We start from the raw sequence: 57671 nt of genomic DNA on the forward strand, positions 1-57671 counted from the left end.
CGCCGTACGCGCACGCCGCGACCGCTCGGTCCAGGAGGTCGACACCTTCCTCCACCGCGCCACCACCGAAGGCCTCCTCCGCCCCGACCAACCCGCCGGATGGGCCGGCGCCCTCCTCCCGCAGCTGATGCACCTCGTGGCCCGGCAGATGCCGCAGCTCAGCGCGGCCCGGGCCGCCGACATCGTCGTCGACACGTTCCTTCACGGCATGGGCGCCGGCCGGCCCGGGCCGACGGCTCCGTAACCACCACCGGCCCCGGACCGCGCGGCCGGATCGCGACCGCACGGGCAGGGGCCGGGCCCCGAGCCGACAGCCCCGAGTTGGCGGGGGGCGAACTTGCGGGGCTTGGACAGGGCTTGCAGAACTGGAGAGAGCTTGTGGGGCCGGAGGGAGCTTGGGGGGCAGGGGGCCGGGCCCGTGGACCAGAAACCGGACCGGTGGGCCCGGGCCGGACCGGTGGGCCGGGGACCGGCCGGGGCGGCCCCTGCGTCCGCCACCCGAAGCGACGCCGGTCAGTCGTGGGCGACCACCGGATAGCGCGGCTCACCCTCGGCCATCTGCCGCAGCGCGTCCTTGCGGTCCCGGGTGGAGAGCCGGTCGATGTAGAGACGGCCGTAGAGATGGTCGGTCTCGTGCTGGAGGCAGCGGGCGAAGAAGTCCCTGCCGCGCACCCGGATCGGGTTGCCGTGCACGTCCTGCCCGGTGACCTCCGCGTAGTCGGGGCGGGCGAGCTGCGCGAAGGCCGTCGGCACGGAAAGGCAGCCCTCCTTCCCCTCGGCCAGCCGGCGTTCGGCGGCGGGCTGCTCGACCAGCCGGGGATTGCAGACCACTCCCACGTGCCGGGGGCCGTCCTTCACCTCCGGGCAGTCGTAGACGAAGACCTTCAGGCCGACGCCGATCTGGTTGGCGGCCAGACCCACGCCCGCCGCGGTGCGCTGGCTGGCGAACATGTCCGCCACCAGTTGCTCCAGCTCCTCGCCGAACTCGGTGACGTCCTCGCACTCCTTGTGCAGCACCGGGTTGCCGACGACCGTGATCGGCCGCGAGGTACCCCGCGCACGCCACGCCGCCTCCCGGGCCTCGCAGTCCTCCGTGTCGACGACATATCCCTCGTCGTCGACCGGGAGCACGCCCGCCTGCTGCCGAACGGTGTCCTGCTGCGCCATGACCGGCCTACGCCTCCTGCACACATGGGGGGATTCTTGTGCACACACTAGCCTGCCCTGAGAAACATGTGCCGCGGTCTCCATGGGCGGTGTCTGCGGCTCCGTCCGGATCTCTCTCGCATCGGGCCGGAGTGAGGCCGTCGGCGGCGGTCCGGCGGCACATCGGCAGAATCGCTCACCGCACGCCTCCGGGCCCTGCTCCCGCCTTCCCCGGGTGTCTTCGGGGAACGTCTCACGTCCCGAGTTGCCGCCACCACCAGGCGATGGTCGGGACGGGAACGGGAGCCTCGCTGAGCGGAGTCGGCGTGTCAGCCCACTGAAGGTCCAGCGGAGACGTACCGCCCGGCTCCCGGTACCGTTCGCAGGTCATCCCCCACTCGAGGTTGGCCCGGATCCAGTGTCCGAGGGAGGCCACGTAGCGACGCAGGTCGGTGGAAGCATCGGCGATCACCTGCTGGCCAAGGCGCTCGAAGAGGACCATGAGCTGGTCGCGCAGCAGCATGGCCTCGTCCATGACCACCGACACGTCCTCGTCGCGGGCGTGTGCCAGCACGTCCAGGAGACCCACCGCGTCCTCCGTGCGGGTGTGCTCCTTGCGGAAGGAGAGGATGTCGTTGTCCCAGCCGACGAGCAGACATGTGACTTCGGTGAGCGCGCGCACGTCGGCACGGTCCATGTCGGCCGCGGGCAGCTCGTAGCCGTCGGCGATGTCCAGGAGCATGACGCTCACCCGCATCGCTCCGTTGTGGATACGAAGAAGCGCGTAGTCGGCGAGGTCGGGCACGGCCTTCTCCGTCCGGTCGGCCGCTTCCCGCACCTGGCACAGGAAGTACATGCGCATGGCGTCGATCCAGCGTCCGACCTGCACGGGTGTGGCGCATGACGTCAGTCTGCCGTGCAGGTCGCGCAACGCCAGCTCGAAGTTCCGGTAGGGACCGCTCGGGGGTATCGGGGCTTCAGGGGCCTCCAGTATCCGCAGCAGCCGGATGAGGACCCGGCTCAGCTCCAGGGGGTCGCGCCCCAGCGAGCCCTCGTCGCAGTGCGCGTCATCGAATGCGAAGAGCCACATGAGCGAATCCGCGGAGACCTGCGTCGGTTCCAGAAGGCCACCGGGTGACGTCAGGCCGGCCAGCAGGCCCGCGTTGACGTGCTCCAGGCGGCGCCGTTGAGTGTCGTCGGCGTAGAGACCGTGGTCACGAACCCACTGGACCGTCCTGCGGTTCAGCAACTCGGACTCCGGATGCTTCGCCGGCGCCACGGGGCAGTAGAAGGGACGCAGACGGACGGCGGGCGCAGTCAGTGTCATGGGGGACCTCGGGTTCTCAACTGGTCGGACGTATCGCGCGTGAGGAGTGAGGTGTGATGCCGGGACAGCTGCGTGCCGATCTGGACACGACGCCGGTCAACAGCCGCCAGACTCCTAGGTGTTCATCCGTCGGCAGCGAGAAACATATCTCTCTGTGTTCGACTTTTCTACCGTCCGTCAGGAAGGACCGACCACGGCCGCCGCAAGCCGTTGACCGGCCGGGTCCCGGCCCTCCCGGCCCTGCTCGCGGACTTCAGGGTCGAGTAGCCACCCCGAGCACCCTTTAAACACGTATCCAAACGAACATCCGCCGCAAGTTCTCCGGCACCTGGGTTTCGGATCGTCTCCTCCCGGGTGTCGCCGCGTCACCTGCTGCTCATCCGTCCCGCGCAGACTCCCCCGTGGCAACGGAAGAGGAAGGCATCCGTGGGGACGGGGGGCGTGCGGTGCGGGTGGCACGATCGGTGAGACCGGGTGCGGGCGATCCGGCCCGACGCTCCGCGGCGGGGACCCACCGTGGCTGAGGAGCCCTGGTACAACCCGGTCGTGATCGCCCTGACGGGCATGTCCGTGCCGCTGGGTTCGTCGGAGCGCATGTACCGGGAGGTGGAGCTTCCGCACCGGGAGCTGGTGCGGTTCCTGGACGGTCTCCAGCAGGCCGTCGCCGAGGTGACGGCCGGGACCGCCGCCGGTGCGAGCGGAGAGCTGCCCGAGGAGTACGTCCGGGCCATGTCGACGTTCGCCTCCGGTGACGGCGCGGACCACGTGCGCGCGCTGAAGGAGACCGCCGGGCAACTCGCGGACGCGGCGCATGAGTTCGGCTACCAGCTGGACTACACCCTCATCACCATCGCCGGGCAGGTGGTCCTCTTCCTGCTGGAGTGGGCGTTCACCCTGCTGCTGATGCTCTTCGACCCGGCCGAGGCGCTGGCGGAACAGGCTGCCCTGCGGGCGGCCTTCCGGGTGCTGCTGCTCAAGGAGCTGCGGCGGCTGGCGCTGGAGGCCGCGGTCATGGTGGGCGTCAACGTCGGTCTGTCCACCGCGCTGGACGGGCTGGCCCGGTGGATCCTCGCCGCGCAAGGCAAGCACACCTCGCAGGGCGCGGCCTACCACCGGCAGTCGGTGGTGTTCGGGGCGATCCAGGGTGCGATCGGCACCGCGCTGCCGTTCGCGACGGCGGGTATGACCAAGGTACTGGCCAAAGTGTCCCTCCCCGGTCTCGTGAAGGACCTGGAGAAGACGGTGCTGGCCGGCCTGCAGCGTCCCGCGTCCTCGGCCCCGGTCCGTACGGCGGGTGAGGACGCCGCACACGCGGCCGGTGCGGCTCCGCTGAACGCCGTACGGGGAGCAGGCCCCGTGGCCCCGGGCTCGCCCACGGCCGGCGCCGTGCTCGCTCCTCCACTCGCCCCGCTCGACGGCTGGTTCGCCGGGAAGCTGGCCGCCGTGGTGGCACCGGTGGCCGTCTCCCTCCGGTCCGGCGCGGTCGACAGCACCGCCCGCGGCCTCTTCCGGCTCCGGGTGGAGACGCTCTTCGGGAAGGCCTTCGCCGAGCACATCGGCCCGGCGGCGGCCCGGGGCGCGGGGCGTGACTGGGCGGACGCGTTCCTCGCCCGCGCCGGGTCGTCCTCCCGCAGCGGTCGTTCCGCCCTGGCCGCGGCGCTGGACGAGGCGGTGCGTCCGCTGCCCGAACGGTTCGCCGCGCTGCGGACGCAGCTCTCGGAGGGCGTGGCGCGGGCGCTGCCCGGCGGTGCGGCGATGAAGGGGCTGATGCTGCTGTTCGAGACGCCGCTCAACGCGGCGCACCAGAACCTCTCCGAGGGCGTGTTCAACGTCTGGCTGACCGGAACGTTCAGCACCTCCGGGCTCACCACCGGCGCGGGCGCGGCCGGTTCCCTCGTCAGCGCCGCCGGACGCCACGTCGCCGCTCCGGTCGCCCACTGGATGAAGAACGGCGCGCACGCCCTCGGGAAACTCACCTCGCCCGCCCGGCTCCCGCTGGTACCGGACCAGGTCAACGGGCCGGACCCGGCCCCCAGCGGTGCCCCGTCCGCGGCGGCCGGTGGCGGGGGGACCGGCCCGGCCACACCCACGCCGGGGCCTGGCCGCCTGCCCCCGGGACGGCTGCCCACCATGTCCCGCCCCTTTTCCGGAACCGCAACCCCGACTGACACCGCAACCGCAACCGCAGCCACAAGCACGACGGAAGCCGCAGCCGGTACGGGAGCCGGAAGCGGGTCCTCGTCCGTGGCCGGACCGTCCCGCCCAGGGCCCTCCTCCTCACCTCCGGTCACGGGCAGGGGTACGGGTACGGACTCGGGCAGGGGCACTGGTACAGGTACGGACACGGGCAAGGGTTCGGGTACGAGCACGGCCGTCCGGGCGCCGTCGTCGGAAGAGGCCCCCACGCGACTGCACGCGCAGGTCGAGGCGGCTCTGCGCGGCGCGGAGCCGGCCGGAACGACCGCCCGGACCACCACCGTCCCCCGTCTACCCACCATCCACGAGACGGCCGAGACCGATTCCCCCACCCCCGCCACCGAACCGGGCACCCCGACGAACCCGCACCCGCACCCGCCCACGGGCTCACACACCCGCACGCAGACGAGCCCGAGGGACACGGCGGCCTCGGTCACGCTCACGGACACGGACACCAGGCCGGGCACAGAGACGCACACCGCCCCCGGCACACCCCCCCGGCCCGCGCGCCCCGCAGAGCACGCCGAACCCGGGCCGCACTTCCGGCCCCCGCTTCCCGGGCAGCCGGAGCGGCACCCGGCGTCGGCCGGCGTCCGGCACACCCCGCTCGGACTGCCCCCCTACCTGCGGGAGTTGCGCGCGCCCGGGCTCTCCACGGCGTACGGCCTGACCGGGCACGAGTTCGTGGCCGCCACCCTGAGCGAGACGATCGGCCGCTCGGACGGCGCGGTCGCAGAGATCGTCGCCGAGCTGGCGGGGCGCCCGGAGACCTTCTACGGCGAAGGGCGCTCCTTCGGCGTAGAGGGGGCGAAGGACGGCGGCTGGTACCAGGTCACCGTGTCGATCTCGCGGGGCCGCGGCGACCTGCCCGAGTCCTTCGTCTCCCCGGAGGAGGGGAAGGCGCGGGCCGCGGCGGCGCGGCAGGACCAGGAGATCGCGGCCTTCCTGGCCCGGCGGGAGGCGGCGACGACGGGCAAGGGAAAGGGACGGGAGCTGCCGGACGAGCCGGCCGGCGCCCCGGCCCCGGCGTCCGGGGACGCCCGTCAGAAGGACCAGACGGCACGCTGGGCCGAGGGCGCGAACACGAAGATCGACGTCCAGCACAACACCTCCGCGGCGGTGAGTCACGGCGCGGGCCAATCGTCCGGTGTGGGCGCCGGTCTGACGGCGTTCGGGCTGGCGCCGGTGGTGCCCGGCGTCTGGCTCGGCGCGGCCATGACGGCGAACGTGCAGCCGTTCCAGACCACGACGGGCACCCGGACGCAGCGGACGGTCTCCGAACCGCGCGTGCTGCGCAGCGACAAGGGCTCGGTCGAAGTGACGCGGCAGGTGCGGTACACCGTCCGGATCGAGCGCCAGAACAGACTGACCGGAGACGGCGGGCAGAACGAAACCGGCGGACCGGACAGGAAGAACGGCCACCCCGGGACGGCCGGACCGGACGGGCGTGGCGGACCGGACGGGCTGGACGGACACGACGAGCCGGACGGGCAGGTCCGGACGTTCGGCGGCGACGGCACCCTCGTGATGCGAGTGCCGACCGAGCACCTCGTTCCCGTCACCCACGAGGCGCCGGCCCGGCTGCGTCCGCTCACCGGGCAGGCGGCGAACCTGCTGCGGCTCGCCGACTCCCTCGCACCGTTCGCGCTGGACGACCCGGCCGCCTCGCGGCCCGGCGGCCGGGAGCTGTTCGACACCGTACGGTCCGTGCTCCATCCCGCGCTGACCTCGCCCGGTGCACCGGGGCGGGCCCGGCTGCGCGAGGCCACGTCGGCGGCCTCGCTCCTGGAGGACCTGCCCCGGCTGCTGAACGGCTGGGTGGTGGGCGAGGACCTGGTCGCGAAGGACGGGAGCGTCACGGGCACCTACCGGATGCGCGCCGAGGTGACCGGCCTGGCGCCCGCCTGGGCAGTCGGAAAAACCCAGCTGCGCACGCACCAGCAGTCCCAGTACGCCACCACCGGGACGGCGGGCGAGGGCTGGTCCGCGGCGTTCGGGGCGGGCCCGGCGGCGGGGTTCGGCGTGCTCGGCGGTACGGCGGCCGTCCGGGCCACGGTGATGCCGACCGTCGCGGCGCGGACCTCCCGCTACACGGTGACCGAGCGGACGGTGACGGGCCGTACGGGCGCCGAGGTGCGCGGCGACAAGGCGCTGTACCTGGCCAAGGTGCGGTTCCGCGTCGAGGGGACCGGCCCGCTGTCCCCCGCCGCGAAGGCCCGCGAGGGCGCCGGGGGCGCCGAGCACACCATGGATCTGTGGCTCGGGCTGCGGGCCGACGAGGCGCGCTCGCTCGGCCTGGACCTGCCTGCCGGACTGGAGCCGGGCCCCGTCGTCACCCCGCCCGGCCTCGAGGACGTCCGGCGTCATCTGCCGTTCGGGCCGATGGGTGCGAACGTGACGCTGAGCGGGCTCGACACCCGGCACCTGGTGTCCGGCATCGAGCGGCTGTTCGCGGACGATCCGCGACTGGCAGGCTGGCTCCCGGAGTTCGGCACGGCCGGGGCGCGGGCCGGGGCGCGGGGCAGGCCGGTGAGCGCCGAGGAGGCGGAGGCGCAGCGGCGCAACTACCGGGAACTGGTCACCCTGCTCTCACCGGCCCATCTGCGGGCCCACAAGGACCAGTTGCTGTCCTCGGGGATCGACGTCCGGCTGCGTCAGAAGAGTCGCCTGCACAAGCACGACGTGCAGATCCGGGTGACGGGCACCCTCCGGGAGACCGGATACCTGGGCGACACCAAGGACTGGCTGGTGCGCAGTCAGGCGGGGGTCGCCGGTTCGGCGCAGAGCGGGCGTTCGGGTGCGCGTGCGCTCGGCGCCCTGGCGCTCGGCCAGTTCCGGGCGCTGCCCGGCACGCTGTCGGCGACCCTGCGCGGCGAGCACGTCCGGCACAGCGTCCGGCGCAGCCAGGGCGGCCCCGTCACCCGGTCCGACGTGCTCACCAACGGCGACGAGAGGACCGCCGTCTTCGGCGGGGCGCTGCGCCTCCACGTGGAGGTCACCATGACCACGCGGGAGCGGACCGCCGCGCGTGCCCTCACCTTCGGCTCTCCCGGGCGGGACACACCGGTCGCCGAACACATCGCGTCCTCCGCGCACACCCCGCACCTGTTCCTGGCCGAGCAGCGGGTACGGCTGCTGACACCGCGCGCGCTGACCGTGGACCGGGCCGCGATGGACCGGCTCGCGGCCCGGCCCCTGGATCCCGCCCCCGACGCGGTGACCGGCAGCCGGGAGTTCACCGCGCGGGGCATCGGCGACCTGTCCGCCCTCGCGCCGGAACCGGCCGGGGACGGCCGGACCGTGCGGGACTGGACCCTGGTGGAGACCGTCGGCGACGGACGGCAGATCAGGGAACTCGCCTTCGACCTGCTGGCCCGGGCGGCCGGGGAGGACCGGCCGGGGCGTGCGGACCGCGCGCTGGAGGCCGAGGGCCTGGCGCCGCGGCTGGCGGTCGAGGAGAGTCTGAGCGTCCGCGCCCTCACGGCGGGGCTGCGCCAGGCGGTCTCCTCGGGCTGGGTGGTGCGCGATCTGCACCACCCGCGCCGGCTCGCGGAGCTGCGCGGCGCCCTCGGCACACGGGTGACGCTCGGCAACCCGGAGGTCGTCGCGGAGGGCACGGGAGCGGGGACCGAGACACTGCTCCTGGGCGGCCACCAGGCCGCCGGGCAGCAGGGGCACGGCGTGGGCACGTCCGTGCAGGGCGGTGTGTCGGTCTCGTACAACCCGGCCGGGTGGCGGCTGGGCACGGGCCTGTCGGTGGCGCGCGGGCACAGCCGGAGCACCGCGACCGCCACCACGCTCGGCGGCACCGTGGAACGCAACGCCCACACACCGCGCGGCCGTCCGCTGTACCTCGTCCGGTGCGACCTGACGGTCCGGATGGTGGCCGAGGTGCGGACGGGGGGCGACTGGACGCGCTTCGCCCCGGGCGGGGGGACGCACGTCGCCACGGGAGAACGCACCCTGCCCGGCGCCGCCGCCGTGTGGCTGACCGCCGAGCAACTGCGCGCGGCAGGTCTGCGTCCGCCCGGGACGCGGCCCGAGGTCTCCGGCCCCCTCGCCGCCGGCCCGTCCGCCCCGCGCGGGACGGACCCGGCACCGTACTCCTCCGCCTCGCGGGCCGGCACGGCGGGCGAGGCGCCCCCGGCGCACGCTCCCGTCCCCGAGCTGGCGACCGGGCTGCCGCTCGGTTTCGGGATGGTCGAGGACCTGCCCGACTTCGTTCCCCTGCTCGACCGGCTGCGCGCGGATCTCGGCCGCCGGGACCAGCTCCTGGCCGACACCCTGCTGCCCCGGCGGCAGTTGGCGGACCCGCACGACAATGTCCAGCGGCTGCTGCGCGTCCTGGACCGGGACGGAGCTGCGGGCCTGCTCTCCTCCGCGATGGACGGGGGGATCGCCGTCGAACTGTTCCGGGGCCGGGGCACCCCGTACTGGGCGGTGTTCCGGGTCCGGCGGACCGGGCCGGGTGTCTACGAGGCGGAAGCGGCCGACGGACGCGACATGGAGTACATCACCTCGGCCACCGCGCAGCGGTCGGACACCCGCGACACGGTCGACGCCACCACCATCGAGGCGGTGCTGGCGGGGGCGGGCAAGCCGGACGGCGCGGAACCGCTGCGCAGCACCGCCGCGGCGGCGGGCTTCGGCGTGGGCGCCACGGACACGGTACGGTCCGCGAACCTCACCCGCGGACAGCTCGGGGTGAAGACGGTGGCCGAGGCCTCGGGCCGTTCGGTGAAGATGCGGGTGCCCGTCGAGGCGACCTTGGAGGTGCGCGGGCCCGACGGACCGGTCGGCTCCGCCGCCCTGGGCCCGCAGTCCCTGGTGCACCGGATCCCGGCCAAGGACCTCCAGGCGCTGGCGCGGCTGCGGGCGGTCGCCCCGGAACAGACCGGGCAGACCTTCCTGCGGCCGCGGGACGCCGATCCGGCCGCCCTCCAGGCGTGGCACCGCCGGGGCGTGACCCTGCCGATGGAGGCCCAGGTCAACGGTTTCCGTGGCGCGCCGGAGATACGCGGGGTGATCGCGGACGCCGCGCGTGCCGCCCACGGCGGCGAGCACTACGGACGGCCGGGCGAGGCCGCGGCGTACGCGCAGCACGAGGCGGTGTCGACGGAATGGCTCACCTCCGTCCTCCCGCTGCTCACCACGTCGGGCGCGGACCTCCCGGTCGCTCCCGCCTTCGATGCGCGCGGACACGATCTGCACACCTCGCTGCACGCCCGGCTGCGCGACGGCCGGGTGCTGGGCACCGGGGAGAAGATGACCTTCGAGACGGTCGCGCAGAGCACGCTCGACGCCCCGCGCCCCACCGGGACGGACGGCCAGCACGGTGCGGAGCACACGAGGACGGCGCGTGCGGCGGGCGGCGCCGGCCTGCTGAACGCCACCGACTTCCGGCTGAACCGCCTGCTGGCCGGCGCCGGACACACCGGCGGCGGGGCCGACGCCGCGGCCGGCGGTTCCGGCTCGATGCCGTTGCACAAGCCCAAGGCGCAGTCCGCGCTGGTGCAGTTCACGCTGGACGTACGCGTGGTGGCCCGGGTGGACGGCGGCGTCCGTCCGGGCCACGGTGCGGTCTCCGTACGGGACTTCACCCTGCCCGTCCCGGTCGTCCTGCGGATACCGGCGCCGGTGGCCCGGGAGATGCTCCGCGATCCGGCCAACCGGAAGCGGCTGCGCGACCCGGACGGCCTGCTGACCTGACCCACGCCCGCCGTCCTGGCCCCCGTACGCCGTCCCCGCCCGGGCGTACACCGTCCTGGCCCGCGCGCCCGCCGTCCTGGCCGCGTACGCCCCCCGCCCGCGCGTACGCCGTCGCCGACCGCGTGCACGCCGTCGCCGACCGCGTGCACGCCGTCACGGGCCACGCGCACGCCACCGCGGACCACGCGCACGCCGTCCTGGGCCGTACGCCGTCCCCCAGCCACCGGCCCTCTCCGCGGAAGCACCCAGCGACCCTGCGCGCCCCCTTCTCCCTGCTGGTCGGCCCGGGCGAACCCCTTCTGTCGCCGGGCAGCCCGCACGCCCCCTTCCGCGGCCGGTCAGCCCGCACGCCCCCCTTCCCCGGCTGGTCAGCCCGCAGGCCCCCCTTCCCGCCGCCGGTCAGCCCGCGCGCACGCCTTCGATGAAGCGCCCGGCCAGATCGACGCGCTCGTCGATCGTCGCGGGTGACTGCCCGAAGTCGACGAAGAGTTCGTGCACACCCGCCTCCGCGGCAGCACGCGCGTAGTCGACGTACTGGCCGAGGGTGCCCGCGCCCGGCATCTGCTCCGCGTCGGTCTTGCTCTCGGTCAAGGTGGGATTGACGCGCAGGGCCATACGCAGCGCGGCGGGGTCCCGGTCCGCGTCCTCTGCCGCCTTCAGGACGGTGGCCCACATGCCCGTGATGTGCGGCAGCGGCAGCGCCACCGGCAGCCAGCCGTCCAGCCGCCGGCCGATCCGGCGCAGTCCCGCCGCAGTGAACGCGGCGAGCAGGACGGGCGGCCCGGGACGCTGGTGCGGCTTGAGCCCGACCACGGTGTCGGGGATCGTGAACAGCGGCCCCCGGTGCGAGAACTCGTCGCTGGTCCAGTACCCGTGCAGCACGTCGAGCGTCTCGTCCAGCCGCGCGCCCCTGCCTTCCCAGGGGACGCCCACGCCGGTGTACTCGTCCGGCATCCAGCCGAGGCCCAGGCCGACATCCAGCCGGCCGCCGCTGACGACGTCGAGGGTCGTGAGCGACCTGGCCAGCAGCAGCGGCGGCAGCCACAGGCCGTTCAGCGTGCTGGTGCCGAGCCGGACCCGGCTGGTGTGGGCGGCGGCGAGCGTCAGGCTGACCAGCGGGTCGAGGTGGTTCTCGTAGACACGGGGCATCACCCCGTCCTTGCTCGGGTACGGCGCACCGGGCGAGCGGGGGGCGAGCACCCGGTCGCCGGTCCACAGGGAGTCGTACCCCATCTCCTCGGCGGTGCGGCTGACCTGGACGATGGCCTCCCCGTGGGCGTCCGGACCGAAGGTGGGGAGAGCGAGACCTAGGCGCATGTGTGCGTTTCCTCCGGAACAGGGTGTGTACGCCGCGACATGTGTGCCGTGCGGACGGAACGGCCCCGTGACGGGACCGCCCCGACACCTCGACTATACGTTTCTCCCATAGGTGCGGGATGCACCGGCCGTTCGGCCTGCCTCACCGGTCGGCCCGGACAGCGGCGGTGAGACAGGGGCAGGACGACGCGGCAGCCGGTTGACCGGATCAGTGGCCGCCCGGCCGGCGAGCGGTGTCGGCCAGTCTCCTGAACTGGTCCCAGCGCCCCTTCGGCCGGGACAGCCCGGGGCGCAGGGGCGGCATAGGGATCGCACTCGTGATGGGCGCGGTGCTGGTGGGCGCGAGCGCCACACCCGCACGGTCATACCCGCTGGGCACCTCGCGAAGCACCCCTGTCGGCCCTCGTACCTCCGCTTCCCGAAGCCCCTCTCCTCCGCGCGCGACGTCAGCCCGCCCCACCCAGCGGCACGCCCAGCAGCTCCTCCAGCCGGGCCACCGTCCGGCCCGGCTCGCGCGCGTGGACGGTGGCGAAGCCCAGCTCCGCGGCGGGCGCGAGGTGCTCCTCGGAGTCGTCGACGAACACACACTCCTCGGCGGGCAGTTCCAGCATCTTGAGGACCAGGGCGAAGATCTCCGGTTCCGGCTTGCGCAGGCCGTGCCGCTCGGAGATCACCACGGCGTCGTAGTTCCGGTCCAGGTCGTAGCCCTCGTAGAGGTTCCAGGGACTCAGGCCGACCGAGTTGGAGAGGATCCCGGCCTTCACTCCCGCCCGGCGTGCGGCCGCCGCCGCGGCGATCACCGAGGTCTCCGGGCGCAGGTCGGCGAAGACCCGGCCCATCAGGTTGTCCCCCGGGATGCCGAGCGCCCGGCCGGCCTCGGCGTTCCACTCGTCCTGGGTGAGCGAGCCGCGCTCCAGCTCCTGTGTGCGCCGCACCGCCCCGGGGTCCAGGTACAGCGCGTTGATCAAAGCCCCCCGGGACAGCCCCTCCCGTTCCTCGAAGGCGAGGACCGCGGGCAGGAGCGGCGTGGTCAGCACGCCGCCGAAGTCGAGGACGAGGCCCTTGCGATGAGTCATGCCGGAACTCTACGAGGTGAGGGGGCGGAAGGTTTCTCCGGACCGGAGGCGTCCCACGCGCCCGCCCGCCCTCCTCGCCCGGGCCTCGTGAACCTCACACCCTCCCCGCTCCGTTGTCCCGGTGTGAGGCCCTGATGCCCCGGCGACGGCATCAGGGCCCTGCCGCACCCGGCAGTCAGGGCCCAGCCCACCCGGCACCAGCCGGTCAGCACTGCCGAACCAGCCAGGCGGCCCCCGCAGGTCCCGCTCAGGGGCCGCCTTCCCGTTCCGGCGCCGTTCCCCGGGCAGCCGGAACCGGACGGTCCCGCCCGCCCCGTCCACAGGCGGGCGGGACCACGGGACCGGCCGCCGGGCGGAGCCCGAGACCACGGGACCAGCCGGCCGCCTCACCGGCCCGTCCGAGCAACACACCTGGCGGCACACGTCGTCCCGACCGGTCGCCGCCGAACGGTGACCCCGTTCCGCGCCCGTTCACCCCACCCTCACGAACGGGCCTCGTGCCGTCCCGAACCACGGTCTAACCTCACCGGGTCCGCTCCCCCTTCCCGCCCCGCCCGGCTCCGACCCGATCGAGGTTCCCCATGACCCTCCGGCGCGCCCTGGCCCTTCTCACCGCCCTGCCCGCGCTCGCCCTCGCCCTCCCGGCGAGCGCGCAGGCCTCCACCGCGGCTCCCCGGCATCCGGCCCCGCCCCACCACCGGACTCCCTTCGACCTCCAGGCCCACCGCGGCGGTCTCGGCCTGACCACGGAGGAGTCCCTGGAGGGGTTCGGCAAGGCGCTGCGCCTCGGCGTGAGCACCCTGGAACTGGACACGCAGATCACCAAGGACCGCAAGGTCGTCGTCAACCACGACCGGCAGATCAGCGCCCAGAAGTGCGCGGACACCGGTCCGGTGACGCCGGGCGACCCGATGTACCCGTACGTCGGGAAGTACATCAAGGACCTGACGCTCGCCCAGATCAAGACGGTGGACTGCGGCTACCGGCAGTTGCCCGGCTTCCCCGAGCAGGAGCAGGTCAAGGGCGCGCGGATGGCGGAGCTGAAGGACGTCCTGGACCTGGTCAAGCGCTACCGGGCCCGGCAGGTCAAGCTGAACATCGAGACCAAGGTGGAGGCGGGCGCCCCCGAACAGACGGCGCCGCGCGCCCTGTTCGTACGCCGGGTGTACGAGGAGATCCACCGCTCGGGCATCGAGCGGCAGGTCACGATCCAGTCCTTCGACTGGGGCGCGCTGAAGGCGATGCACCGGCTCGCGCCGTCGTACCCGCTGGTGGCCCTGACCAACTACGACTTCCTCCAGGTGGGCAGGCCTGGTGCGTCACCGTGGCTCGGCGGCATCGACGCCGACGACTACGACGGCGACTTCGTGCGGGCCGCCGCCGCTGCCGTCCCCGGCCTGACCACGCTCTCCCCCAACTACGGCTTCCCGCAGAACGGCACGGTCGCCGACCCGGACTTCCGCTTCTACCCCGACACGGGGATGGTCCTCGAGGCCCACCGGCGCGGGCTGAAGGTCGTCCCGTGGACCTGCGACGACCCGGCGACGCTGGCGGCGCTGATGGACCTGGGCGTGGACGGGGTCATCACCGACTACCCCGACCGCGTCCGCGCCCTGATGGCCGAGCGCGGCATGCGGCTGCCGAGGGCCTACCCGGGCCCCCGGCACTGATGTCGCCTCCCGGCTCAGGCCGGGCGTTCCCCGCGCCGGTGCGGGTGGGAGGGGTAGACGCCGAGGATGCGCACCTCGGAGGAGAAGAAGCGCAGCTCCTGGAGGGCGAGCGCGACGTTGGGCTCGTCGGGGTGGCCCTCGATCTCGACGTAGAAGCGGCTCGGGTTGAGCCCGGCGCCCATCTGGTAGCTCTCGATCTTGGTGAGGTTGACGCCGCTGCTGGCGAACCCGCCGAGCGCCTTGTAGAGGGCGCTCGGGATGTTGCGCACGCAGAAGAACAGGCTGGTCACCGTGGGCTCGTCGGTGCCCGGCCAGGTCCCCTGTTCACGGGAGAGCACCACGAACCGCGTGGTGTTGTCCGGGTCGTCCTCGACCCCCGCGCGCAGCACGTCGAGGCCGTACAGGGCGGCGGCGGCGGGCGGGGCGAGCGCCGCGTGCCGCGGGTCGCCCAGTTCGGCCACCTCACGCGCCGAGCCCGCCGTGTCGTCGCTGACCAGCGTGCGCCAGCCGCCCTCGCGCAGCAGCTTGCGGCACTGGCCGAGGGCGTGCACGTGGCTGCGGACGCACTCCACCTGGTCGAGGGAGGCGCCCGGGACGCCCATCAGGTCGAACCGGATGGCGAGGAAGTACTCGCCGACGATGAACAGACCCGACTCCGGCAGCAGGTGGTGCACGTCCGCCACCCGGCCCGCCGCGGAGTTGTCGACGGGGATCGCCGCCACGTCGGCCGTGCCCAGCGTCACCGCGTCCAGCGCCTGCTCGAAACCCGTGCAGGGCAGCTCGGTGCCGTCCGGGAACAGCGCGCGGGCGACGGTCGCCGAGTTGGAGCCGCGCTCACCCTGATATGCGACGGTCGTCACCGTGTATCGCCTTCCACCGTGGGGGTCCTCTCGTCGGGCGGCAGCAGGTCCACCGCGTACCGCATGTACTGCAGTATCGGGGTGCTGTCGTCCACCAGGGAAATCAGGGGGTCCTCCGCCGCGCTCCCGCGGAAGGCGAGACCGTACTCGTACGCCGCCGAGACCACCTGGTGCACCAGCCGGGCCGCCCGCCGGACCTGCTCGCCCAGTACCGCCTCGGCGGCCGGCCGGTCCCCGGCGGCCGCCCGGGCGGCACCGTGCAGCCGCGCCGCCAGGCTCAGCCGCTCGTCGTGGAGCGCCGCGGCCAGCTCGGCCGCCGCGCCGGCCGGTGACATCATCGCCCCCGGTGCGTCGAGCCCGGTCAGGGCGTCGGTCAGCCGCCGCGCGGCGCCGAACGCCAGGCCCGCGACGGCCGCCCACACGAACACCGCGTCCCCGGCCCCCAGCGGCGTGCCCGCCGAGCTGGTGGCGAACCCGCCCGGCACGTACACGTCCGCCAGCCGGAACACCGTGCCGGAGCCCGGCCCCCGCGCATCCCCGGAGGCGCGGGCCTCGCCCGTCGGCCGGGGCAGCACCTTGGACGACACCACGAACACGTCCGGACCGGCCACCCCGAAAGCCTCCCCGGCCTCCCCGGCCCGGCGCGGGTGCCCGGTCAGCCGCAGCGCCAGCCACCGGCCACCGACCGCCTCCCCCGCCCCCGCCGGTGGCAGCCGCCACTGCCCCGACACCGAGAACCCGCCCGCGACGCCCCGCACCAGCGGCCCGGCGCCCGACGGATCCGAGGGCACGGCCGCGGCGAGCGGCGCGGACCAGTTCCACAGGGAGGTGAACGACTCCCACGCCGCCGAGGCGTCGGAGTGTCCGTCCCGCTCGTGGAAACCGAGCACCCGCACCGGATCGGCGTGCGGCCCGACGATCCGCAGGTATCGGCCCCGCACGCCGGTCGTCCCCCGCTCAGGCAACCCGCTCACCGGCCTCGTGCGCGCGCTCGTGCTCGGGTGCCCACGCCGCCGTGTGGACGACGTTGTCCAGTTCCGCGCCGCGCGCGAACCGGTGCAGCTGCCGCCGCAGGAAGTCCACGCTGAGTTGTGGGAACGCGTCGGTGAAGGCCGCCACGTGCGGAGTGATCAGGACGCCGGGCAGGTCCCACAGGGGATGGCCCTCGGGCAGCGGCTCGGGATCGGTCACGTCCAGGGCGAGCCGCAGCCGGCCGCCGCGCACCTCGCGGACCGCGGCGGCGGTGTCCAGCAGTTCCCCGCGGGCGACGTTCACCAGCAGGGCGCCGTCCTTCAGCAGCGCCAGCTGTGCCGCGCCGAACATGCCGCGCGTGGCCTCGGTCAGCGGGGCGCACAGCACCACGGCGTCTGCCGTGGGCAGCAGCGCGGGCAGTTGTGCCGCGCCGTGCACGCGGCCCGCGGGGGTCGTACGCGCCGTCCTGGCCACCAGGACGACCTCGCAGCCGAACGCGCCGAGCCGTGCCGCCACGGCCGCGCCCACGGCGCCGTAGCCGACCACCAGGACCCGCTTGCCGACCAGAGTGGTGCCGGTGACCGGGTGCCGTTCCCCGGCCGCCGGCCGGCGCGTGTAGTGGCCGAGGCCGCGGGCGAGGGCCAGCAGCAGGGTGACGGCCAGTTCCGCGGTGGGCTCGCCCTGCACTCCGCGGGCGGTCGCCAGCCGGGCCCCGGCCGGCAGCAGGTCGAGCAGCGGCACCATGTGGTCATACCCGGAGCTGAGGAGCTGGACCACCTCGACGTTGACCGCCCGCGGCAGCAGACGGGCGAAGACGCGTTCCGACCCGGTCGCGGGGGGTCCGACCAGGAAGCTCACCTCACGCGGGTCGCCGGGCAGCGAGGCGGAACCGTCCCAGTAGCGGTAGGAGAGCCCGTCCGGCAGGCGGGGAACCCGTTCCGGTCGGTACGGGAGCCACACCGTCTTGCCGTCGTTCATCGTGCCTCAGCCTCTTCCGCGTCCCGCCGCGCCGCACGGGCGCGGAACCCTCCGGTCACGTCCGTGAGAACACGTGTGCATGTACTCATTTCGCCAACGTGTGCAAGTCGGCCGAAAGTTCACGTGAGGTACGGCACATCACTTGTCGGACCCCGCGTGAACCCCGCCGCCGGGCCGCCGCGTCTACCCACCGGGGGGAACGTGGGTGCACTCACCCACGAGGACATCGCCCACGAGGAAACGACGTGAACCGAACAGCGCCCGGACGGCGAACCCCCGCCGCCGGCCTCTCCGCCCTGCGGGCCGCCGTCGCGGGCCCGGTGCTCACACCCGACGACGCGGCCTACGCGACCGAGTGCACCGGCCACAGCCTGCTGCACGTGTCCCGGCCGTCGGTCGTCGTCTGCGCGACGCGCACCGAGGACGTGGTCGCCGCCGTACGGTTCGCGGCGCGGCACGGCATGCCCGTCGCGGTGCGCAACGCCGGGCACCAGACGGTCCTCCCGGAGACCGGCGACTGGCTGCTGATCACCCTGCGCCGCATGCCCGACGTCGTCGTGGACGCCGGGCGCCGCACCGTCACCGTGGGCCCCGGCGCCCGCTGGGACCACGTCCTGCCCGAGACGGGCCGCCACGGGCTCGCGCCCGCCTGCGGTTCGGCCCCGGGCGTCGGGGTGATCGGCTACACCCTGGGCGGCGGGATCGGCCCGCTGCTGAGCCGCAGGTACGGGTACGCCGCCGACCACGTGCGCCGGATGGAGGTCGTCACGGCGGACGGCACCGTCCGGGAGGTCACGCCGGAAGGCGAACCGGACCTCTTCTGGGCGCTGCTGGGCTGCAAGGGCAACTTCGGCGTGGTGACCCGCATGGAGTTCGGTGTCTTCCCCGTGCGCCGCTTCTTCGGCGGCGGCCTCTGGTTCCGCGGCGAGGACATGGCCGACGTGCTGGATGTGTGGCGGAGCGGGCTCGCAGGGCTGGACGAGCGCACCACGACCTCCGTCGCCGTGCAGCGCCTGCCCCCGCTGCCCGACCTGCCGCCCGCGCTGCGCGGCGCGTTCGTCCTGCACGTGCGCGTCGGGCATCTCGGACCGGCCGCCGAGGGCGAGCACCTGGCCGCCCTGCTGCGGGCCGCGGCGCCGCTCCTGCGGGACACCCTCGCGGAGCGGCCGTACGAGGAGGTGGGCGACATACATGTGGATCCCGTGCGGGCCGCGTACATGACGGAGACCACCGTGGGACTGCGGGAGCTGACCTCCGACACCCTCGCCGCGTACGCGGAACTCACCGGCCCGGACTCCGGCTGCCCGCTCAGCACCGTGGAGATACGCGCCCTGGGCGGCGCTCTGGACCGGGAGCCGCCGGTCCCCAACTCGGTGCCGTCACGGGGCATTCCGTTCGTGACGTTCGCCGTGGGCGTGGCCGGGCCGTCCGGGGCTGGACGGATGACCGGGCATCTCGCCGCGTACGCCCAGGGGATGGCCGCTTGGGGGGACGACCGGAGCATCATGAACTTCCTGTCCCCCCACGCGGCCCGCGAGGAGACGGACATGCGCAGGCTGTTCGGCGGACGGCGCTGCGACCGGCTGGCGGCGGTCAAACGCCGCTACGACCCGGGGAACATGTTCCGCCTCAACCACAACGTCCGGCCCGCGTAAGACCTGCGAGCGGAAGTGGGCCCCGGCCGGCGGCTCGCCCACTTCCGCTCGCGGCTCTGAGCCGGGGGCCCGCCGGCCGCGAGGCGGCTCCCGGCCGGGGCGCGGGCCGTGCCCGAGCCGGGTTCACCTCGCTCCGGGCCGCACCGGCTGCGACTCGGCACCAAGAGCTGCGCCGGCTCCAGCTGCAGGATCCGAGCCGGCTCCGGCACCAGGGCCCGCGCCTGCTCGGGCCGCTCAGCCCTCCGCGCGCCGCGGCAGCCGCCAGTTGGGCCGCGGGAAGTGGCAGGTGTAGCCGTCCGGGTAGCGCTGGAGGTAGTCCTGGTGCTCCGGCTCGGCCTCCCAGAAGGGGCCTGCGGGCACGACCTCGGTCACCACCGGTCCGGGCCACAGCCCCGACGCGTTCACGTCGGCGATGGTGTCCTCGGCGATCCGCCGCTGCTCGTCGTCCAGGTAGAAGATGGCGGAGCGGTAGCTGTCGCCGATGTCGTTGCCCTGGCGGTTCTTTGTGGTCGGGTCGTGGATCTGGAAGAAGAACTCCAGGAGCGTGCGGTAGTCGGTCGCGGCCGGATCGAAGGTGATCTCGATCGACTCAGCGTGGCCGTCGTGGCGGCGGTAGGTCGGGTTCGCCAGCTCGCCCCCGCTGTATCCGACACGTGTGCCGAGCACGCCCGGGAGGTTCCGGATCAGCTCCTGCATGCCCCAGAAGCAGCCTCCGGCCAGCAGGGCCCTCTCCTCGACGTCTGTCATGACATCTCGCCTTTCTTTCCGCATCTCTTCTTGTCGAACAGCCTCGCACATGGCCCCCGTCCGCTCACACCGCCGACGGATCGGTGCGGTGACGTGGGCGGGGTGTGGGCGTCGGACCTCCCTCCCGAGATCCCCTTCCACTCAACATCACCTCTTCAAATGGTGACGACATCATGTCAGACGATGGCGTCACCAGTCAAGGTGGTGACTTAGCGGCTCCCCGGCACGGCCCCGCTGTCGCCGTTGCGACATGTCCCACCTGTGCCAGGGCAGGCCGGTGACAGCCGCCTCACAGCCATCGGATTCTGTCCAGCGCGTGAACTCCGCTCCGCCCACGAGGGAAGGCATGGCACTGATGAGACAGATCCGCCTGATGGCGGCGACCGCCGCGGGCTTCGCCCTGGCCGCAGGCGCCGTGACGCCGGTGACGGCCGCGCCCGGCCCGCGGCCGGCGGCCGCACCACGGGCGCACCCGGAAGCCGCGTCCGCGAACAGCGCGGCCACGGTCCGCCTGGTCACGGGTGACACCGTCACCGTGGCGAGAGGACCGGACGGCCACCAGAACGCCACCGTGCGGCCGGGCCCCGGGCGCGAGGGCATCGTCTTCCAGACGTTCGAACAGGACGGTCACATCTCGGTGTTGCCGTCCGACGCCCAGCCCCTCGTCATGGCGGGACGGCTGGACAGGTCCCTGTTCGACGTCACCGCCCTCCTCGCGCAGAAGTACGACACCGCACACACCTCCGCCCTCCCCCTCCTGGTCAGCGCCTCCGGCGGCGCGGCGGCACCGGCCGAACGCAGACTCGCCGCCTTCGCCGAGAAATCAGCGAAGGCGGCGAAGCCGGGAACGTCGGAGCCGGGAACGTCGAAGCCGGGGACGTCGGAGCCGGCGGACACCGGGAAGTCCGCGGGCTCCGAGGGCTCCACGGACTCCCCGCCGCCTGCCCCCACCCGCACCCGCACCCTCGCCAGCATCCACGCCCGCGCCCTGCGCGTCGCCCAGAGCGACCTGGGCCGCTTCTGGGAGCAACTGGCCCCGGCGGGCGGGACGTCGAGGACCTCCTCCGCGCTCACCGCCGTCCCCCGCGTGTGGCTGGACGGCCGGGTGCACGCCGTACTCGACCGCAGCACCGCCCAGATCAACGCGCCGGCCGTCTGGCAGAAGGGCGACCGCGGCGACGGCGTGAAGGTGGCCGTGCTCGACACCGGCGCGGACCGGTCCCACCCCGACCTGGCCGGTCGGATCACCAAGGCCGAGGACTTCTCCGGCAGTTCGGGCACCGGCGACGTCTTCGGGCACGGTACACACGTCGCCTCGATCGTCGGCGGGAGCGGCGCGGCCTCCGGCGGCACCCGCAAGGGCGTCGCGCCCGCGGCCGACCTGCTCATCGGCAAGGTCCTCGGGGACGACGGGTTCGGCACCGAGTCCCAGGTGATCGCCGGCATGGAGTGGGCCGCCGCGCAGGGCGCCAAGGTCGTCAACATGAGCCTCGGATCGGACGAGGCCAGTGACGGCACGGACGCGATGAGCCTGGCGCTGAACGAACTGAGCCGCACCACCGGCACGTTGTTCGTGGCCGCTGCGGGCAACAGCGGCCAGAACGGCGAGATCACCGTGGGCTCCCCCGGCGCCGCCGACGCCGCCCTCACCGTCGGCGCCGTGGACCGCGACGACTCGCTGGCCGGCTTCTCCAGCCGCGGCCCCCGGGCCGGTGACGGCGCCGTCAAACCGGACGTGACCGCGCCCGGCGTCGGCATCGTGGCGGCCCGCGCGTCGGGCACCACCATGGGCGACCCGGTGGACCGGTACTACACGGCCGCCTCCGGTACCTCGATGGCCACCCCGCACGTGGCCGGTGCCGCCGCCCTCGTCGCCCAGCGGCACCCCGGCTGGACCGGCACACAGATCAAGGACGCCCTGGTCAGCACCGCCCGCACCATCGAGGGGCAGAAGACCACCGAACAGGGCGGCGGACGCATCGACGCCGCCGCGGCGGCCCTGGGAGCCGTCACCGCCACGGGCGGTCTCAGCCTCGGCTCCTTCCAGCCCGGGGACGGCCCGCGCACCACCACCCTGCACTACACCAACAGCTCCGGTACGGACGTCACCCTCACCCTCGCCGCGCACCTGACCGACGTCCACGGCCGGGCCGTACCGCCCCCCGCGCTCGGTCTGGCGTCCTCGGTACGCGTGCCCGCGCACGCCACCGCCGACGTCCCCCTGACCGTGCGCCCCGCGCAGGTCCCCCGGGGCACGTACTACGGCTACGTCACCGCCACCGCGGCCGGCGCCTCCGCCCCCGCCGTCCACACCACCCTCGACCTCGCCGTGCACGGCCCCGTGCACCGGCTCACGGTGGTGTCGTACGACGAGAAGGGCGACCGCGTCCCCCTCCAGCCGGTCATCTGGGGCCCCGGCGGCTTCGTCCCGTACACCGACTTCGAGCACGCCGTCACCGAGGTGGAGGAAGGCACGTACCAGGTCAGTGAGACCTTCACGGTCCGCGCGCGCGACGGCGAGGAGATGCGCGCGGTGGTGCTCCCCGAGGTGAAGGTCACCAAGGACACCACCGTCACCGTGGACGCCCGCGCGACCACGCCCGTGCGGATCCGCACCCCCAGGCCCGCCGAGCAGCGCGGCGCGATCAGCTTCCAGACGTACCGCGAGATCGACGGCCGCAGCCTCACCCAGGGCACGATGTACTTCGACATCGCCAAGCGCGTCTACGTCAGCCCCGCTCCCCCGGTCCAGGACGGCACGTTCGAGTTCTCCTCGCGCTGGCAGCTCGTCGCCCCGCTCCTGGAGGCACGCGCCGCCGGGATGCCCGGCACGCTGGACGCCTACTACATGCCCGCCTCCCCGCTGTTCGACGAGCGCGGCGCCGCCCTGACCGCGGTGGACGCCGGGGACGCGGCGGCCCCCGCGTTCGGCCGGGCCCGGGGCCGGATCGCCGTCCTCACCAACACCACGGGCGCGAGTGAACCCACCGTCATCGCGCAGGCCGCGGCGGCGGGCGCCAAGGCCGTCCTCCTGGTCGACTCCTCGGACATCGCCTGGACCCGCTGGCGGCCGGACGGCGACCGCTGGGCCGTGCCCACCGTCCGCATCGGCGCCACCGCCGGGGCCCGGCTGCTGGGGCTCATCCACCGGCACACCGAACGGATGACCTTCCACGGCACCGCCCGCAGCCCGTACCTGTACGACGTCGTGCAGGTCAGCGAGCAGGGCATCCCGCGCCACGTCGTGCACACCGTCTCCGACCGCACCAGCGCGGCCGTCCGCACCACCTACGCGGACACCGGCGGCACCGGCTGGATCTCCGAACAGCGCTTCGCCCGGCGCCCGTACCAGCGGACGGCCTGGAACCAGTACAACCGCTACGTGCCCACCGGCTTCACCCGCACCGAGTACGTCAGCGCCGGTGACACCGTCTGGCAGCACCTGGTGCACCACACCACCGCCTTCGACCCGGACCAGACGCTTGCGGTGGGCCTGCGGGACGATCCGCGCACCTACCGGGCGGGCACCCGGTCCACGGAGACCTGGCAGGGCGCCGTGGTCCGCCCCTCGATCCCGGCCGGCACCACGACTCCGACGGTCCGCACCGGCGACGTACTGCACCTGTGGATCCCCGAGTTCACGGACTCCCAGCCCGGTCACTGGTCGCGGCTGGTGGACGGCGGCGGAGACATCGGCGGCCTCTCCGGCACCCGGCAGGCAGCGGCGGGTGACACCGCCACGGCGGTGCTGTACCGGAACGGGAAGAAGTACGCCGACCTGGGCACCGCCTGGGTGGACGCCGAAGTCCCCGCCGACCGGGCCGACTACCGCCTGGACATGACCACCTCGCGCACCTCCTCCGCCTGGCGCTACGCCACCGCCACCAGCACCTCGTGGTCGTTCCGCTCGCGCCACACCGAGCAGGCCGTCCCGCTCTCCCTGCTGCAACTCGACTACGACGTCCCGGTCGACGCGCGGAACACGGTCACGGGCCCGGGGCCGTACGACGTCGGTGTCACCGTCCGCGCCCCGGACGGTGCCCCCGCCCCGCGCGGTGTCACCGTCCGGGTCGAGACCTCGAACGACGACGGACACACCTGGCGCACGGCCCGTCCCGGCCACCGCACCGGCAACACCTTCCGGGCCGGCGTCGCCCCGGCCGGGGGCCACGGCACCTCGTACGTCACCCTCCGCGTCACGGCCGAGGACGCCTCGGGCAACCGCGTCCAGCAGACCGTCCGACGCGCCTGGGCCGAGCACCGGTAGGCGTTCAGGCACAGTCCGGTGAACGGAAGGGCGAGCGGTGATCCGGCCGCTCGCCCTTCCGTCCCCGTTCGCCCCTCTTCACGACGATCATCCCGCTCCCCCCTTGCCTTACAGTCTTCAACCAGCGCCCACGGCAAGCGGGGAGGACGTGCGGGATGCTGGAAGCCGCTGGAGTCTCACAAGTGCAGGAATCCGTCTACCGCCTGCTCGTCATGTCCGGCCGGGCCACGGTCGACGACATCGCCCGGCGCACCGCGCTGCCGCACACCGAGAGCGCGCGGATCCTCGACACGCTGGTCGAGTCAGGGCTGGCCGTCCCCACCGACGGCTCCCCCCGGCTGTACCGGGCCGTACCGCCGGACGTGGCGCTGCTCCCGCGCATCAAGAAGAACGCGGAGGCCCTCGACCTCGCCCGGACGGAGGCCGCCCGCCTGATCGAGACACACCGTGACACCGTACGCCGCCACGACGCCGGGCAACTGCTCGAAGTCATCACCGGCGCCGAGGCGCTGCGCCAGCACCTGAGACAGATCCAGACCAACACGCGCACGGAGATGCTCTGGTTCTGCAAGGCCCAGTACGTGGCCATGCCGTCCGGCAGCAACGCGGAGGAGTACGAGGCCCTGGCCCGGGGCGTGCGCTACCGCGTCCTGTACGAGCAGGCCTTCTTCGACGACGAGGGCGCCGTGGACAACGTTGCCATGGGGATGCGGGCGGGTGAGGAAGCACGCTCCTTCCCCACTCTCCCGCTGCGCCTGGCCATCGCCGACCGTTCGGTCGCTCTCTTCCCTCTCGTCCCCGGCGGCCCCCACGGCAGTCCCGACGAGCCGACCACCGCACTGGTGCGTGACAGCAATCTGCTCAGCGCCCTCGTCGCCCTGTTCGAAAGCTACTGGGAGAACGCGGTCCCCCTGCACCTGACGGACACCGACGACTCCTCGCCCGTCCCGGGCGCCGAGGACGCGGACACCCGCGCCCGGCTGTCGCCGACCGACAGCAAGCTGCTGTCCCTGCTCGTCGCGGGAGTGGCCGACAAGGCGATCGCCTCGCACCTGGGGCTGAGCCGCAGAACCGTCCAGCGCCGCATCCAGGGCCTGATGGAACGTGCCGGTGCGGAGACGCGGATGCAGCTCGCCTGGCAGGCCGCACGGCGCCAGTGGCTGTAAAACACATATCTCCCCGGACGGTCCGCCCAGCCTCTGAGCAGCGGAAAGAGTCCGCCCAAAGGAGCACCGACCGTACGGACTTGACATCCATGTGGTGAAACGTGTGTTGTGGCCACGATCGGCCGCCCCCACACGACCAGGCCACCACAACTCACACCTGGATCCACGTCACCGATTCCCGGGTGTGAGTTGCCACCAGAAATGGAAACCTCCCATGTCAAGAGCCCGCCATTTCGCGCTGGGGTCAGTGCTGAGCACGACCGCGGCCGTGCTCATCGTCTCCGCCGGCAGCACCTTCAGCGCGTACGCGGCGAGCCCGCAGTCCTCCGTCACTCAGCAGGGCGCTTTTCACCCCAACCCGAACGCGGCCGGCAGCCGGGTGGACTCCCCCTGCCAGTTCTCCGTGAACGGCCACGACTGGCTGCCGAGCAGCGAGGCGCGCACGCTCAGCCTCGCCTCCGGCGTCGACGGCAAGCTGCACATCGGCGTCCGGGCGGGCAAGTGGGACGACTGCACGGTCTCCCTCGCCGCCTACCTGACCCACGGTCCGACCTGGCAGACCTCCGGCAAGCAGGAGTTCCTCGACTTCGACACCGTCAAGGTCTCGCACGGGGCGACCGCTCAGCTGGCCATCACGGCGCCCGGCAAGGACTGCTTCACCCAGATCGACCTCTACCGCGGCGACGTCAAGCACGACGGAAAGACCGCGGATCTGCCGGAGGGCCCCGACCACCCGGTGTTCACCGGCAACCTCATCGCCGCCTGGCAGGGCGGGAGCAAGGTGTGCCAGGTCCCGGAGACTCCCTCCACGCCGCCCACCGCCCCCTCCCCCTCGACCTCGACCCCGCCCGCCGAGTCGACGCCGCCGGCCGAGACGGCCCCGCCCGCGACTCCGACCCCCACCGCGTCCCAGCCCTCGGCTCCGGGCACCCCCAACCCCTCGGCCTCGGCGCCGTCCACCCCGCCCGCCTCCTCGACCACGTCCCCGGCCGCGGCCGTACCGGTCACCGCCCGGCCGAGCCGGCCGGGTGACTCATCCACGCCCCTCGCCGAGACGGGCAGCAGCAACACCGTGCCGCTCACGGTGGGAGCGGCGGCTCTGGTGGCGGTGGGCGCCGGTGCCTTCGTGGTCGCACGGCGGCGGCGGACAGCTCAGAAGGACTGACGAGACACACGTTTCCGCAGCCAGGCGAAGTCTCGTGTGAATCGTGGTTCCGACTTACCATGGTGAACGGCAAAGGCGGAACCGGGCTGCGGCCGAAACGTTCCCGCCCGAGCGGGCCCGCCACAGGCAAGGTTGGCTGGGTCTCGGCTTAGACGAAGGAAAGTACATGGCAAGCGGCACCGTGAAGTGGTTCAACTCCGAAAAGGGCTTCGGCTTCATCGCCCAGGACGGTGGACCTGACGTCTTCGCGCACTACTCCAACATCGCGGGCAACGGCTACCGCGAGCTGGTCGAGGGCGAGCACGTCACTTTTGACGTCACCCAGGGCCAGAAGGGCCCGCAGGCAGAGAACATCGTCCGCGGCTGACCGTTCGCGCGCACCGGGCTCTGTCCCGCAGAATCGTTCTGAGCGAAGAATCGAACAGATCGAACAAGCTGCGGGACATTGACCAGACAGCAGGAAAGGCGTCCTGCGGATCGCACCTCATGTACGTCACGTCAATGAGGGACGATCCGCAGGACGCCTTCTGTTTCCGGCGTGATGCCGTTTCCGGGACGGTCCGCTTGCCTGTCAGCCTGCTTGCCCGACGTGCTTGCCAGACGGTGTGATTTTTCGGAGGGGCGGCCTGCCCCTGGACGGCCTGCTTGCCCGGAGGGCCGGGCCGGACGGGCTCGCCGGACGGCCCGCTTCCCCCGCGGGGTCGGCCTCTTCCCGGCCGGTCCGTTCTCCGGCCGTGCGGATGAGGATCAGGCGCAGGCTCAGGATCAGGTCGCGCGGCGGAGCGGAACGACGACCCGCTCCCCCAGCCGGCCCGGAACGATCCGGTAGTACTTGATGTGACCGATCTTCTCGGTCTCCTCCAGCCACCCCAGACCGATCACCTGCTTCCGCGTCCGCGAGAACACGGGCGGCGCCATCCCCACCAGCTGGGCCAGCTGCGCCGCGGTCTCCAGTACGGCACCGGAGCGGTCCGTCGGGTGCAGGGCGTACAGCATGACGACGAGACGCTGGTTGGCGGTCATGCCGGCCGTTGCCTCAAGCAGCTTGAGGTTCTGCTGCTTGTCGTCACTGGTCACTTTGCCTCCCACCGTGCTGGAGTGTTCTCGTCGAAGCCCGGGATGTCCGGCGGATTGCACGTCCTCACCGCTTCACGCTGCTCCAGCCCTGTTCCATGGAAGGCAATGTACGGGCTGATGCGGTAGAAGTTGTAGTTGCCGATGCGTCCTCGGACGATCAGAACCCGATGCTTGGCCAGCTTTCTGTTGATCTTCCCGACCGCGTCCGTCGACATCCCCACCCGCTTGGCGATGTCCGCTCCCGTGGCCCTCAGTGGTTCCATACCCTCGGGTGACACCCCGATCCACCACAGAACCAGGAACTTCTGACTGGGCGTGAAGGCCTTTGACTCGGTGATGGCCTCCACCCGCGCCTTGTCCACTTGCGTATGCCTGCCGGAGAAGGCATAAGGCGCATAAGGGACCGGCTCGCCGGTGTCGGCGTCGACCAGTCTGCGTACTGCTCCCAACAGGCCCTCCATGCGTGGGGCATTGATGCGCTGTTCATCCAGGGCGACCCGCAGGCCGACCATATGAACCTAACGTACATGAGCAAGGAGTCAATCAACTCCGCTCGTCGACCGTGTCGCTTGTCCTCCACACAGGGCATCGCCGGTCCACCCCATGGCTCTCGCCCGACCGAGACATGTACGTGACGTCAATCTGCCGCTGTTCTGGAACAGCGGTGCCCAGTTTCCTCAGACGTACTGGCGGTTCCTGGGAACCGAGTGACAGATCGACGGACAGCGGTCACAGATCATGGAATCTTGGTGATCAGTCCGAGGGAACCGGGTGCCCGGTTCCGTCAGCCGCCCATGGCGATCGGCGGAACTGCCTGCCAGTTCCGCCGATCTTGGTTCGGTCGGGCATGTGCGCAGGTCAGAGGCGGTTTGGTCAGAGTGCGCTCTCTTACTTCGTCCAACCCGCCGTGGGCCCTCCGCCTGCCTGCCCTCTCCGACACTGACGCGGACCCCACTGTTCCTGTACCACGGAAAGTCAGCCACTACGCGCTCGCGGCCGACGACTCAGGCGCGCGTATGCCTCCGGCGACCCCCACCCGGCTCAGCCACGCCTTGGGAAGAACTCGCCCTGACGGTCCCGCACCGGACGACGTACCCAGGCCCCGGTGACGTCAGGCCCTGTGGGCGCTTCGAGGAGAGCCCCTTCCCGTGAGCCCCTCCCCGTCCTCGCCCGAGAGTCACTCACTGAGAGCTGTGGCCTCCCCGCCCCTCCCCTCCTCTATTACGCCGTAATAAGGCCGTCCCCCTATTACGGCGTAATAGGGGGACGGCCGGTGGTGACGGTGTGGGTTGTCAGCGGGTGCTGCTGGGAGACTCCAGCCGTTCCTGCTGATGCTTGTTCAGGATGACCAGCATCCGGTCGAACTCCGTGACGCTCATCTTGCGGATGAGGTGCATGGCGAGGAAGGCGCCGTTGTCGTAAGGCAGTCGGCGGCCCGCGGAGCCGCCCGCGTCGGCGAGGTCCTGATCGGCGACGGGTGCGCGGTTCGACCGGGGCTCAGGGACGGTCTCGGGAGCGGGCGTGGACCGGACGGCCGCCGGTGCGGTGGACTCCCGGGGTGCCCTGGAGTTCACCGACTGGTTCCGCTCTACGGACTCGGCTCGCCCGTCCTGATCGAGGAATTCCGCTAGCTCCTCCTCGGCCGGTTCCGGCTCTCCCGGCCCAAGGCCCAGCCGGTCAGTCGCCGTGACCGGTGCAGCCGCTCCGACCTCATCCTGCTCGTCGAAGTCCTCCGGCTCCTCAGCCTCGTACCGCTCCGGCTCCTCGTCCGTCTCCCCGGCAGCGGCAGCGGCGGGGGCCACAGGGGGCGGCGAGGCCATCGCTGCGGCTGCTGCCGTCTTGCGGTCCGCTTCCTTGCGGAGCCGCTCCGCCTTCAGCTCCTCCAGGGCGGCCTCCTGCCGCTCCTGAGGTTCCTTGGCCACGGCTCGGAGCAGTTCGACGGGCTCCGAGCCGACCGCCGCCTGAAGCTGCGGGGACAGGTTCAGCAGGGCGAGGCGCTGTGACACCCAGCCCTGGGACTTGCGCAGCCGCTTGGCGAGCTTGACCTGCGAACCGTGGATGACGAGGAGCCGTTGCAGGGCGCGGGCCTCGTCGAGGGGATCCAGGTCGTTGCGGTGGATGTTGGCGACGAGTGCGGATTCCAGGATGGCGTCACCGTCGCTCCCCTGCTCGTCGTCGACCATCACATGGAGATGGGTGAGGCCGGCCTCCCGCGCCGCGGCGAGGCGGCTGCTGCCGTCGACGACGACATGCGTCGTGTCGGGGTCCAGGTCCTTCTCGCGGTCCGGGTTCGCCTTCAGGTAGGCATCGCGGTTCATGACCGTGATGGCCTGCTTCTGACCGTGCTCCCTGAGACTGCCCGCGAGTTCGGTCAGATCACCGAGGGTGGTGCGGGGGTTCTCGGGGTTGGGGCTGATGCGGGCGACGGGCAGGCGGGTGGGCGGGGCGACCCCTTCCGTGGGGACGCCGGTGGCGGCACCGATCGCGGCACGTCGGGCGCTGACCGGCCGGGCACTTCCTCCGAAGCGCCCCGCTCCGAGCTGATCGGCCTTGCTCATGAGATCTCCCGGGCCAGGGCCCGCATGCCGATGGCCTGCTGCGAAGACGGGGCGTAACTGAGCAGGGGCTGCTTCATGCGCACTGCTTCCTTCTGTTCCTTCAGGTCGCTGATGAGACCGACGACCCGCGGATCCTTTATGTCGATCCAGCCCTGGAGGGAGGAGGTGGCGATGTAGCCACGGCGGCCGTCGTAGAGGTTGACGACGATCCCCAGGTAGTCGATGTCGAGACCGAGGTCGTTGCGGAGGTCCTCGATCTGGTTGGTCAGCAGGTCGTAGGCGTCGGCGGAACTGTCCTCCGCCTGGACGACGATGAGGGCACCGGACTGGCCCGGACGCTCGCCGTCGCGGCGGCGCCCGTAGTAGGCCGCCGCGTCCATGCTGAGCCCGAGGCTCGGCGGGCAGTCGACGAGGATCACGTCGTAATCGGCTTCCAGCGGAGTGAGCGCACGCTCGAGGGCGGCCTCGCGGGCGCGCACGGCGGAGAGCCTGACGTCCAGCAGGAAGGCGTCGTGGCAGGCGGGCAGCAGGTGCAGCCGGCCACCGAAGTGGTCCTCGTCGATGGAGACGATCAGGTCCCGCAGCTCGCCCTTGGGATCCCCGGCCATGTGGTTGGTGAGGCTGTCACCGTTCATCGGCAGGGGCGCTGCCCCCAGTTGGTTGGTGAGGTGGCACTGGGGGTCGAAGTCCACCAGCAGGACACGGAGGCCGCGGCCGGGGAGCTTCTCGATGTCGAGCGGGTCGCCCGCACTGTCGCCCGGGCCCCCGTCCTCGTCGCCGGCCCGGAGAGCGGTGGACAGGGCCTTGGCGACCCGTACCGGATACAGGCGGTTGGAGTCCTCTGACAGGGCCTCACCCACACCGGCGGTGATGGCCGTCTTGCCCACCCCGCCCTTCTGGTTGCAGACGACGATGCGGCGGGTGATGTCCGGACGCTGCACATCGGGAGCCGGATTGGTGTCGAGCCAGAGCTGAACGGACTGGGCGAGTCCCTGGATGAGGGAGACGCGGCGGTCCTCCGCGATGCCCCGGAACTCCTCCCACTGCCCGGGAGGAAGGAAGGTGGAGAAGGACTCGGCTCCGGCGGTGTCGACCGAGGCGGTCGCCGAGGCAAGGCCGCACCAGACGGCGATGCCCTGCTCGACAGCGGTCTGGATCTCGATACCGAGCTGCGCGGTTCTTACCTTGAGGTTCTGCCGGAGCCATCCCGGCAGTTTGGAGACGACCTTCGCTCGGTCGTTCGAGGTGGCTGGCGTACTCATGGCGCTACCTTACTAACGCCCTTGATCAACTGCAGCATCGACACGTTAGTTAGTACGACTTGGTGATGCGTCAGGTCTCTGAACCGGGTCCCTTCCACCTATTACGGCGTAATAGGCAGACCGGTTCACAGGCTGGACGCTCCCCCCTCTGACGATCCGCTGGGCAGCGCCTTCGGCCCGAACCTATTACGGCGTAATAGGTTCGGGCTTCGCCGCCTTCAGGAACTCGGCAGCCGCGTCCAGGGCGAGACGTGCCTCATCGGTGAGCGCCACCGGTCTGGCCGTCTGCTGCTCCTGCTTGGCGAGGGCGCGGACGGCCGCGTCCAGGTACCGGTTGAGGCTCACCCGCTGGAGCGGGGTACGGCACTGCGGGAGGACGGCCTCGATCTCCTCGAACCAGTAGTCCGCGTCCTCCCCGAGCACCAGACCGTCACGCTGTTCCAGGAGCCGGCCCGCGACAGGGACGAGGAGCGCGTGCCGCTTCTCCGCTTCCTCCTGAGCCCGGCGTTCGGCGGCCTGTTCGAGGGCGAGCCGTCGCTCGGCCTCGAGTACCGCCTCCGGGGTGCGGCGGACCGGTAGGCCCGCCGGGGTCTCGTCGGTGAGGGTGGCCGCCCTGAGTCTCTTCGCCTTGTTGTACGCCGCGCTCGGGGCGCTGACCGCCAGGGCGGGCGCCACGTGCTCCCAGTGCGCTCCCGCCTCACGGGCATCGTCCACGGCTCGCACCTGGTGGAGCTCGCTCTGCTCCTTCAGGTACTCCCACAACCGGACCCGTTTCAGGGCAGCGTCCCGCCTCACCTCCAGGGACTGACCGCGCAGGGCATCGGTGTGCTTCTCGGCGTAGAGGAGCGCTCCGTACAGCTCGTCGTCGGCCGGCATGCGTTCCACATCAGGGTCCTCGGCGTTCTCATGGAGCTGCCGCAGCTCGCCGACCAGCGCGGCCGCGTCCAGAGACCCAATCCGTACGGGTGGCTTGACCAGGGGTTTTGTGGGCCTGGACGGCTTACGTGCGCGCTTCGCCATAGATGGATTGTGCCCTCTCCTCCATCGTTTCACAGAATGTGAAACGGCAGAACAGGGCCTGCTCCAGGGACCAAGCGTCCCCTCGGTGGCTATTACGGCGTAATAGCCGAGTCCCTGGCAGGGGCTCTCCGGCCCCGCAGGGACCGGAGCCGACAGGGACTCACGACAGGAAGACGAGCACAGGGACTGAAAGGTTCACCGCTCTGGGGACGTTCCGGGACGCGGAACAGGGCAGGAACGGTGTCAGGGACAGGCCTGCGGAGGGACTCAACGGGGGAGAGACCCGGGGGAAGGGGCTGAAGCAGTGCTGGTCCCTCTTGGTCCCTGCGCTTCAGTCCCTGACGTTTCCGCAGGTCAGAGGCGTTTTACCCCTCCTGGGAGGGACTGTAGGGACTGAAAGTCGCAATTATGACGTAGACAAGACATGTGATGCGTATACGCGGGCGCGTATGTAACCCCATGTTCTTGTACAGCTCATAATTGCCGAGTTCAGTCCCTACAGTCCCTCTTCTGCTGGTCGCACGCCTCTGACCTGCGGAAATACTCAGGGACTCAACAGGGTCCCTGGGCCCTCTCGGCCCCTTGGTTCTGGTCCCTGGAGGGCTTCGGACCCTGCGGGCGTCCCGTAAAGCCCGTTGCCGGTCCTGGCTTATATGACAATCATCAGTCCCTTCAGCCCCTAGGGTGGGAGACCGGCTGGTCCCTGCCCTGCCCGGAGGGACCGGACCCCTCCCCGGCACAGGGACCGACGCCGGCCGGTGCGCACCGAAGACTCACCACAGGAGGGACCCAGGGACTCAAGGGACCAGGAAAACTGATAGAAACGGCACGCGGCCCAGAACAGACCCACTTTTCGGACGATGACCTCTAGACTCTCTTTCGCACTAGAGTCCCTTCGGTCCCTGATGGCGCGTCACTGCCAGCCAGGTGCCCGTGCAGTGAGCGAACGACGAGACGTGACGAGGACGATCCCCGTGCCGCGCGAAGGTGAGAACCGCGAAAGTGCAGCCCGAGTCGGGCCCGTGGCTCCGCATGCCGTCGCACGGTGGTGCGCCGCCCAGGGCTGGCCGGTCCACCCCCTTGCCCCCGGACGCAAGACGCCCGCCGGGAACTGCCCGGACTGCCGCACGCACCGGCACGACCCCGCCGACTGTCCCTGCCTGCCCGCGGGCCGTCCCTGCCACGGCTTCCACGCGGCCACCACCGACCCGGACCGCATCGACCGCTGGTGGAGCGAGAAGCCCGCGGCGGGAGTCGGCGTCGCCTGTGCCCCCGCGGAGCTGGTCGTGATCGACATCGACGCCCACGCGGCCCCGGTGGCCGACCGGTCCCGGCTGCTGCCCGGCATCCCCATCCCGGAGCAGGTGAGCCTCGCCGGGCTGGCCTCGGGCTTCGACACGCTGGCGCTGCTGGCCGCCTACCGGGGAGCCCCCGATCCCTCCTCGGACGAGACGACGCTCCGCGTGCGCACGCCTTCCGGGGGCCTGCACGTCTGGTACCTCAACCCCGACCCCGCCACACGGTTCCGCTGCTCCACCGGCTCCGGGCGGAACGCGGCGCTGGCCTGGCAGGTCGACGTCCGTGCCGACGGGGGCTACATCGTGGCGCCCGGCACGCGGACACCGAAAGGCGTCTACCGGGCCGAAGGCGCGGCCCGGCTCCCGGCGCCCCTGCCGGACTGGCTCAGGGACGAACTGGCCCGCACCGGACATGTGGTGGCTCCGCGGCCCGTCACGGCCTCCTGCGGGCCTTCCAGCCCCCCGGGTGAGGATTCTCCTGCCCCGTGGCCCACAAACGTCTCAGAAGCCCCTACAGCCCCTCTCCGGGGCGTGCGGACGGGTCGCGGGGAGGCCGGTGCGCTGCGGATCCTCGATCCGCTGATCCAGCAGGTCGCCGGGTGCGCCGCGGCGCGTGAGGGGACGAGCTTCACGGAGAAGCTCAACCGGGCGGCCTACACCGCGGGAGGACTGGTGGGTGCCGGGCACCTCGAACACACGGCCGTCCGGGACCGGCTCGTCAGGGTCGCCCAGTACGCCCGTCCCTGGCAGCAGGCCAGGAACGAAACGATCGTCGACGACGCCCTTGCCGTTGGGTCCGCCCGCCCTCTCCACCTCAAAGGACGTCCATGAGCAGCAGTGCCGGAAGCTCACCGCGCTTCGACCCGCAGGCTGCCGCTCAGCAGATGCTCGACCTGGAAGCGGCCGCCCCGGCCGGAGCTGCGCTGCTGCCCGCTCAGACGGCCCCGGAGGCCGCTTCAGGGGTCTCGCCGCTCCCACCGCCGGGAGCCTTCGGGACGCCGTCCCTGCCGCCGTCGCTCTCGGACCGGGGAAACGCGCGGCTCTTCGTGCAGATGCACCGCGACCAGTTCCGGCACGTGGAGGGGCTGGGCTGGTTCGCCTGGGACGGCTACCGCTGGAAGCGCACGGGCGGCGAGAAGGCCGCGCTGTGGGCCGCGGGGGAGATGGCGGAGGACATGCCGGACACCGACCCGCGCGGCATCTTCAGCAACCGTGAGATCGCCCAGCACAAGCGCCGCACCCTGTCCACCACCGGCATGAAGGCCCTGCTCACCCAGGCGAAGGCGTCTCCCGACCTGTCGGTGGACCCGGACTGCCTCGACGGGGACCCGTACGCCCTGTGCACGCCGGCGGGCGTGGTCGACCTGCACAACGGCCATCTGCGCAAGGCCGACCCCACCCGGGACTTCCACTCCCGGGCGACGAGCGTGGCCCCGCAGCGCATGGAGACCCCTCGCTGGCACCGCTTCCTCGCGGACACCTTCGGCAGCGATCCCGAGGGTGAGGAGATGATCGACTTCCTGCACCTGCTGCTGGGGTACTCGATCACCGGTGACGTGGGTGCCCAGGTGCTCCCGTTCCTGCACGGCGAGGGCAAGAACGGCAAGTCCGTCCTGCTGGACATCATGATCCAGATCCTGGGCGACTACGCCGACGCCGCCCCGCCCGGCTTCTTGATGGACCGGGGAGCGTTCTCGGAGCACTCGACCGAGCTGACCGAACTGCACGGCCGCCGCCTGGTGGTGTGCAGCGAGCTGAAGCCGAACGACAAGTTCGACGAGGCCCGGGTCCGGCTGCTGACCGGCGGCGACAAGATCAAGGCACGCCGGATGCGGCAGGACTACTTCTCCTTCACGCCCACCCACCACCTGTGGCTGCTGGGCAACCACCGCCCGGAGGTCTCCACGGGCGGTTTCGCCTTCTGGCGCCGCATCCGCCTGCTGCCCTTCACCCGGACCGTCCCGGCCGAACGCAGGATCGACAACCTCGCCTTCGAGCTCGTACGGGACGAGGGCCCCGGCATCCTGCACTGGCTCATCGAGGGCGCTCAGCGCTACCTGGCCACCCGCGACCCGCTGGAAGGCCCCGACCGCGTCCGCATCGCCACCACCGCCTACGCGACCACCGAGGACCACATCGGCCGCTTCCTGGCCGAGTGCTGCACCCGGGACGGCGAGGCCGGACGGGACCTGCGGGTCGAGCAGGGCCTGCTGTACACCGAGTACAGCTCCTGGTGCAACGCGGGGGAGGGGATCAGGCCCGCGACGCCGAGGGCCTTCGCCAACCGGGTCCGTCAGGAGGTCGGAGTGGCCTCGCCCGCCGACATGATCAAGTCGAACGGACGCAAGTACTACCCCGGCATCGCCCTGCTGGAGCACCCGTGAGGCGGCCCGGAGTTCGGCCGTACTCAGCGGTCGGCCTGCACCTGGCCCCGCGGGCGCTCTACGATGGAGGGCAGGTCCCGCATGCGGTGGCTCCCACCGGAGGCCCCGCCGCTGGCCGGAGCGCGGGCCGGAGCGACATGTTCACATGCCTGGCCACGTCCCCCTTGGTGGGGAGCACGCCGACGAAGGAGGGGCTGCAGCCATGAGCTCGCTACTGACCGAGAGCGACCTCATCCACGAGGAAGAGGTGGTGTGGCTGGAGAACCCCGAAAAGCTGGACTATGTCCGCCAGGCGCTGGACAAGACCAAGCGCCGCAACACCAAGCCGCCCTACGCCCGCGACGGGCGCATGGTCGGCTACGCGCTGCTCGACGAGCAGGCCTCGCCCGATCCCGACAGCGGCCTGTACAAGCGCCGGGTGTTCTTCCTGCTGCCGCACGACCGGGACAGCCTGCCCGACGGCCTCTACCGTGAGGGAGCCCCCGGCGAGGCCGTCGACCCCCGCACCATCGCGCCGAAGAAGCCGGGCGCGAAGACGCCCCGGTCGCAGTGCGGTTCGCTGCCGATAGCGACATCGGCTCCCTGAGCCGCCGCTCCGGGCGGCGGACCGCCGGCTCAGGAGAAGTACACGAGGACGCGGCCGGAGTTCCCCGCGTCGACCTCGCGGCGGACGTAGAGCTTGCGGATGTGCTGCTGGTCCAGGAAGGCCAGCACCCGTGCCCGCAGCCGCCCCGATCCCTTGCCGGGGATGATCTCCGCGACCGGGACGCCGGCGTGCGAGGCCCGGAAGAGGAACTGACGCATCGCGAGTTCGATGTCCCGGTTGTTGCGGAACACCGGGTGCAGGTCGAGCGTCATCATCGGGAGCCCTCCTCCGGGCGGCGGCGCGTGTCGGCAGCGGTGGGTGTCGGCCCTACAGGCTACGGGCCTCGTCACCCGCCGTCTCCCGCACGAAGGCGAGCACCGCTTCGGTGAACCGCTCGGGTTCCTCGATGTGTCCCATGTGGCCGCTCTCCTCGAGGACGAGCAGCCGGGAGTCGGGGATCAGGTCGTCCAGTTCCCGGCCCCAGCGCAGGCCGCAGATGACGTCGTGCCGCCCCACCACGACCAGCGCGGGCACCGCCAGTTCCTTCAGCGCGACGCGGTCGTCGATGACGTCGGGGGAGAGGTCCTCGTCCAGCCCCGAGATGAACGTGGCCCGTATCGCGTCCCGGAAGGGGGCCAGCTCCTCCTCGTTCTCCCAGTAGTGGGCGAAGTACGAGGGCAGGACGCCCCGCGCCACCGCCACGGTGTCCTCGTCGGTGGCCATACCGGACATCGCGCCGAATGCGGCCAGGACGTCCGGCAGCCCCGAGTGACCGGCGTGCCGGGCGGCGAACTGCTCCACCATGCGACCCGCCTCCGCGCCGTGCTCGGGACCGGTGACCGGCGCCCCCTCGTACAGGACGACACCCGCGAGCCGCTGTGCGCGGTGCAGCGCGTGATACGCGGCGACGAACGCGCCGTGCGAGTGACCGAGCAGATGGACCTCGGGCACGTCCAGGCGGTTGATCAGCACTTCCAGGAAGCGGCTGTAACGGTCCCGGGTGTAGCCGTGCGGGTGCGAGGGGAGGCGGCCGGACTCGCCGGTGCCGATCGGTTCGACGTACACCATGGTCAGGTGCTCTTCCAGCGCGGGCATCCGCAGGTACTCCCAGTGGATGCCGGGCCCGCCGGGATGGGCGAGGACCACCGGACCGCTGCCGTACACGTGGTAGCGCTGGGTGACGCCGCCCACCTCGAAGGAATGGGTGCCGGGGGAGAGCGGGCCGGAGCCGACGTCCTGGGCCTGGTGCGAACCGTTGGTGATGCTCATGAGGTTCTCCGCATCGAGTGAGGGTGTGTGCTGACACCGACACGACGCAGGGGGTGGTCGAAAGTTCGAGGACGCGACTGTGATCCACGTCACATGGAGAGGCGAGACCGGGAGGAGGGAGTCGGGGCGGAGCTATTACGCCGTAATAGGGGACAGGGACCAGAGGCAGGGGCGGGCGCGGGGTGCCCCGAGGACGGCGGCCGCGCGCCCGGGCTATTACGCCGTAATAGGGTCCGGGGGTGGCGCGAGGGCGGGCTCCGTGCGCCGCGACCTATTACGGCGTAATAGGTCCGGTCGACCGTCGGCCCGCCGGGACCTATTACGCCGTAATAGGTGAGGCGGCGAGAGCCGACGAGGCTCGCTACCGAGAGGGTTGTTCAGGCCGCCCGGAGTTCCCGGCTGGCAGCGGGCCGCGCTGCGTGGTAGAGACTCAGCTCGCTGATACGGCCGCCTTCGAGGTTCATGATCCAGGCGACCCCCGGTGGGCAGTGGTCAGGGGCGTCCGGCGGATTGACCAGGTCCATCTCCCACACCACGAGCGACCGGCCGGCGACGACATGCCGGGGGCGCTGGCGGACCCCGGCGGCCAGGTCGGAATCCATGCCCACCAGCATCAGCCCGACGCCACCGAGCCGGTGTCCGCCGCTGAGCAGGGACACCTCGGGGGAGTAGCGGTCCCTGACCACCTTCTCGAACTCCCCTCGTTCGGCGGCGGCGAGCGTGTCGTGCGCCTCCTGCCAGCTGGCCTCGGTACGACGAGCGGTGTCGTCGTGAGCGGAGGCGGAGGTGGCCGCGAGGGTCTGGGCGAGCTGACCGCGTGCCTGGTGCAGCCGGCTGCGGACCGTGCCGACCGGAACCGCGCACGCCTCGGCGATCTGCTGGTACGAGGTCACCCCGGAGGAGAAGTAGCGGAGCACCAGCGGCAGCCGCAACGCCGGGGACAGTTCCTCCACGGCCTCCCAGATCCAGTCCCGCAGGGCGTGCCGGTCCAGCAACTGTTCGGGGGAGGCGCCGGCGGGAGGCAGGGGGACCTCGTCCACGGGTTCGGTGCGGCGGGACTCACGCAGCAGGGACCGGCAGGCGTTGCGCACCACCATGCGCAGCCACGGCCCCACCGCCTGCGGGTCGCGGACATCGGCGATACGGCGGAGCGCGACCAGCGCCGCCTCCTGCATCACGTCGTCGGCATCGGGCCCGGGCCCCAGCAGGCTCAGAGCCACCGCGCGCATGCCCGGACGGTGGCGCTCCAGCAGGGTGGCCAGCGCCGGCGCGTCGCCCCGCTGCGCCGCACGGGTCAGTATCGCGTCCTCGGCCCGCGCGGCGTCCCTCAGTGTGGTCTCCATGTTCCGCCCTCCGGCCCGGCCACTGCTGAACCCGAGGGTACCCAAGGCGGGCAGCGGTCAGGTGTGTGTGAGAGTCCCGGCCGGTCGACATGTGTGTGCACTCGGCCAGAACAGTGACGTGGCTCATAACAGGTGGGGTGCTGACGAGTTCCTGAAAGGTGTTCGACATGCTGGGAACATGGCCTCACAGAACAACCCCACCTCGCGAGGGCGCCACCGGGCCCCGACAGCGGGCGACCAGGTCCTCGCCACGCTGTCCCGGGCCGGCGGGCGGCTGCCCCTCGCGGCCGCCGCCCTGGTCGTCGCGGCCACCGTCACCGGCTGCGGGGCGACCGCGACGGGGGCCGTCCACGACGCCCCGGCGGCCGCCGCGGGGAACTCCCCGGCCGCCGCGCCCTCCGCACGGGACGAGGCGCGTCCGATGTCCGGCGTCGACAACGCCGCTCCCGAACTGCCCACGCAGCTCCCCGGGCTGGGTCCCAAGACGCTGTCCCAGGTCCCGGCGCAGACCCGCCAGGTCGTCCTGGTCACCGGCCAGGGCAAGAACTCCAACCGTTCCGGGGTCGTGCTGTACCAGCGCACCGCGGACGGCTGGAAGGCGGGCCCGACCTGGACGGCGCACAACGCGCTCAAGGGCTGGACCGACGAACACCACCAGGGTGATCTCCGGTCGCCCATCGGGGTGTTCACCCTCAGCGACGCCGGAGGCAGGCTCTCCGACCCCGGCGCCAAGCTGCCGTACACCCGCTCCGTCTCCGGGTACACGGTCGGAGGGCTGGGCTTCGACGGCGAACCCCTCGACGGGGCCTTCGACTACGTCATCGCCATCGACTACAACCACCAGAAGGGGACGACGCCGCTGGACTGGACGCGCCCCCTCGGTGCGGACCGGGGCGGTGGCATCTGGCTGCACGTCGACCACGGCGGTCCCACCCACGGGTGCGTCAGCATCGCCAAGCGGCACATGAAGGAGCTGCTGCGCACCCTCGACCCTGCCCTGCATCCGGTGGTCGTGATGGGGGACGCCGCGTCGCTCAGGAGGTGAGGCCGCGCGGCTGCCAGGCGGCGTGCTCGGCCACCAGCTCACGCAGGGCGCGCAGTTGGCGGAACATGCCCATGCCGAGGGCGGCGACGACGCGGCCGTCGCGGACCCGTACGGCGGTGAACTTCCGCTGCCGCGGGTCCCCGTCCACGAGGTGGGTCGCGCCGGGACCGCGGGCCAGGCCGTAGACCTGGAGCCGCAGACCGTACTGGTCCGACCAGACGTAGGGAACCGTGCGGAAGCCGGACCCGGCTCCCGGCCCCGCCAGGATGTTCGCGGCGACGTGCCGTCCCTGTTCGGTGGCGTTGGTCCGGTGCTCGATCCGCAGCCGGGTACCGGAGTCGGGGTCCTGCCAGGAGGCCACGTCACCGGCGGCCCACACGTCGTGCCCGGCGTACAGGGTGCTGTCGCACTCGACACCGTCACCCAGCGGCAGACCGCTGCCCGCCAGCCACTCGGTGTTCGGGCGGGCGCCGACGCCGAGCACCACGGCGTCGGCGCGGACCTCGCTCCTGACGCCCCGCCGGTCCGTGATCACCCCCGTGACCCGCCCCTGCCCGGTGAGCAGGCCGGTGACCCGCGTGCCCGTGACGAGACGGACGCCGTGCTCGCGGTGGAGGGAGGCCAGCATGTCCGCGGCGTCCGGACCGACGACGTCCGCCAGCGGAGCGTCCCCCGTGGTGATCAGGGTGACCTCGCAGTCCAGCGACCGGGCGACCGAGGCCGCCTCGGCGCCGACGAACCCGCCGCCCACGACCACCAGGCGCGGCCGGCCGGCCAGTGCGGTCCGCAGCGCCAGCGCGTCGTCGAGCGTGCGCAGCACGTGCACCCCGGCCGCACCGCCCGCCCCGGGCAGGGTGCGCGCCCGGGTCCCGGTGGCCACGACGAGGCTGTCGTACGGCACGTCGGTCCCGTTGGCCAGCCGGACCCGGTGGGCGGTCACGTCCAGGGCGCTCGCCGCCACGCCCAGCCGGAGCCGTACGTCCAGTTCGGTGTACGCCTCTTCCGGCCGCAGCAGGAGCCGCTCGGCCGGCCAGTCCCCGGCCAGCAACTGCTTCGACACCGGCGGCCGGTCGTAGGGCGGGTGGGGTTCGTCCCCGACCAGGGTGAGCGGGCCGTCGTACCCCGACTGCCGCAGCGCCTCGGCGGCGGTCAGACCCGCCGCCGAGGCGCCGACGACGACCACTCCGGCGGGAGAGGTCACGCCTCGACCTCGATGGCCGCGGCCGGGCAGACGGCGACCGCCTCGCGTACGGCGTCGTGCTGGTCCTCGGCCGGCCGTGCGGTGAGGAGGACGACGACACCGTCCTCGTCGCGCTGGTCGAAGACCTCGGGCGCCACCAGGACGCACTGACCGGCGCCGCAGCACTTGTCCTCGTCGATGGTGATGTTCATGTCGCTCCTGTCATCGGGGAGTTGGGGTTGGGGAGGGGAGCCGGCAGGCAGGCCGGGTCACCAGGTGAGGGGCAGTTCGCGTACGCCGTAGACCACCGCCGCGGTCCGGAAGGGGATGTCCTCGAGCGGGCGGTCGAGCCGCAGGCCCGGGAAGCGGCGCAGCAGTGCCGGGTAGGCCTCCTGGAGTTCCACCCGGGCGAGGTTCTGGCCGAGGCACTGGTGCGGGCCGGAGCCGAAGGCCATGTGCTGCCGGCTGGAGCGGGTGACGTCGAGGCGGTCGGGGGACGCGAAGACGGACGGGTCGCGGTTGGCCGTCTCGCTCACGCACAGGATGCCGTCGCCCGCGGCGATGCGGACCCCGCCGATCTCGATGTCCTTGAGCGCCACCCGGCGGCGTCCCATGTGGGTGATGGTCAGGTAGCGCAGCATCTCCTCGACGGCGCCTGCCACTTGGCGGGCGTCACCGTCACGGACGGCGGCGAGCTGGTCCGGGTGCTGGAGGAAGGCGCAGGTGCCCAGCGCGATCATGTTGGCGGTGGTCTCGTGCCCGGCGACCAGCAGCAGCCGGGCCTCGTTGGCGCACTCGTCCTCCGTGCCGAGCCCGGTGGCCAGTTGCTCGGTGGCCATGCGGCTGAGCAGGTCGTCCCCGGGCCGCTCGGCCTTGCGCAGGATGAGGTCGCGCAGGTAGTCGACCAGTTCCTGGGAGGCGGAGACGGCGGCCTGCGGTGTGCTGCGGGTGTCGATGATCGCGGCGCTGGCCCGCTGGAAGAAGTCGTGGTCCTCGTAGGGGACGCCGAGCAGTTCGCAGATGACGAGCGAGGGCAGGGGGAGGGCGAAGGCGGTGACGAGGTCGGCGGGCGGTCCCTGGCGTTCCATCGCGTCGAGGAGGTCGTCGATGATCCGCCGGATGCGCGGGCGCAGCCGCTCGGTGGCCTTTACGGTGAAATTGCCCGTGTACAGGCGCCGCCGTTCGGTGTGCTCGGGCTCGTCCATGGTGATGAAGGCCCGGTGGCGTGCGCGGATGGCGTCGCTGCCCGCGCTCATGCTGGGGTAGCCGGGCCGGGTGTTGTCGGCGCTGACGCGGGGGTCGCGCAGCAGGGCGACCTGGTCGGCGTGGCGGGTCACCAGCCAGGCGCTCGCGCCGTTCCAGAGGGTCACCCGGGAGACGGGGTCGGTGTCCAGCAGGGCCGTCACCGACGGCGGAGGGTCGAAGGGGCAGCCGGGGGCGCGTTCGGCGGGCCAGGGGGTGGCTGCGGGGGAGGGGGCCGGGCTGGGAACGGATGCTGCCTTGGTCATGACTGATCCTCGGCTTCCGAGTGTGTGCCTGATGGGGGTGGCGGTGGAAGTGGGGGCGCCGGGGCGCACGTTACGACGCGGCCTTCGGGCACGGAAGGGGAGATCCGTGTATAGGGCATTCTTTTCGCCATTCCCGGTCCGTGGAACACACACATGTTTCCCGGTCCGTGGCCGCGGGGAGTGCGCGGCCACGGACCGGTGGACCCGGGGGAGGGACGGGCCCCCGGGGGCTCTCGGTGAGGAGCGTGCGGACCGTCAGGTGACGGGCGGCAGGTTCGGCCCGGTCGTCCCCAGCTGCTCCGTGGCGACCACCGGCGGCACCGGCCAGGTGACCCCCTCGGGCGGCCAGCTCTGCCCCGTCGCCTTCAGGAAGTCCGCGGGCGGCTCGTACAGCGGCGGCTGGGTGCCGTCGGGGATCATCGAGGCCCACTGGATACCCTCGGTGCGGCCCTTGAACTCCTGCTTCATGGCGTCGAGCCGGTCGGGCTGCTCGATGAGGTCGACGGCGCCGGCCGCGAGGTAGCGGGCGGCCGACAGCATCGCCTGGTGCCCGATGTCGGTGGCCGCCGTAGCGGTGACACCCCAGTTGTGGTTGGGCAGTCCGGGTGGGTACGCGGCGGACAGCAGCACCGCGGTGGGCGCCTGCCAGCTGATGTCGGCGGTGTCCGTGGCCAGCCCGCCGGTGTAGGCGGCGGCCGGGGGAGCGAGCGGTACCAGGTCGGTGGGCATGCCCACCTCCGGGCGGCCGAGCGACTTCTGCACGGCCTTCGCCAGGGTGTGGTCGGCGTCGGTGAACTTCGGCGCGCCGATCTGCCGCATGTTGTCGTACAGCAGCTCCGCGCCGGCCCTGTTCGCCAGCAGGTTCCAGGTCGCCGAGTGGAACTTGTGCACCAGCCGGGTCTGGCTGGCCTGCGCGGCGGCCTTCGCGCACTCCACGATCTTGTCGTAGAGCACCTGGGCGCGGGCCGGGCTGCCCTCGCGGACGAAGAACCAGATGGAGCACATGTCCGGGGTCACGTTCGGGGCGCCGCCGCCGTTGATCACGGCGTAGTGGAACCGGCCCGACGGCGCGACGTTCTTCTCCCGCAGGTACTCGGACATGGTCGCCATCAGCAGCGCGCCGTCCAGACCGCTCTTGTTGCCGAGCGGGGTGCCGCCGTGACCGGAGGCACCGAGGAAGGTGAACGTGGCCGATATCAGTGCACTGGTGGTGTTCCAGAACGGGGTCGTGATGTTGAACGGGTGCCAGTCGAGGAACGCGTCGAGGCCGTCGTAGACGCCCTCCTTCACGGCGTACGCCTTCCCGACGAGCTGCTCCTCGCCGGCGCTGCCGAACAGCTTGACGGTCGCCTTCAGTCCGTGCGCCCGGATGGCCTGCGCGACGGCGATGGCGGCGGCCGTACCGCCCGCGCCCAGCGCGTTGTGCGCGTCGCCGTGCCCGGCGCCGTACGACGGGCCGTAGGCGTCGTAGTGGTAGACGAGCGGGTCGTGGGTGGCCACGCCCTTCTTCTGCGAGAGCCCCGGCAGCGCGTCGTACTCGGCGTTGAAGCCCAGCACCGGGCCGCCGTTGCCGTAGGTGGCGACGAACGCGGTCGGGAAGCCCGCCGAGCCCCATTCGACCGTGAAGCCGTTGGCCTTGAGCAGGTTCGCCGTGGCGAGGGACGACTTCCACTCGCGCAGCGACAGCTCCGCGTACTTCCAGACGTCGTCGTTCAGCTTGGTGACGGCACCCCGGTTCGTGTCGATCCAGCCCAGCGCGGTCTGCTTGGCCGCGGTGTTCCTCGCCAGGCCCTTCGGCGCCCGGTAGGTCGTCGGGGAGACCCCGGTCTTCTCGTCGTAGCCGAGGGTCGCGGCGAGCACCGGGTCGCCCTGGAGCAGGGCGGCCGTGGTCGCGGTGGCACCCAGCCCGAACATCTTCAGCAGGCGCCGGCGGCCCGGGTGGAGGTCGTCGTTCACGTCAGTCTCGTTCCTCGGGGGTGAGGGAGAAGGGCCGGGGGCGGCCCACGACAGTGCTGCCAGGTGTGTCCGTGCACAACATGTATGCCGGTGGATGTGCACACCTGGACAGACTGACGGAGTGTAACGTGTCGGCGCGTCAGATATGTGTTTCATTCCCGCTGAGGACCGGGGACCGAGCCCGGTCACTCCGTCCGGGGACGGGGCGGTCACTCCAACCGAGGACCGGGCCCGGTCACTCCGTCCGAGGACCGGGTCCGGCCGTGGCCTATTACGCCGTAATAGGGGAGTCCGCAGAGGAAGTAGCGGTCACCGCCGCTTCCGCCGCTCCGCTGTCCCCCTCCCCGCCGGTGTCCGCCGCAGTGAGGACGGCCCCGGGATCGACGACCATGGCGACGACGCCGAGCGGGTTCAGATACAACTGCTCGTCGGCGGCCAGCAGACCGGCCAGCTCCTGGACCGGGATGGTGCTGGTCGCGAACTGGCTCGCGGCCTGCAACTGGTCACCGGAGGTGAAGACGGGGACGACCGCTGTGCCGTCGGGCGTCCGCGTCCGCAGCGGAGTTCCGTCGGGGGCCAGCCATATGCCCACGATCGTTCCGGCCAGCCGCTGGGGGACATCCTCCGGAGGCCCCCAGCCGGTGGAGGCCAACTGCACCGCTTCGTCCACGGGATCGGTGGGTTTGGGCCACCCCAGCGCCAGCGGTGAGGGGCGGTACTCCTCGTTATCCCGCCACTCCACCACTTCGCCCTCGGGGCTGGAGCGGTACTCGCCTGCCACGGTCCAGCGCGGAGGCGCCCCCTCGCCGCGCCAGCCCGGGTCGACGAGGCCGAGCCAGTGGTCGGGTGCGGCCCTGGCGGCCTCACGGAGTTCTTCCGGGATGTTGGAAAGGGGGTTCGTGTCGTTCGGTTCGGTCGGGGTGACGTCGCTCATTTTGTTCCGTTCGATGGAAATTCAGAATTCTGGGGCCGAGCTGTCCACTTCTTCTTTGTCCCTGCCGCTCTCGCAGATCAGGAGCACTGTCGAACCCGGGAGCCGCTCAAAACTCGCCCTCTCACGCAGCCATTCTTCGATTGTTCGCCATGCCGGGCCCCTGTAGTCGGTCCTGGCCCTGGTGGTCCGCAACGAGCGCGGCGCGAAGGGGCCGGTAACCGGACGTCAGCCCGCCGAAGCTGCCGGGTGGTTGCTGCCGATTGTCACCACGTCGAGGTAGAAGATAGCCCCTGAAGAAACGTGAAACTAAAAGAACATCCAGACTACTGAATGCGTCTTTTCAGCAGGTCGATCCCAGCGTGCAGCCATTGGAACGTCTCGGAAAATTGCGATTGCAGAGTGGGATTACTTATCACTGCAGGTGCGCTCAGCATACCTCGCAGGCGATCTTCAACCCCTACCAGAAGCTGCACGACCTGTCGGTCGAGTCGGCCGCCAAGAAGATGCGCGTTCACCGCATCTCGGATAAGCGCGGCCTGCTGTAGCGTAAGGAGTGGTTCGGTCGTTTGAATCGGCTTCACGAGCTGATCGAGGAGCGGGTTCAACTGACGGTACATATTGTGGTTTACAATGCGGCGCACACCTTCGCCCGGTGCACCTTGGTATGGAGAGGCGGCCATTGTCTCGGATTTCGCGTAGACCGACCTGGCGATCTCACTGATCTGCGTAACGTCTCCTCGTATGTTTTCTGAGGTACTTTCACGTCGGCCGAAATGCCGGAGCTCCAGAAGAACCAGGCCGTGCCGGAGAGCTTCCTGCGATGTATCCAGGTATTCGATGTCGGCCATTCCGATGCTATCGGCCTGACTGACCTGCATGCCTGTGGGGGTTTGACCTCGCAAGGCAACGGAAAGATAGTCGCCGAGTCGCACCCCACCATGTCCGGTCTCGTTCAAAACTCCTCGCAGGTCGGCAATCTCACGTTTGATTGTTTGACCGTAAAGTGTAACTACATGCGTAAGGTGGTTCACGAATAGCTCGGAAATCCGATCATGCCTGAAATCAAGAAAGCTTTTTATTTCAGGTCGGAGTCCGAACCAGATGTCCGCAAAAGGAGTTCGGGAGGCTGCGGGTATCATATTTTTTACCAGCGCCCCCGGCCATAGACGGGAAACCACGGGCGCGGCGGCGACGTGCATGAAGACCAGTCTGGTATATCCCCACACTTCGTCAATCCCTGGCACTTGTCGCAAGGAATCGACCTCGTTCACTGGAACCACCTTGCGGGCCGCGTCGCTAGCGAAATGGGCGGCGACATCGCGCCCGAATGCAAGTGCGGCACGACTCAATCGAACATGGAAGGGGTTCGCCGGATGTGCATCAACGAAATTCAGAAACTCATTCAGCCCATCGAGCGGGACGCCCTGCGTGTACTGAGCGTAAGCAAGATTGTAGCGGGCGTCCATGGCGAAAGAGGGAGCGATCTGGACATCCTGGCCATGCGCAGTAATGTGCCATCCTTCATGCGCAGGGAAAAGGCTGGCAAGCGTCGCAGGTTGTTTTGTCTGATCGACCTGGGCGAGCCGGGAGCGGACCAGTTCCACGTTGTCCATCCCCTGGCTGAGTTCAGGGTGGCGCTCCCCTTGGAAGGTGCGGTGAGGGGCGGTAACGACCTCCGCTATCTGGTACACCTCCTGGACCGGCCGGGTTGCACCTGGCGGTGTTGTGTTGCTCGCCATATCTTGAGATCCGAACAATCGGCCGTCGGATCTCCGATAGAAAGCGTGTCTTTCTGACTGAATCTCAACACCGTTGCCCCGAACCAGAACTGTCCCCTTTGGGGGTGCCTCGCGTCCCTGGAAGACGAGCAGATGCCTGTCTTCCACTTCCCAGCCCAGCGCGCCCACCTCTCGACTCACTGGAGCATCGATGAGTGCCCGGGCGGCAGATACGGATTCGCTGGGACCTTCTCCTGGCCTTTCCGCCTCATGCACCACTTGTCCTGCACGGATAACAACTGTACGGGCGTGAAGGAAGTCGTACGACCGTGGTGAGTCCGTCACGATGGGACCTTGGCGGGATTGCAGCTCAATCCACCAGACCCGCCCATCAGGTGCTGCCACAGCAGCGAAAGCATGGCCCTTCGCCATCGAGGCGTCACGCCCCGCCATAGAGCTACCTGATCGGTACGTGACGACCAGAGCGACCGCAGGAACCTCGCCCTCCCGCGCCGCAGTGCGGACATTCTGAGTTATTTCCTCAACGGAAGGCGTGCTTCGCCAGCCTGGACCACGGAGCAGGCGTTGTTCCGCGCCGGTGCCTAGGAGGATCGAGTCGTCCACTGTACGCCCCGCACGCACGCCCCCCGTCGAGAACGGAGGTTCTGCTTGGATCGCTGATCCCGGAAACGCACGCTGCTTGAATTCCTCAACCAAAGCAACGCAGTCATCCTGGCCCACTGCTTCCACTACCTGATGGGCGAGGTCTCGCAGCATGGGCTCGTCAACAGGGTGGCTACTCATTCGACCGGCAAATGCCTCGGCAATTTCGGTCGCGTCATATGTCTGGTGAAAGGACCGCATGTGCCCGGCCCCGCCGGGCGCCGAGTTCGCGGGGCGGCCGGTGCCGGGGGCGTAGGCGGGCGGTTGGGGGAGGCGCCGGGGTGGGTCGGGCAGCGGACGGGGGGTGGGTGGCAGGCGGCGTTGGGGTTGGGACGGGGGCTGGGTCTCGGTTCGGGGGCGGAAGGTGCGCCAGCCGCCGGTTTCCGCCAGGGTCAGATCTGTGCTGGTTGAGCCTACGGGTGCGTGGACGGTGCGTTGGGTGGCGTCGGCGACCTCTTGCGCGATGATCGTGCCCCTGTGGTCGGGAGTCGCGCTGTAGCAGGTGATGAGGACGATGTCCCGGTGGCTGTTCATCTCGAGGCTGGGCCGTCGTTTGAGCATCTGGCCGAGTCCCTGGCCGGTCAGTTCGTGCCGGCGGCCTTGCGTGTCGTAGACCTCGGTGAATGCCGGGTGTCCGTGGTTGGAGAAGAAGTAGGGGGTAGCCCTCTGGCGGCCGTTCTGCCAGGGGAGTCTGAACGTGGTGCCGTCGTTCGTGGGCTCCATCCAGTGCCCGCCGTCTGCCTGGTAGGAACGGGCGAGCTGGTAGGTCGCCCGTGTGGCCAGTTGCTCGAGGCCCTCTGCCCGGGTGGTCAGGTCGTGGGGTGTGTAGATGGCCCGCCCGAGGTGGTTGCCGCTTTCGTCGACGATGGTGTAGCTGGTCAGGTCTGAGGCGTATACCTGCCCGGATCGTGTGGTGAGTTGATGGCGGGGTTCGCCGTCGGGGTTGTTGGCGAGGATGTCGGGGGTGCTGCCGAGCCAGCGGCTGGGCGGTGTGCTGGTGTCGGGCTGGTGCAGGACGATCCGGGTCATGAGGCCGCGTCCGTCGGGGCGGAGCCCTTGGGTGGCCTGGGGGACGAGGGCGAGTCCGCCGTCGGGTGCCCAGACGGTGCGTCCGGTGCGGGCGGCGATGGTGCGGGGCAGGTGCATTCCGTTGGCGGCGGCGTGGGGGATGAGCAGGACGATCGGTCCGGCGGGGTGCATGGCGAGGAGCATGTTCGCGGCGAGGTGGTCGGCGAACTCTTCGACGCTGTACGTGTACAGGCCGTGAGGAGTGACGGCCTCGACGCCGCCGTGGGGGCTGAGCTCGGCCGCGATGAAGAAGGGCGTCTCGGACGGGCGGTTCCAGGGCGCGTCGCTGTTGCGGACGGCGGGAGGTACTTCGAAGGGAACGGGACCGGTGAACGTGGTGAATCCGTCGGTGATGAGACGGGTCACGGGTGTCGGCATACGGCCGCGCCCGTCCGCGCGGTAGTCGAGCCCTGGCTGAGTTCCGACGTGACTGCCGATGGCTTGTGTGTAGGGCTGTGCCGCGGTCAGGTAGCCGCTGAAGCCGTCGGCTTGCCCCGGGAAGCTTCCGGTGCCGTTGTTGCCGGTACGGGGCATGGACCAGTTGCGGGCCGGTGCCGAACTCGCGGGGCGGCCGGATCCGGGTGCGAAGGCGGGCGGTGGGAGAAGACTCTGGGGGACTCCTGACTGCTGCTGGAGCTGAGATGTCGTCCGGGGGAGGAAGGTGCGCCAGCCACCGACCTCTGCCTCGCTCAGGTCGTTGCGGGTCATGCCTGCGGGGGCATGGACGACGCGTCTGGTGATGTCGGCGACCTCTTGCGCGATGACCGTTCCGTCGGGTGCGGGGGAGCCGAGGTGGCAACTGGCCAGGACGATCTCCCGGTGGCGGTCCATTTCGAGGCTGGGGCGCCTTCTCAGCAGGTTGCCGAGTCCTTGGCCGGTCAGCCGGTGAAGGCGGCCGTGCCGGTCGAGGACCTTGGCGTATTCCCTCTCCCCGTGGCTGGCGTAGAAGTAGGGAGGTGCCTGCTGCTTTCTGACCCTCCAGGGGAGGTGGTATTCGAGGCCGTCTACCGGATGCATCGATACAGCGCCGTTCTCCCATCGTCGCTCGGCGACGCCGTACGTCAGCTGCTGGGACATGGCGTCGGAATCCGGTTCCCGCCAGACCCATTCGACCGGTGTGAACAGGGCTCGCCCGAGGTGGTAGCCGTTTCGGTCGACCATGGTGTAACTGACGAGGTCGGAGGCCCTCACTGGGCCGTCCAGGGCGGCGACCTGGTGGCGGGGTTCGCCGTGGGGGTTGTCGGCGAGGATGTTGGGGGTGCTGCCGAGCCAGCGGCTCACGGGGGTGTTGGGATCGGCGCGGTGGAGGACGATCCAGGTATTCCGGCCGCGCCCGTCGGAGAGAGATCCTTGGGTGGTCTGGGGGACGAGGGCGAGTCCGCCGTCGGGTGCCCAGACGGTGCGTCCGGTGCGGGCCGAGATGACACGGGGCAGGTGCATTCCGCCGGCGGCGGCGTAGGGGACGAGGAGGACGATCGGTCCGGCGGGATGCTGCTGGAGGGCAGGGGTGACCGCGAGGTGGTCGGCGAACTGTTCGGCGGTGAAGGTCTGGAGGCCGTGGGCCGCGGTGACCTGGACGTCGCCGTGGGGGCCGAGGTCGGCCGCGATGAAGAACGGGGTACTGCCCGGGCGGGACCAGGGTGCGTGGGCTCCGCGGAGGGCAGGCGGCGCCTCGGCCGGGACGGGACCGGTGAAGGAGACGACTCCCTCGGTGATGAGCCCGCTGATGGGCAGCTGCGTGTTGCCGTACTGGCTGGTGCGGTAGTCCAGACCGAAGCGGATGCCGCCGTGGCCGGTGATCGGCTGGGTGTAGGGCTGCGGTGCGGTGTGGTGACCGCCGGAGTCAGCGGACTGGACGCTGAAGCCGTGGGCGCCACTGCCGCCGGGTATGCGGAGGTCGCCTTGGTGGGGTTCGGAGTTCGTGACGGGGTAGCGGCTTGGTGCCGTGCTTCCCGGTGTCTGGGGCAGGCGGCGTGCGGGTTGGGGCAGCGGTCGTGGTGGGTTGCCGCTGCGCGGAGGCCGGGGCGGGTTGGACGGCTGGGGCTGGGACTGGTGCTGGGGCTGGAAGGTGCGCCAGCCGGGGCCGATGGCTTCCGTTGCTCTGAAGTGCGGGGTGGTTTCGCCCAGAGGTGCGTGGACGGTGCGTCCGGTGATGTCGGCGACCTGCTGGGCGATGATCGTCCCGTCCGGTGCGGGGGAGGCGGTGTTGCACACGTTGAGCACGATTTCCCGTTGCCGGTCGAATTCGAGGCTCGGCCTCCTTTTCAGGAGATTGCCGATTCCTGGACCCGTCAGCAGGTGGCGGTTTCCGTCCGTGTCGTACATCGGCACACTTCTGGTGTTTCCGTGACTCATGAGGAAGTAGGGATACCTGATCTGGCCGTTCTGGTCCCGGGTCTTCCAGGGGAGGGGGGCCGGCCGGGTGTTGAGGAATTCCAGGCCCATTCTTCCGTCGGGTCCTGCGGTGAGCTGGCTGGGGGTGAAGTGTGTCTGCCTGGCCATCTCTTCGGTGAGGGGTTCCCGGACCGTCCAATCGGCAGGTCTGAAGTAGGCCCGTCCGAGGTGGCGGCCGTTCTCGTCGACCATGGTGTAGTTGTTCAGCCCGGCGGCCGCGACTGTTCCGGTGTGGGTGGCCACTTGCTGGTGGAGGCTCTCGGCGCCGTGGGGGTTGTTGGCGAGGATGTTGGGGGTGCTGGCGATCCAGCGGCTGGGGGGTGTGGTGGTGTCGGGTTGGTGGAGGGTGATCCAGGTGGTCAGGCCGCGTCCGTCGGGGCGGAGTCCTTGGGTGGCCTGGGGGAGGAGGGCGAGTCCGCCGTCGGGTGCCCAGACGGTGCGTCCGGTGCGGGCGGCGATGGTGCGGGGCAGGTGCATTCCGCCGGCGGCGGCGTGGGGGATGAGGAGGACGATCGGTCCGGTGGGGTGCTGCTGGAGGGCAGCGTTGACCGCGAGGTGGTCGGCGAACTGTTCGGTGGTGTAGGTGCGCAGGCCCTGGGGGGTGCTCAGGGTGATGCCGTGGGGGCCGAGGTCGGCGGCGATGAAGAACGCGCTCTGGGCTGGGTCGTTCCAGGGTGCGTCGGTGCCGCGGGTGGTGGGGGGTGCTTCGAAGGGGATCGGGCCGGTGAGGGTGGTGAATCCTGCGGTGATCAGTCCGGCCATGGGGGCCTGCATACGGCCGTGTCCGTCCGTGCGGTAGTCCAGGCCGAACCGGATGCCGCCGTGGCCCCTGATGGATTGGGCGTAGGGCTGCGCTGGGGTGTGGTGAGCGCCGGAAACAGCGGACTGCCCCGGGAAACCATCGGCGCGGTTGCTGCCGACACCAGGCATACGCCAGTGGGTTTGGTGGCGCCCGGAGTTCGTGAGGGGGAAGCGGTCGCCTGACGTGTGTTCGGGTGCTGGGTCCGCTGATTCCGGGGCGGACTGGGTGAGAAGCGCGAAGACACTCTCGGCCCGCGCTCTGTCGCTCCGATGGGTGTCGTCGGACGGGGCGTCGCTGCCCCTGTCGGCGGCGCCCGGCCCGGAGGCCTGCTCGGCGACCGCCACGGGCGGCGGCGTTCCGCCCTCCGGCTCGGCTGACGAGCGCTCGACGCGCTCCGGGGGAACTTCAGGGAATCCGATCGGCGCCGGTGTGCGAGGGGCATCGCTCATGGCAGACGCATCACCGTCCGCAGGGGAGGGGTCGGATGTCTGCTGGAGGCCGGTCATCAGGGCCTGCGCTGTGCGCTCCGCGAGGCTGAGCACCTCCTCGGCCGGTTCCGGCGTGCCAAGCACGTCTGCGGAGCTCTCGTGCGCCTCGGGATCGGCCGTCGTCCGAGGGAACTCGTCGTGCCCGGCATCCGGTGTCCGCTTCGGGGTTGTCGCCCCTTCGGCGGGCGGTACCGGCAAGCCATCACCGCCGGGAAGTCGCTGCCCCGGCAGCCGGTTAAGTACGAACTGGGCCGCCTCGTCCCGTCCCGGCCGGGAGAAGGGCAGGCCGCGGGCCAGGTCCTGGAGAGTGTCCAGGGCCTCTGCGCTGTCCTCGGAGCGCTCTTCGTCCGGTGTGCGGTCAAGGATGTCCAGTGCGTCCAGGAGCCTCGGATCGACGGAGGCGAGCGTGGAGCGACGGCTGTCGGTCTCCTCGCGCAGGAGGCTGGCGAAGTCCGCGCCGGTCCTCGTCGAGGTCTCGTAGAGCGCGCCCCACTCCTGGTCGTCCAGGCCCAGGAGGTCCGCCGCCGCGCGCTCCTGCGGTGTGATCAGGCCCGCCTCCTCGGCCTGCGCCGAGGTGAACCCGTCGGGGCCGGCCACACCGGGGGTCAGCGGGTCGAAGGCGTGCACCCGGCCGGAGGGCTCCACCCAGCGGGTCACCCGGCGGGTTCCGCCTTCGCCGTCGAGGAACGTGAGGTCGGCCCGCAGGTGCGTGCCGAGTTCTTGCGCGACGCCCCGGAGCAACTGGTGGTGATCCAGGGCCACCGCGCCCATGACGGCCGGCAGTTCCACCGGCCCGAGAGCCGCGCCGTCGCTGATCCGGTCGCGCGTCTCGTCGACCCGCTGGATGACGTCGGTGACGGCCTGCTCGAAGGACATGCCGACGGGCGGCGACAGTTCGGAGGGATTCGCGGCCAGGTAGTCCCGGTAGCGGCGGAGGAACGGCGGCTCCTCGAAGGCCGGGTCGATCGACCGTTCCTCCCGGACCAGCGGGTCGAGGGTCCGCACGGCCCAGCGGTAGGTCTCGGCCAGCGCGCGCCGGTGCAGCGTGTCCTCGTCGAAGGTGAGGACCAGATGCCGCGGCGCTCCGCCTTCCGTCCGCCGTACGGAGGCCGCGACCAGTTCGTGCAGGCGGCCGGGGGCGGCGTACGGCAGCCGGGCCGCCTCCATGATCAGCTCGGTGAGGTCGTGGCCGCTGACGTCCTCGGGGGCGAACGTCTCCGCGGCGCGCAGGTCGCGCCACGGGGCGAGGGAGGTGTCGGCGAGGTGCTCGGATGCGGCGAACCGGCTTTGCAGCTCGGTCACTTCGCTCTCGAACACCTCGGCGTACACGTCGCCGGTGAACGTCCGGCTGCGGTACTCGCCCTTCGCGGTGTCCGCGCGGAACAGGTGGCGGTTGAAGCGTTCGGCCTGCAGCTGCCCGCGGAAGCGCAGCCGGACGAGCTGCACGGGGCCCTGCTGCTTGATGTGTTCCTCGCGGCGGTAGTTCTCGGTGCCCGTCGCGGCCTCGGAGGCACCGGTGGTCCTGGACTGCTCGGTGTCCGTTCCGGGGGACACGGTGTTCACGTGGTTCTCGCCCACGTTCAGGGCCTGGGACCCCGAGTCGCTCAGTGCCTCCGTGAAACGCGGGTGGTCCTGGGAGGCGCTGTGGGAGGTGCCGCTCTGGTGCTTGCTGTAGCGGCCGGTACCGGTGTTCTCGACCCGGCCGAGCACCTGGAGGTCGAAGAGGTCGCCGGTGAGCCACACGCGGGCCCGCCTGCGGGAGTCGCCCGGCACGAACAGGTTCTCGTCGAGCAGGTCCCGCTTGCCCGCCACCGCGTCCCGCAGGTGGTTGCCCATCTGGGTACGGCTGAACAGCTGGCTGACGGGCAGCGCGGTCCGGGTGGTCAGGCCGTCGGCGTTCTTGCCGAACATCCGCACCAGCAGCTCACGCATCGCCGGCAGCGCGTCGTCGACCATGGCACTGCTGATGTACGCGTCGTTGGGGAGTTCGGGCAGGGGGCGCATGTCCGGCCGGGGCCGGGGGCCGAAGACGGGTCGGTGCTCCGCCAGTCCGCGCGGGATCTGGAGCTCCAGGACGCCCGGGACGGTCTCGCTGGTGCCCTCCGCACCCACGGCGTCGTCGCGGTGGAGCAGCGCCTGCGCGAAGTTGTTCAGCGGCCGGCGGCCCATGGCCAGGCGGCGCGCCCGCACGGTCATGGACTCGTCGATCTCCACGCGGTAGTGACCGGTCCAGTCGTACACGGTCTGTTCGGCGACCGCCGACTCGGCGCGGGTGACCCCGCGGTGCAGTCCCGCGCCGACGCCCAGCCGGGCGCCGTGGGAGCTGTGGCTCTCGCCGCCGCCCAGCCGCGCCAGGTTGGCCGACATGCCCCGGTCGTGCGAGACACCGCTCCAGGTCTCGACGTAGTTGTGGCTGTAGTTCTCCAGACCGGTGCCGGGAATGAAGTCGACCACGCGGGGTGCCGACGTCAGCAGGGACTTCATGTCGACCTCGACGACGCCGGCGAGGAGCCAGCCCCACATCCCTCTCTCCGGGCCGACGAAGTACAGCTTCCAGCCCTCGCGGTGCAGCAGGTCGTCCATGAACGACAGGTCGCGGCCCTGGGCGAGGAGGGACTGCAGGGTGTTCACACCGCCCTGCATCCGTCCGATCCGCCGGCCGTCCCCGACCCACACCTCGGCATCGGAGAAGAGGCCGGGGGCGACCTGTTCCACGTGTGCGCGCACGATGTCGTAGGTGGTCCGGCCGTCGGCGTGGACCAGGTCGCGCACGCCGCTGTGCCCGAGCGCGCGGCCGCTGGGGTCCTCGCGGGTCAGGTACTCGGGGAAGACCAGGTCCTTGTACGGGGCGAGGCCTTCGGTCAGGTCGAAGAGGTACTTCCGGCCGAACTTCTCCCGGACGGCGGCGTCGCGGATGATGAGCGCCCCGTCGCGGTGCAGGCCCGCGAGGAGCTCGGCCAGTTCCTCCCGGGAGGCTCCCAGTCTGCTCGACAGCTCGGTCGGCAGTTCCGGGGTGTCCTCGGCCCACCGGGTGAGCACCGCCGCCAGGGTGTCGCCGCGCAGCCGCAGCTCCTCCCGCTCCCAGCGGTCGAGCGCGTCGGCGAGCTGCCGGTCGGGCAGGGGCAGCTTCCCCTGGCCGTACAGGTCGAGAGCTTCCGGTTCGGACAGCAGGAAGAGCATGGTCCTGCCGTCGACCGACTCCTGCGCCGACGCGTGCGCGGACGGAAGCAGCTTGCCGTGTTCCTCCCAGCGCGTGCGCACGGTGAAGTCCGCGGTCGTGAGGAAGGCGTAGGCGTGGTTGAAGTCGAGCTGGATGTACTCCTTCGCGCCGGTCCGTCCGCCCTGCTCGCGCACGTTGTGCTGGCGCGAGTGACTGATGTCGATGCCGCCCTGGAGCGATCCGGGATCGTGGGCGGCCGGGTCCAGCGGACCGCCGGCGGTGACGGAGACCGCCGGGACGGCCAGGCCCCGGGAGGCGGTGTCGGCCGACCGGACCTGGCCCATCGCCAGTTGGATGATGCCCAGCACGAACGGGTGGTCCGTGGCTCCCGCGAACCGCGAGACACCCATCTGACCGGAGATGTCGACCCCGGCGAAGGTGTCCCGCAGCAGGCCGCTGTCGAAGAACTGGTCGCTGGTGTACTGGCCGTTGAGGATCTCCTTGGCGAAGGCGCGCACCAGGATGGTGCTGGTGAACGACCTCAGCTCCTGGTCGGCGTTGCCGTGCGGTCCCGTCAGGTCGCCGAGGATGCCGGTGGCCGCCTCGTGCAGGCCGCTGGCGTCCAGGAAGAAGACGACACCGTGCTTGAGCACGTCCGGCGAGGTGTCGTCCGAGCGGTGCAGGCCGGGGTCGCTGTCGTCGCCGAGCGGCAGCAGCTGGGCGAGCGCGCGCTGACGGGGCAGGACGATCGGCTCGGGGTCGCGGGCACCCGGGCGCACCGTGCCCCGCACACCGCTGTGCTCGTACTCCACGGTCACGGTGTAGTCGCTGTACAGCTCGTGCTCGTGCAGGAGCCCCCGGTACTCCAGCAGTTCGGGCCGGTTGTGCAGGTAGCTGACCTCCTGCGAGGCGCCGACCTGGCGGAACAGGTCGATGCCGAGGGCACCGCCCTTGAGCTGGTCGTGCGCGGTCCTGACCCGGAAGGACAGGGAGACCCGCCTGCTGCCGCCGGCGCCCTGCCCGGCGGTGCCCATGCCCATGCCCAGGTTGACGGCGGCGTAGTTGTCCGTCGACCCCTTGTACGCGTCGGCGTCGCCGGAGGACCGGGTGGCCTTGATGGTGACCCGCGCCGCGTCCGAGGTGAAGTGGCGGGTCTTCCTGAACAGGGTGAAGCTGAGGCCGCTCTGGTGGATCTGGTCGTAGTGCGAGTCCAGGCCACGGTCGGAGACCAGCTTCTCGAACAGCTTGACGTTGTCCAGCAGGCTCTCCAGCTCGGTGTGGTCCGAGTACCAGTGGGACTGGGAGAGCGCGGCGGCGGGGTCGGCCGGCAGGAATCCGTGCTGCACGAGTTCCTCGCGCAGCCGGCCCCGGATCGACTCGACGGTGGCGGTGTCGACGGAGACCAGCCCCATGCCGATGCCCTTGCCCTGCTTGATGTAGGAGGGCAGCGGGCGTTCGAGCGGGTCGCCCTCGCGGCGGCCGGTGCGGCGCAGGGCCTCGTCGGCGTAGGGGACGGTACGCACGAGCGGTCCGCCGTCCGGTTCCGGGGGTTCCTCGACCCTGGCGGCGTGCTCGGGCTTGAGGGCGTCGGCCACCACGGGGAACCCGTGCCGGAACGCCTCGTGCTCCGGCATGCGCACCAGGCCCCGGCCGCGCACGGGACCGGACTCCGCCGAGTCCATGCCCCGGGGCGTCACCCGTACGGTG

Annotated in this window: 33 protein-coding genes and 1 pseudogene (1 of these 34 running past the window's edge); 12 read left to right on the forward strand and 22 right to left on the reverse strand. The window is 71.3% G+C overall.

Translation table 11 applies throughout. The features are described 5' to 3' along the window. Positions 1-244: pseudogene (locus ABZ719_RS16625) on the forward strand (TetR family transcriptional regulator); the annotation flags it as partial. A gap of 269 nt (positions 245-513) precedes the next feature. Here ABZ719_RS16625 and def read toward each other — a convergent pair. Together def and ABZ719_RS16635 are read right to left on the reverse strand one after the other, a co-directional pair. Next, positions 514-1167 (reverse strand): peptide deformylase, encoded by a 654-nt coding sequence (def, locus tag ABZ719_RS16630; RefSeq protein ID WP_366725899.1) that lies wholly within the window; start codon positions 1165-1167, stop codon positions 514-516. Between the two features lie 232 nt (positions 1168-1399). Further along, complete coding sequence (locus ABZ719_RS16635; RefSeq protein WP_366725900.1) at positions 1400-2473, reverse strand: hypothetical protein; 1074 nt, start codon at positions 2471-2473, stop codon at positions 1400-1402. Positions 2474-2989: 516 nt separating this feature from the next. Between ABZ719_RS16635 and ABZ719_RS16640 the strand changes: the two genes are divergently transcribed. Next, a complete protein-coding gene (locus tag ABZ719_RS16640) occupies positions 2990-10378 on the forward strand; it encodes a hypothetical protein (protein ID WP_366725901.1) in 7389 nt (2462 codons plus the stop codon). Between the two features lie 399 nt (positions 10379-10777). On the opposite strand, the gene ABZ719_RS16645 is transcribed toward ABZ719_RS16640, so the two are convergent. Beyond that, a complete protein-coding gene (locus ABZ719_RS16645; protein WP_366725902.1) occupies positions 10778-11695 on the reverse strand; it encodes a TIGR03619 family F420-dependent LLM class oxidoreductase in 918 nt (305 codons plus the stop codon). Between the two features lie 446 nt (positions 11696-12141). Further along, positions 12142-12771 carry an HAD-IA family hydrolase gene (locus tag ABZ719_RS16650; RefSeq protein WP_366725903.1) on the reverse strand — a complete coding sequence of 210 codons (630 nt, stop codon included), beginning with the start codon at positions 12769-12771 and terminating at the stop codon, positions 12142-12144. Between the two features lie 581 nt (positions 12772-13352). On the opposite strand from ABZ719_RS16650, the gene ABZ719_RS16655 reads away from it, so the two are divergent. Beyond that, on the forward strand, positions 13353-14441 hold the full coding sequence (locus ABZ719_RS16655; protein WP_366725904.1) for a glycerophosphodiester phosphodiesterase family protein: 1089 nt from the start codon (positions 13353-13355) through the stop codon (positions 14439-14441). 14 nt (positions 14442-14455) lie between these two features. Here the strand turns inward: ABZ719_RS16655 and ABZ719_RS16660 are convergent, their stop codons facing one another. From ABZ719_RS16660 to ABZ719_RS16670, 3 genes are read right to left on the reverse strand one after another with little or no spacing between them, the layout of a single operon-like run. Further along, positions 14456-15301, reverse strand: coding sequence for a prephenate dehydratase (locus ABZ719_RS16660; RefSeq protein ID WP_366725905.1), 846 nt, complete (start codon positions 15299-15301; stop codon positions 14456-14458). After that, positions 15298-16242, reverse strand: coding sequence for a hypothetical protein (locus ABZ719_RS16665; protein ID WP_366725906.1), 945 nt, complete (start codon positions 16240-16242; stop codon positions 15298-15300). The genes ABZ719_RS16660 and ABZ719_RS16665 overlap by 4 nt, the downstream gene beginning before the upstream one ends. 16 nt (positions 16243-16258) lie before the next feature. After that, a complete protein-coding gene (locus ABZ719_RS16670; protein ID WP_366725907.1) occupies positions 16259-17251 on the reverse strand; it encodes an NAD(P)-dependent oxidoreductase in 993 nt (330 codons plus the stop codon). Positions 17252-17496: 245 nt separating this feature from the next. On the opposite strand from ABZ719_RS16670, the gene ABZ719_RS16675 reads away from it, so the two are divergent. Beyond that, on the forward strand, positions 17497-18906 hold the full coding sequence (locus ABZ719_RS16675; protein ID WP_366725908.1) for an FAD-binding protein: 1410 nt from the start codon (positions 17497-17499) through the stop codon (positions 18904-18906). Positions 18907-19140: 234 nt separating this feature from the next. Here ABZ719_RS16675 and msrA read toward each other — a convergent pair whose 3' ends face one another. Then, positions 19141-19653, reverse strand: a complete 513-nt coding sequence (msrA, locus tag ABZ719_RS16680; protein WP_366725909.1) for a peptide-methionine (S)-S-oxide reductase MsrA — start codon at positions 19651-19653, stop codon at positions 19141-19143. 355 nt (positions 19654-20008) lie between these two features. Here msrA and ABZ719_RS16685 point away from each other — a divergent pair, with 355 nt between their 5' ends. The 4 genes from ABZ719_RS16685 (at position 20009) to ABZ719_RS16700 (ending at position 26618) form a co-directional block, all read left to right on the forward strand. Continuing rightward, positions 20009-23920: a S8 family serine peptidase gene (locus ABZ719_RS16685; RefSeq protein ID WP_366725978.1), complete on the forward strand. Its 3912-nt coding sequence runs from the start codon at positions 20009-20011 to the stop codon at positions 23918-23920. 155 nt (positions 23921-24075) lie between these two features. Beyond that, positions 24076-25086, forward strand: coding sequence for a helix-turn-helix domain-containing protein (locus ABZ719_RS16690; RefSeq protein WP_366725910.1), 1011 nt, complete (start codon positions 24076-24078; stop codon positions 25084-25086). Between the two features lie 214 nt (positions 25087-25300). Continuing rightward, entirely contained in the window at positions 25301-26251 is a 951-nt protein-coding gene (locus ABZ719_RS16695) for an LAETG motif-containing sortase-dependent surface protein (protein WP_366725911.1), read from the forward strand. Positions 26252-26417: 166 nt separating this feature from the next. Next, positions 26418-26618 carry a cold-shock protein gene (locus tag ABZ719_RS16700; RefSeq protein WP_037863297.1) on the forward strand — a complete coding sequence of 67 codons (201 nt, stop codon included), beginning with the start codon at positions 26418-26420 and terminating at the stop codon, positions 26616-26618. Between the two features lie 398 nt (positions 26619-27016). Here ABZ719_RS16700 and ABZ719_RS16705 read toward each other — a convergent pair whose 3' ends face one another. From ABZ719_RS16705 to ABZ719_RS16725, 5 genes are all read right to left on the reverse strand, one after another. Then, positions 27017-27328: a hypothetical protein gene (locus tag ABZ719_RS16705; protein WP_018569291.1), complete on the reverse strand. Its 312-nt coding sequence runs from the start codon at positions 27326-27328 to the stop codon at positions 27017-27019. After that, positions 27325-27777: a MarR family transcriptional regulator gene (locus ABZ719_RS16710; RefSeq protein WP_037863325.1), complete on the reverse strand. Its 453-nt coding sequence runs from the start codon at positions 27775-27777 to the stop codon at positions 27325-27327. Before ABZ719_RS16710 ends, ABZ719_RS16705 begins: the two co-directional genes overlap by 4 nt. Positions 27778-28620: 843 nt before the next feature. Continuing rightward, positions 28621-29886, reverse strand: a complete 1266-nt coding sequence (locus tag ABZ719_RS16715; RefSeq protein WP_366725912.1) for a ParB/RepB/Spo0J family partition protein — start codon at positions 29884-29886, stop codon at positions 28621-28623. Continuing rightward, on the reverse strand, positions 29883-31148 hold the full coding sequence (locus ABZ719_RS16720; protein ID WP_366725913.1) for a ParA family protein: 1266 nt from the start codon (positions 31146-31148) through the stop codon (positions 29883-29885). Before ABZ719_RS16720 ends, ABZ719_RS16715 begins: the two co-directional genes overlap by 4 nt. 186 nt (positions 31149-31334) lie before the next feature. Next, positions 31335-32168, reverse strand: coding sequence for a hypothetical protein (locus ABZ719_RS16725; RefSeq protein WP_366725914.1), 834 nt, complete (start codon positions 32166-32168; stop codon positions 31335-31337). Between the two features lie 1022 nt (positions 32169-33190). Between ABZ719_RS16725 and ABZ719_RS16730 the strand changes: the two genes are divergently transcribed. From ABZ719_RS16730 to ABZ719_RS16740, 3 genes are all read left to right on the forward strand, one after another. After that, positions 33191-34297: a bifunctional DNA primase/polymerase gene (locus tag ABZ719_RS16730; RefSeq protein ID WP_366725915.1), complete on the forward strand. Its 1107-nt coding sequence runs from the start codon at positions 33191-33193 to the stop codon at positions 34295-34297. After that, complete coding sequence (locus ABZ719_RS16735; protein WP_366725916.1) at positions 34294-35850, forward strand: phage/plasmid primase, P4 family; 1557 nt, start codon at positions 34294-34296, stop codon at positions 35848-35850. Before ABZ719_RS16730 ends, ABZ719_RS16735 begins: the two co-directional genes overlap by 4 nt. Positions 35851-36052: 202 nt before the next feature. After that, on the forward strand, positions 36053-36436 hold the full coding sequence (locus tag ABZ719_RS16740) for a DUF6009 family protein (RefSeq protein WP_360969706.1): 384 nt from the start codon (positions 36053-36055) through the stop codon (positions 36434-36436). Between the two features lie 29 nt (positions 36437-36465). Here ABZ719_RS16740 and ABZ719_RS16745 read toward each other — a convergent pair whose 3' ends face one another. The 3 genes from ABZ719_RS16745 to ABZ719_RS16755 all read right to left on the reverse strand — a co-directional run bounded on the left by ABZ719_RS16745 (position 36466) and on the right by ABZ719_RS16755 (position 39048). Further along, positions 36466-36711 (reverse strand): Smr/MutS family protein, encoded by a 246-nt coding sequence (locus ABZ719_RS16745; RefSeq protein WP_366725917.1) that lies wholly within the window; start codon positions 36709-36711, stop codon positions 36466-36468. 52 nt (positions 36712-36763) lie between these two features. After that, positions 36764-37705, reverse strand: coding sequence for an alpha/beta hydrolase (locus ABZ719_RS16750; protein ID WP_366725918.1), 942 nt, complete (start codon positions 37703-37705; stop codon positions 36764-36766). A gap of 377 nt (positions 37706-38082) precedes the next feature. After that, positions 38083-39048 carry a sigma-70 family RNA polymerase sigma factor gene (locus ABZ719_RS16755; RefSeq protein WP_366725919.1) on the reverse strand — a complete coding sequence of 322 codons (966 nt, stop codon included), beginning with the start codon at positions 39046-39048 and terminating at the stop codon, positions 38083-38085. A 178-nt stretch (positions 39049-39226) separates the two neighbouring features. On the opposite strand from ABZ719_RS16755, the gene ABZ719_RS16760 reads away from it, so the two are divergent. Continuing rightward, positions 39227-40093: a L,D-transpeptidase family protein gene (locus tag ABZ719_RS16760; RefSeq protein WP_366725920.1), complete on the forward strand. Its 867-nt coding sequence runs from the start codon at positions 39227-39229 to the stop codon at positions 40091-40093. On the opposite strand, the gene ABZ719_RS16765 is transcribed toward ABZ719_RS16760, so the two are convergent. The 6 genes from ABZ719_RS16765 to ABZ719_RS16790 form a co-directional block, all read right to left on the reverse strand. After that, the gene (locus ABZ719_RS16765; RefSeq protein WP_366725921.1) at positions 40083-41294 is read right to left on the reverse strand and encodes an FAD-dependent oxidoreductase; all 1212 of its coding nucleotides are present in this window, start codon (positions 41292-41294) and stop codon (positions 40083-40085) included. The two genes, ABZ719_RS16760 and ABZ719_RS16765, sit on opposite strands and share 11 nt — an antisense overlap. After that, the gene (locus ABZ719_RS16770; protein WP_366725922.1) at positions 41291-41485 is read right to left on the reverse strand and encodes a ferredoxin; all 195 of its coding nucleotides are present in this window, start codon (positions 41483-41485) and stop codon (positions 41291-41293) included. Before ABZ719_RS16770 ends, ABZ719_RS16765 begins: the two co-directional genes overlap by 4 nt. Before the next feature lie 57 nt (positions 41486-41542). Continuing rightward, complete coding sequence (locus tag ABZ719_RS16775; protein ID WP_366725923.1) at positions 41543-42781, reverse strand: cytochrome P450; 1239 nt, start codon at positions 42779-42781, stop codon at positions 41543-41545. A gap of 255 nt (positions 42782-43036) precedes the next feature. After that, positions 43037-44737, reverse strand: coding sequence for an amidohydrolase (locus tag ABZ719_RS16780; RefSeq protein WP_366725924.1), 1701 nt, complete (start codon positions 44735-44737; stop codon positions 43037-43039). Positions 44738-45008: 271 nt separating this feature from the next. Then, the gene (locus ABZ719_RS16785) at positions 45009-45671 is read right to left on the reverse strand and encodes a type VII secretion system-associated protein (protein WP_366725925.1); all 663 of its coding nucleotides are present in this window, start codon (positions 45669-45671) and stop codon (positions 45009-45011) included. A 323-nt stretch (positions 45672-45994) separates the two neighbouring features. Then, positions 45995-57671: the end of a hypothetical protein gene (locus ABZ719_RS16790; RefSeq protein WP_366725926.1), read on the reverse strand. Its footprint extends 19994 nt past the window's final position; the window shows 11677 of its 31671 coding nt (coding positions 19995-31671); its start codon lies beyond the right edge, outside the window; the stop codon is at positions 45995-45997.

The organism is Streptomyces sp. NPDC006743 (assembly GCF_040703815.1).
Taxonomy (GTDB): Bacteria; Actinomycetota; Actinomycetes; order Streptomycetales; family Streptomycetaceae; genus Streptomyces.

Coding starts and splice junctions, on each gene's coding strand:
- def (WP_366725899.1), bottom strand. CDS start 1,167: ATGGCGCAGCAGGACACCGTTCGGCAGCAGGCGGGCGTGCTCCCGGTC.
- ABZ719_RS16635 (WP_366725900.1), bottom strand. CDS start 2,473: ATGACACTGACTGCGCCCGCCGTCCGTCTGCGTCCCTTCTACTGCCCC.
- ABZ719_RS16645 (WP_366725902.1), bottom strand. CDS start 11,695: ATGCGCCTAGGTCTCGCTCTCCCCACCTTCGGTCCGGACGCCCACGGG.
- ABZ719_RS16650 (WP_366725903.1), bottom strand. CDS start 12,771: ATGACTCATCGCAAGGGCCTCGTCCTCGACTTCGGCGGCGTGCTGACC.
- ABZ719_RS16655 (WP_366725904.1), top strand. CDS start 13,353: ATGACCCTCCGGCGCGCCCTGGCCCTTCTCACCGCCCTGCCCGCGCTC.
- ABZ719_RS16670 (WP_366725907.1), bottom strand. CDS start 17,251: ATGAACGACGGCAAGACGGTGTGGCTCCCGTACCGACCGGAACGGGTT.
- msrA (WP_366725909.1), bottom strand. CDS start 19,653: ATGACAGACGTCGAGGAGAGGGCCCTGCTGGCCGGAGGCTGCTTCTGG.
- ABZ719_RS16685 (WP_366725978.1), top strand. CDS start 20,009: ATGAGACAGATCCGCCTGATGGCGGCGACCGCCGCGGGCTTCGCCCTG.
- ABZ719_RS16690 (WP_366725910.1), top strand. CDS start 24,076: ATGCTGGAAGCCGCTGGAGTCTCACAAGTGCAGGAATCCGTCTACCGC.
- ABZ719_RS16695 (WP_366725911.1), top strand. CDS start 25,301: ATGTCAAGAGCCCGCCATTTCGCGCTGGGGTCAGTGCTGAGCACGACC.
- ABZ719_RS16700 (WP_037863297.1), top strand. CDS start 26,418: ATGGCAAGCGGCACCGTGAAGTGGTTCAACTCCGAAAAGGGCTTCGGC.
- ABZ719_RS16715 (WP_366725912.1), bottom strand. CDS start 29,886: ATGAGCAAGGCCGATCAGCTCGGAGCGGGGCGCTTCGGAGGAAGTGCC.
- ABZ719_RS16720 (WP_366725913.1), bottom strand. CDS start 31,148: ATGAGTACGCCAGCCACCTCGAACGACCGAGCGAAGGTCGTCTCCAAA.
- ABZ719_RS16725 (WP_366725914.1), bottom strand. CDS start 32,168: ATGGCGAAGCGCGCACGTAAGCCGTCCAGGCCCACAAAACCCCTGGTC.
- ABZ719_RS16735 (WP_366725916.1), top strand. CDS start 34,294: ATGAGCAGCAGTGCCGGAAGCTCACCGCGCTTCGACCCGCAGGCTGCC.
- ABZ719_RS16740 (WP_360969706.1), top strand. CDS start 36,053: ATGAGCTCGCTACTGACCGAGAGCGACCTCATCCACGAGGAAGAGGTG.
- ABZ719_RS16745 (WP_366725917.1), bottom strand. CDS start 36,711: ATGATGACGCTCGACCTGCACCCGGTGTTCCGCAACAACCGGGACATC.
- ABZ719_RS16750 (WP_366725918.1), bottom strand. CDS start 37,705: ATGAGCATCACCAACGGTTCGCACCAGGCCCAGGACGTCGGCTCCGGC.
- ABZ719_RS16755 (WP_366725919.1), bottom strand. CDS start 39,048: ATGGAGACCACACTGAGGGACGCCGCGCGGGCCGAGGACGCGATACTG.
- ABZ719_RS16760 (WP_366725920.1), top strand. CDS start 39,227: ATGGCCTCACAGAACAACCCCACCTCGCGAGGGCGCCACCGGGCCCCG.
- ABZ719_RS16770 (WP_366725922.1), bottom strand. CDS start 41,485: ATGAACATCACCATCGACGAGGACAAGTGCTGCGGCGCCGGTCAGTGC.
- ABZ719_RS16775 (WP_366725923.1), bottom strand. CDS start 42,781: ATGACCAAGGCAGCATCCGTTCCCAGCCCGGCCCCCTCCCCCGCAGCC.
- ABZ719_RS16785 (WP_366725925.1), bottom strand. CDS start 45,671: ATGAGCGACGTCACCCCGACCGAACCGAACGACACGAACCCCCTTTCC.